The organism is Bacillus sp. SJS (assembly GCF_000732485.2).
Lineage (GTDB): Bacteria > Bacillota > Bacilli > Bacillales > Bacillaceae > Metabacillus_B > Metabacillus_B sediminis.
Genome location: NZ_JAQV02000009.1, coordinates 1 through 57,671 on the forward strand (window position 1 = coordinate 1; position 57,671 = coordinate 57,671).

General features: G+C 46.5%; 51 protein-coding genes, 1 rRNA gene, 1 pseudogene and 2 riboswitches (1 of these 55 running past the window's edge). Of the genes and pseudogenes, 12 read left to right on the plus strand and 41 right to left on the minus strand.

The features are described from left to right. Window positions 1–142, minus strand: a 16S ribosomal RNA gene (locus tag AS29_RS04825); the annotation flags it as partial. A 286-nt stretch (window positions 143–428) separates the two neighbouring features. Between AS29_RS04825 and AS29_RS04830 the strand changes: the two genes are divergently transcribed. The 5 genes from AS29_RS04830 to AS29_RS04850 all read left to right on the plus strand — a co-directional run bounded on the left by AS29_RS04830 (window position 429) and on the right by AS29_RS04850 (window position 6,131). Further along, window positions 429–1,547: a CdaR family transcriptional regulator gene (locus AS29_RS04830; protein WP_231889907.1), complete on the plus strand. Its 1,119-nt coding sequence runs from the start codon at window positions 429–431 to the stop codon at window positions 1,545–1,547. A gap of 123 nt (window positions 1,548–1,670) precedes the next feature. Continuing rightward, a complete protein-coding gene (locus AS29_RS04835) occupies window positions 1,671–2,936 on the plus strand; it encodes a GntP family permease (RefSeq protein WP_035408308.1) in 1,266 nt (421 codons plus the stop codon). 15 nt (window positions 2,937–2,951) lie between these two features. Then, window positions 2,952–4,091, plus strand: a complete 1,140-nt coding sequence (locus AS29_RS04840; RefSeq protein WP_035408311.1) for a glycerate kinase — start codon at window positions 2,952–2,954, stop codon at window positions 4,089–4,091. 113 nt (window positions 4,092–4,204) lie between these two features. Next, window positions 4,205–4,753 carry a sigma-70 family RNA polymerase sigma factor gene (locus AS29_RS04845; RefSeq protein ID WP_035408313.1) on the plus strand — a complete coding sequence of 183 codons (549 nt, stop codon included), beginning with the start codon at window positions 4,205–4,207 and terminating at the stop codon, window positions 4,751–4,753. Further along, window positions 4,746–6,131, plus strand: coding sequence for a DUF4179 domain-containing protein (locus tag AS29_RS04850; RefSeq protein WP_035408314.1), 1,386 nt, complete (start codon window positions 4,746–4,748; stop codon window positions 6,129–6,131). Before AS29_RS04845 ends, AS29_RS04850 begins: the two co-directional genes overlap by 8 nt. A 46-nt stretch (window positions 6,132–6,177) precedes the next feature. Here AS29_RS04850 and AS29_RS04855 read toward each other — a convergent pair whose 3' ends face one another. The 29 genes from AS29_RS04855 to AS29_RS04995 form a co-directional block, all read right to left on the minus strand. Next, on the minus strand, window positions 6,178–7,506 hold the full coding sequence (locus AS29_RS04855) for an NCS2 family permease (RefSeq protein ID WP_035408317.1): 1,329 nt from the start codon (window positions 7,504–7,506) through the stop codon (window positions 6,178–6,180). Window positions 7,507–7,644: 138 nt separating this feature from the next. Beyond that, window positions 7,645–7,746: riboswitch (purine riboswitch) on the minus strand. Window positions 7,747–7,829: 83 nt separating this feature from the next. Continuing rightward, window positions 7,830–9,377 (minus strand): glutamine-hydrolyzing GMP synthase, encoded by a 1,548-nt coding sequence (gene guaA / locus AS29_RS04860; protein ID WP_035408319.1) that lies wholly within the window; start codon window positions 9,375–9,377, stop codon window positions 7,830–7,832. A gap of 332 nt (window positions 9,378–9,709) precedes the next feature. Then, a riboswitch (purine riboswitch) is annotated at window positions 9,710–9,811 on the minus strand. A 30-nt stretch (window positions 9,812–9,841) separates the two neighbouring features. Next, window positions 9,842–12,040, minus strand: coding sequence for a DUF4129 domain-containing transglutaminase family protein (locus tag AS29_RS04865; protein ID WP_051860697.1), 2,199 nt, complete (start codon window positions 12,038–12,040; stop codon window positions 9,842–9,844). After that, complete coding sequence (locus tag AS29_RS04870) at window positions 12,037–13,254, minus strand: DUF58 domain-containing protein (protein WP_035408321.1); 1,218 nt, start codon at window positions 13,252–13,254, stop codon at window positions 12,037–12,039. Before AS29_RS04870 ends, AS29_RS04865 begins: the two co-directional genes overlap by 4 nt. Further along, entirely contained in the window at window positions 13,251–14,213 is a 963-nt protein-coding gene (locus AS29_RS04875; RefSeq protein WP_035408324.1) for an AAA family ATPase, read from the minus strand. The genes AS29_RS04870 and AS29_RS04875 overlap by 4 nt, the downstream gene beginning before the upstream one ends. Window positions 14,214–14,486: 273 nt before the next feature. After that, a complete protein-coding gene (locus AS29_RS04880; protein ID WP_035408325.1) occupies window positions 14,487–16,598 on the minus strand; it encodes a type IA DNA topoisomerase in 2,112 nt (703 codons plus the stop codon). A gap of 278 nt (window positions 16,599–16,876) precedes the next feature. Next, window positions 16,877–18,310, minus strand: coding sequence for a dihydrolipoyl dehydrogenase family protein (locus AS29_RS04885; protein WP_035408327.1), 1,434 nt, complete (start codon window positions 18,308–18,310; stop codon window positions 16,877–16,879). Beyond that, window positions 18,310–19,491 (minus strand): dihydrolipoamide acetyltransferase family protein, encoded by a 1,182-nt coding sequence (locus AS29_RS04890; protein ID WP_197491577.1) that lies wholly within the window; start codon window positions 19,489–19,491, stop codon window positions 18,310–18,312. The genes AS29_RS04885 and AS29_RS04890 overlap by 1 nt, the downstream gene beginning before the upstream one ends. 18 nt (window positions 19,492–19,509) lie before the next feature. Next, entirely contained in the window at window positions 19,510–20,505 is a 996-nt protein-coding gene (locus tag AS29_RS04895) for an alpha-ketoacid dehydrogenase subunit beta (protein WP_035408432.1), read from the minus strand. Between the two features lie 2 nt (window positions 20,506–20,507). Next, window positions 20,508–21,578 (minus strand): pyruvate dehydrogenase (acetyl-transferring) E1 component subunit alpha, encoded by a 1,071-nt coding sequence (gene pdhA, locus AS29_RS04900; RefSeq protein WP_035408329.1) that lies wholly within the window; start codon window positions 21,576–21,578, stop codon window positions 20,508–20,510. 15 nt (window positions 21,579–21,593) lie between these two features. Then, window positions 21,594–22,742 (minus strand): Leu/Phe/Val dehydrogenase, encoded by a 1,149-nt coding sequence (locus AS29_RS04905; RefSeq protein ID WP_082883737.1) that lies wholly within the window; start codon window positions 22,740–22,742, stop codon window positions 21,594–21,596. Further along, window positions 22,739–23,146: a thioesterase family protein gene (locus tag AS29_RS04910; protein WP_035408331.1), complete on the minus strand. Its 408-nt coding sequence runs from the start codon at window positions 23,144–23,146 to the stop codon at window positions 22,739–22,741. The genes AS29_RS04905 and AS29_RS04910 overlap by 4 nt, the downstream gene beginning before the upstream one ends. Before the next feature lie 130 nt (window positions 23,147–23,276). Then, complete coding sequence (locus tag AS29_RS04915; protein ID WP_035408333.1) at window positions 23,277–24,074, minus strand: ABC transporter ATP-binding protein; 798 nt, start codon at window positions 24,072–24,074, stop codon at window positions 23,277–23,279. Then, entirely contained in the window at window positions 24,052–25,101 is a 1,050-nt protein-coding gene (locus AS29_RS04920; RefSeq protein ID WP_035408335.1) for an ABC transporter permease, read from the minus strand. Before AS29_RS04920 ends, AS29_RS04915 begins: the two co-directional genes overlap by 23 nt. A 19-nt stretch (window positions 25,102–25,120) precedes the next feature. Then, window positions 25,121–26,116: an ABC transporter substrate-binding protein gene (locus AS29_RS04925; RefSeq protein WP_035408337.1), complete on the minus strand. Its 996-nt coding sequence runs from the start codon at window positions 26,114–26,116 to the stop codon at window positions 25,121–25,123. Window positions 26,117–26,255: 139 nt separating this feature from the next. After that, window positions 26,256–27,224, minus strand: coding sequence for an NAD(P)H-dependent flavin oxidoreductase (locus tag AS29_RS04930; protein ID WP_035408339.1), 969 nt, complete (start codon window positions 27,222–27,224; stop codon window positions 26,256–26,258). 503 nt (window positions 27,225–27,727) lie between these two features. Continuing rightward, entirely contained in the window at window positions 27,728–28,609 is an 882-nt protein-coding gene (paaX, locus tag AS29_RS04935; protein ID WP_035408436.1) for a phenylacetic acid degradation operon negative regulatory protein PaaX, read from the minus strand. Window positions 28,610–28,707: 98 nt separating this feature from the next. Beyond that, window positions 28,708–29,484, minus strand: a complete 777-nt coding sequence (locus tag AS29_RS04940) for an enoyl-CoA hydratase-related protein (RefSeq protein ID WP_035408341.1) — start codon at window positions 29,482–29,484, stop codon at window positions 28,708–28,710. 11 nt (window positions 29,485–29,495) lie between these two features. After that, window positions 29,496–30,692 carry an acetyl-CoA C-acyltransferase gene (locus AS29_RS04945; protein ID WP_035408344.1) on the minus strand — a complete coding sequence of 399 codons (1,197 nt, stop codon included), beginning with the start codon at window positions 30,690–30,692 and terminating at the stop codon, window positions 29,496–29,498. A 14-nt stretch (window positions 30,693–30,706) separates the two neighbouring features. After that, a complete protein-coding gene (locus AS29_RS04950; protein WP_035408346.1) occupies window positions 30,707–31,561 on the minus strand; it encodes a 3-hydroxyacyl-CoA dehydrogenase in 855 nt (284 codons plus the stop codon). Window positions 31,562–31,637: 76 nt separating this feature from the next. Beyond that, the gene (locus AS29_RS04955; RefSeq protein WP_035408348.1) at window positions 31,638–33,155 is read right to left on the minus strand and encodes an aldehyde dehydrogenase family protein; all 1,518 of its coding nucleotides are present in this window, start codon (window positions 33,153–33,155) and stop codon (window positions 31,638–31,640) included. Window positions 33,156–33,173: 18 nt separating this feature from the next. Further along, window positions 33,174–33,947: an enoyl-CoA hydratase-related protein gene (locus tag AS29_RS04960; RefSeq protein WP_035408350.1), complete on the minus strand. Its 774-nt coding sequence runs from the start codon at window positions 33,945–33,947 to the stop codon at window positions 33,174–33,176. A gap of 9 nt (window positions 33,948–33,956) precedes the next feature. Further along, window positions 33,957–34,727: an enoyl-CoA hydratase-related protein gene (locus tag AS29_RS04965; RefSeq protein ID WP_035408353.1), complete on the minus strand. Its 771-nt coding sequence runs from the start codon at window positions 34,725–34,727 to the stop codon at window positions 33,957–33,959. Further along, window positions 34,720–35,025, minus strand: a complete 306-nt coding sequence (locus AS29_RS04970) for an EthD family reductase (protein WP_035408355.1) — start codon at window positions 35,023–35,025, stop codon at window positions 34,720–34,722. Before AS29_RS04970 ends, AS29_RS04965 begins: the two co-directional genes overlap by 8 nt. Window positions 35,026–35,045: 20 nt before the next feature. Beyond that, window positions 35,046–35,537, minus strand: coding sequence for a 1,2-phenylacetyl-CoA epoxidase subunit PaaD (gene paaD / locus AS29_RS04975; RefSeq protein WP_035408357.1), 492 nt, complete (start codon window positions 35,535–35,537; stop codon window positions 35,046–35,048). Window positions 35,538–35,553: 16 nt separating this feature from the next. Next, complete coding sequence (gene paaC / locus AS29_RS04980) at window positions 35,554–36,378, minus strand: 1,2-phenylacetyl-CoA epoxidase subunit PaaC (RefSeq protein WP_035408359.1); 825 nt, start codon at window positions 36,376–36,378, stop codon at window positions 35,554–35,556. After that, window positions 36,375–36,728, minus strand: coding sequence for a 1,2-phenylacetyl-CoA epoxidase subunit PaaB (paaB, locus tag AS29_RS04985; protein ID WP_035408362.1), 354 nt, complete (start codon window positions 36,726–36,728; stop codon window positions 36,375–36,377). Before paaB ends, paaC begins: the two co-directional genes overlap by 4 nt. 15 nt (window positions 36,729–36,743) lie before the next feature. After that, complete coding sequence (paaA, locus tag AS29_RS04990) at window positions 36,744–37,658, minus strand: 1,2-phenylacetyl-CoA epoxidase subunit PaaA (protein WP_442854517.1); 915 nt, start codon at window positions 37,656–37,658, stop codon at window positions 36,744–36,746. Between the two features lie 141 nt (window positions 37,659–37,799). Beyond that, the gene (locus tag AS29_RS04995; RefSeq protein ID WP_035408366.1) at window positions 37,800–39,113 is read right to left on the minus strand and encodes a phenylacetate--CoA ligase family protein; all 1,314 of its coding nucleotides are present in this window, start codon (window positions 39,111–39,113) and stop codon (window positions 37,800–37,802) included. A 727-nt stretch (window positions 39,114–39,840) separates the two neighbouring features. Here AS29_RS04995 and AS29_RS05005 point away from each other — a divergent pair. The 5 genes from AS29_RS05005 (at window position 39,841) to AS29_RS05025 (ending at window position 46,427) form a co-directional block, all read left to right on the plus strand. Further along, window positions 39,841–41,304 carry a glycoside hydrolase family 68 protein gene (locus AS29_RS05005; RefSeq protein WP_035408370.1) on the plus strand — a complete coding sequence of 488 codons (1,464 nt, stop codon included), beginning with the start codon at window positions 39,841–39,843 and terminating at the stop codon, window positions 41,302–41,304. Window positions 41,305–41,427: 123 nt separating this feature from the next. After that, window positions 41,428–42,960, plus strand: coding sequence for a glycoside hydrolase family 32 protein (locus tag AS29_RS05010; protein WP_156505872.1), 1,533 nt, complete (start codon window positions 41,428–41,430; stop codon window positions 42,958–42,960). A 135-nt stretch (window positions 42,961–43,095) separates the two neighbouring features. Continuing rightward, a complete protein-coding gene (locus AS29_RS05015; protein ID WP_035408374.1) occupies window positions 43,096–44,046 on the plus strand; it encodes an LCP family protein in 951 nt (316 codons plus the stop codon). A 226-nt stretch (window positions 44,047–44,272) separates the two neighbouring features. Further along, window positions 44,273–45,772 (plus strand): M1 family metallopeptidase, encoded by a 1,500-nt coding sequence (locus AS29_RS05020; RefSeq protein ID WP_035408376.1) that lies wholly within the window; start codon window positions 44,273–44,275, stop codon window positions 45,770–45,772. Between the two features lie 145 nt (window positions 45,773–45,917). Further along, window positions 45,918–46,427 (plus strand): hypothetical protein, encoded by a 510-nt coding sequence (locus tag AS29_RS05025; protein ID WP_035408377.1) that lies wholly within the window; start codon window positions 45,918–45,920, stop codon window positions 46,425–46,427. Between the two features lie 37 nt (window positions 46,428–46,464). Here AS29_RS05025 and AS29_RS05030 read toward each other — a convergent pair whose 3' ends face one another. From AS29_RS05030 to AS29_RS05050, 5 genes are all read right to left on the minus strand, one after another. Next, complete coding sequence (locus AS29_RS05030; RefSeq protein WP_035408379.1) at window positions 46,465–46,740, minus strand: barstar family protein; 276 nt, start codon at window positions 46,738–46,740, stop codon at window positions 46,465–46,467. Window positions 46,741–46,819: 79 nt separating this feature from the next. Continuing rightward, the gene (locus tag AS29_RS05035) at window positions 46,820–47,260 is read right to left on the minus strand and encodes a ribonuclease domain-containing protein (protein WP_035408381.1); all 441 of its coding nucleotides are present in this window, start codon (window positions 47,258–47,260) and stop codon (window positions 46,820–46,822) included. Window positions 47,261–47,744: 484 nt separating this feature from the next. Further along, complete coding sequence (locus tag AS29_RS05040) at window positions 47,745–48,473, minus strand: glycosyltransferase (RefSeq protein WP_035408384.1); 729 nt, start codon at window positions 48,471–48,473, stop codon at window positions 47,745–47,747. Between the two features lie 169 nt (window positions 48,474–48,642). Further along, window positions 48,643–50,094 (minus strand): alanine/glycine:cation symporter family protein, encoded by a 1,452-nt coding sequence (locus AS29_RS05045; RefSeq protein WP_035408386.1) that lies wholly within the window; start codon window positions 50,092–50,094, stop codon window positions 48,643–48,645. A 216-nt stretch (window positions 50,095–50,310) separates the two neighbouring features. Beyond that, entirely contained in the window at window positions 50,311–51,351 is a 1,041-nt protein-coding gene (locus AS29_RS05050) for an NAD(P)-dependent alcohol dehydrogenase (RefSeq protein ID WP_035408388.1), read from the minus strand. A gap of 242 nt (window positions 51,352–51,593) precedes the next feature. Here AS29_RS05050 and AS29_RS05055 point away from each other — a divergent pair, with 242 nt between their 5' ends. After that, window positions 51,594–52,010: a MerR family transcriptional regulator gene (locus AS29_RS05055; RefSeq protein ID WP_035408391.1), complete on the plus strand. Its 417-nt coding sequence runs from the start codon at window positions 51,594–51,596 to the stop codon at window positions 52,008–52,010. A gap of 249 nt (window positions 52,011–52,259) precedes the next feature. Here the strand turns inward: AS29_RS05055 and AS29_RS05060 are convergent, their stop codons facing one another. The 5 genes from AS29_RS05060 to AS29_RS05080 form a co-directional block, all read right to left on the minus strand. Then, window positions 52,260–53,636: a right-handed parallel beta-helix repeat-containing protein gene (locus AS29_RS05060; protein WP_035408393.1), complete on the minus strand. Its 1,377-nt coding sequence runs from the start codon at window positions 53,634–53,636 to the stop codon at window positions 52,260–52,262. Window positions 53,637–53,749: 113 nt separating this feature from the next. Further along, window positions 53,750–54,031, minus strand: a complete 282-nt coding sequence (locus AS29_RS05065; RefSeq protein ID WP_035408396.1) for a hypothetical protein — start codon at window positions 54,029–54,031, stop codon at window positions 53,750–53,752. Window positions 54,032–54,035: 4 nt separating this feature from the next. Beyond that, a complete protein-coding gene (locus tag AS29_RS05070) occupies window positions 54,036–54,425 on the minus strand; it encodes an SHOCT-like domain-containing protein (RefSeq protein ID WP_035408397.1) in 390 nt (129 codons plus the stop codon). A gap of 12 nt (window positions 54,426–54,437) precedes the next feature. Then, complete coding sequence (locus AS29_RS05075; RefSeq protein ID WP_035408399.1) at window positions 54,438–54,803, minus strand: DUF2089 domain-containing protein; 366 nt, start codon at window positions 54,801–54,803, stop codon at window positions 54,438–54,440. A 317-nt stretch (window positions 54,804–55,120) separates the two neighbouring features. Further along, on the minus strand, window positions 55,121–55,636 hold the full coding sequence (locus AS29_RS05080) for a pyridoxamine 5'-phosphate oxidase family protein (RefSeq protein WP_035408400.1): 516 nt from the start codon (window positions 55,634–55,636) through the stop codon (window positions 55,121–55,123). A 275-nt stretch (window positions 55,637–55,911) separates the two neighbouring features. Here AS29_RS05080 and AS29_RS05085 point away from each other — a divergent pair, with 275 nt between their 5' ends. Beyond that, on the plus strand, window positions 55,912–57,144 hold the full coding sequence (locus tag AS29_RS05085; protein ID WP_035408438.1) for a glycosyltransferase family protein: 1,233 nt from the start codon (window positions 55,912–55,914) through the stop codon (window positions 57,142–57,144). 131 nt (window positions 57,145–57,275) lie between these two features. Here AS29_RS05085 and AS29_RS05090 read toward each other — a convergent pair. Then, a pseudogene (locus AS29_RS05090) lies at window positions 57,276–57,671 on the minus strand (Fic family protein); it runs 339 nt beyond the window's last position.

Here is a 57,671-nt window from a genome sequence, read left to right on the forward strand (position 1 = left end):
CGGAGTTATCCCAGTCTTACAGGCAGGTTGCCCACGTGTTACTCACCCGTCCGCCGCTGACCTCCGAAGAGGTCCGCTCGACTTGCATGTATTAGGCACGCCGCCAGCGTTCGTCCTGAGCCAGGATCAAACTCTCCAAAAAGTAGTTTGACTAGCTCTTGTTTGTTGCTCTAGAATTAACGTTGGCACTTCGATTTGTTTAGTTTTCAAAGATCATTTTGTTTCGTCCGCTTCGTTTAGAAGCAACTTTATTACTTTACCACGTCTCAGGATGCGAGTCAACAACTTTTTTTAAGTTTAATAAACTGCTATATTCCCTTCGATGAGGCAAGAATTAAACTTTACCATGATATTTTACTAGAGTCAATCTTATTTTTTAATTTTTTCCTCCATACCAAGAAAACCTTCCGGCGGTGACTGAGTTGAGAATGCTGACCCAAAAGATTGCTGAAGAAATTATCATCCGTACAATGAAGATCATTCCATACAATATTAATATTATGGATGAAGAAGGGACAATTATTGCTACAGGAGAGAAAGCCCGCCTCCACAAACTCCATGAAGGGGCGCTTTTCGCATTGGAAAAGAACGGACGCATCGATATTAGTGAAGATACCGCTTCTTTATACAGAGGGGCAAAGCCTGGCGTCAATTTGCCTATCTTCTATAGAAAACAAATTATAGGTGTAATCGGAATAACCGGTCCGCCAGTTGAAGTTGGTGCTTTTGGTGAAATTGTGAAAATGGCCGCTGAACTAATTGTTGAACAGAACCAATTAGCTGCTCAGCTTCATATTAACAACCGGATGCGAGATGAAACCATTATTCAGTTTCTGAATGCCAAAATGGAAGATCGAGAAAAATGGATTAGCCGGGGCATACGCTTTGGCATTGATTTAGTGTTACCGAGAATGGCTGTCTTCTTCCGGCTTCAAAAACCTTCTGTTTTCAATCTTTCTTACACTAAGGGCCTCGTTGATCATTGGGTTAACGGGAAAGGACTCGTCATCCCATTATCGGAAACAGAACTTGTCATTCTATTTGAAATAGAGGGTCCTTATTCTGAGAATCAAAGAATTGCGCTGCTTGATCGGACGGCCGCTTTCCTGAAACGCTGCAACAGGAATAACCGATTTATTACAGCAGGATTGGGGGATTATGCAGAGGGTATAGTGCAGAATTCCTTCCGGCTGGCCAGGATTTCTTTATACTGCGGCGAAAGCCTCTATCCTGATCAGGACTTGTATGATTACCGCAGGCTCGCTTTGCCTGTACTTTCCTCCACCTTTGGCGACCAGGCGCTTGTTCATGAGTACAGAAGGATTAAATCCGCTCTGTTAAATTCAGAGCAGCATGCAGTTTTACTGGAAACCATTCAGGCTTATATCGAACTGGATGGAGAAATCAGCAAAATCTCTGAATCTCTTTTTATACATAGAAATACACTTAGGTACAGGCTTCAGAAAATTGAAGAGGTTACCGGATACAACCCTAAGACCATCAATGGAATAACGGCACTTTCCTTAGCTCTCATGCTAAACAATTAAGAGAACACCGCCGAATGTGCACCTGCACAACCAGCGGTGTTTTTGCTGCTCTCTTTTTGTTCTCTTGTACAATGATCTCCTTAAAGAAAACGCTTACAATTTAATTGAAGGGAGATGGAATAAATGAATATTGAGGTATCTTTACTGGGGGCACTTGCTTCCCTTATCATTGCAATTTTTCTCATATTAAAGAAAGTGCCTCCTGCATACGGGATGATTGCAGGGGCTTTAATCGGGGGACTGATAGGAGGAGTCAATCTTCCTGAAACAATTCTGCTGATGATTGCAGGAGCAAAAGATATTACACCGGCCATCTTGAGAATACTGGCCGCAGGGGTTTTAGCCGGCGTACTGATCAAATCGGGATCTGCAACGGTAATGGCTGAAACGATTGTCAGGAAAATCGGTGAAAAAAGGGCATTGCTTGCTCTTCTTCTTGCTACTCTCATCTTAACGACCGCTGGAGTCTTTATTGATGTCGCTGTTATTACAGTGGCTCCTATCGCGCTAGCCGTCGCCAAGCGTACAGGCATTAGCAAAACTGCCATTCTCCTGGCAATGATTGGCGGCGGGAAAGCCGGAAATCTGATGTCTCCGAATCCGAATGCCATTGCTGCGGCGGATGCTTTTCAGGTACCTTTAACGTCCGTAATGGCCGCCGGCATTATTCCCGCTTTTTTCGGTGTTGCCGTTACATATGTTCTTGCTAAGCGCCTGGTAATGAAGGGGGATGAAGTAAAGGAGTCAGATCTGGAGATAAAAAACGAGGAACACCTTCCATCATTTGCAGCGGCTATAAGCGGCCCGCTTGCAGCAATTATTCTGCTGTCGCTGCGGCCAATTGCCGGCATAGAAATAGATCCGATTCTTGCATTGCCAATCGGAGGAATTGTAACAGCTATTGCCACCCGGAACTCAAAAAACATTACCGCCTTTTCTGCATATGGACTGGAGAAAATGTCCGGTGTAGCCGTTATGCTGATTGGAACTGGGACACTTGCAGGTATCATTGCAAACTCTGCTTTAAAAGGGGTTTTGGTAGATGGGTTAACCGCAATGGGTTTGCCGGCCTTTATTCTTGCACCAGCATCAGGAATTTTCATGTCTATGGCAACGGCTTCAACAACTGCAGGAACAACAGTTGCGAGCACCGTTTTCGGTCCGGCTATCCTGGATCTCGGTGTGGCAGGAATTGCCGGAGCGGCTATGATCCACGCTGGAGCTACAGTTCTAGACCACCTTCCCCACGGCAGTTTTTTTCATGCAACAGGAGGAAGTGTTTTCATGAGTACGAAGGATCGGCTGAAGCTGATTCCATACGAAACGCTTATCGGACTGGTACTTACGATTATTTCTACACTCATTTTTGGAGTGTTAAAACTTTTCTAGAGAGGATGAACGAAGATGAAGATTGTTATAGCTCCCGACTCATTTAAAGAAAGCATGACCGCACCTGAAGCAGCACATGCTTTTTCAAAAGGATTTAAAAAAAGATGTCCGGAAGCGCATGTTGCGGAGATCCCTCTTGCAGACGGCGGAGAAGGGATGGTCCAGGCAATGGTTCACTCTTCTAACGGAGTTTTCATTAAAAAAACGGTAACCGGCCCTCTATCAAACCAAGTGGAAGCGGTCTATGGAATAATTGATGGCGGAAAAACGGCTGTCATCGAAATGGCGGAAGCATCCGGCCTCCACCTTGTCCCTCTCGCTTCAAGAAATCCTCTGCTCACAACAACAAAGGGTACAGGGGAATTGATCAGGGATGCGGCGTCTAAGGGCGTAAAGAAGATGATCCTCGGTATCGGGGGCAGCGCTACAAACGATGGCGGAGCTGGGATGGCGGAAGCATTGGGGGTTCGTTTGCTTACCTCATCAGGTACTCTGATCCAGCCTGGAGGCGGAGGTCTAAGTGAGCTTTTTTCTATTGATATAAGCGGGCTGCTTCCTGAACTAAAGGATATTGAATTCATCGCCGCTTGCGATGTGGACAATCCCCTTACCGGAGAAAAAGGCGCTTCCGCTGTATTCGGTCCGCAAAAAGGCGCCACACCAGCCATGGTAAAGGAATTGGATCAGAACCTTCTCCATCTTTCTTCTATTATAAAAAGAGATTTAGGAAAAGAAGTGAGAGATTGCGCAGGATCCGGTGCAGCCGGAGGTCTTGGCGCCGGACTAATGGCTTTACTAAATGCAAAGCTCAAGAAAGGAATTGATCTCGTTCTTGATGCGATTGATTTTGACCGCCTTATTGCAGGAGCCGATTTACTGATCACCGGCGAAGGCAAAATAGACAGTCAAACCTTGCATGGAAAAACACCGATGGGAGCTGCAAAAAGAGCTCTTACACAAAACATCCCCGTCATCGGAATTGCCGGTACACTTGGGAACAATGCGGAAATCCTCTTAGAAAACGGATTTACCTCCCTCTTTTCGATCTCGCCGGGGGCCATTTCCCTCGAGCAAGCATTGACAGACGGGCCGAAAAATATGGAGCAATTCGCTTTTAGCCTTGCAGGAATTTTACAGGTGAAAGGGAATGTTTAAAACGGACAGCTGCCTGAATGACTACGGCAGTTTTTTTCTTTTCCAGAAATTCTCTTTAAAATATGAACGGTATTCGTAACACCCGTCGTCTAAGTTTTGAAAGGGGGCAACCAATGAACGCCGGCAAATTAAAAGAAACCCATTCCTTAGATAAAGAAGAAGTCCTTCATGAATTGATGGATCAATACGCGGATGAATTGTCTTACCTTGCCTACTCCTATGTGAAAAACATAGAGACAGCAAAGGATTTAGTTCAAAATACGTTCGTCTCAGCTTATACGCACCTGGATTCATTTGAAGGCAACTCGAATATGAAAACATGGCTCTACCGAATTACGATCAATAAATGCAAGGATTACTTGAAAAGCTCCGCCTACAAAAAACTGGTGCTGACTGGAGCAGTGAAGGAAAACGCAGACACAGGAGCTAACCCTGCCCAAAGATTTGAACGTAAAGAACAGGCCACGGCCATTCGGCAGATTCTCGAAAAGCTGCCCGTTAAATACAGAGAGGTCATCATTATGATGTACTACCAGGAACTCACTACTAAAGAGATAGCAGAAGTGCTAAAAATACCGGAGGCGTCAGTCCGGACGAGACTTCGCAGAGCTAAAGACAAATTGACGCCTCTTCTTCAAAAGGAGGCCCTTGGATATGAATGATCCATTTAACAAAAAAGACTACCTTACTGATCATGAGAAACAGCAGCTGAGGTTCAGCAGGCACGACCGGAATATGGTATTTGAAAAAATCAGGCAGCAGCAGCCTGCAAAAGAACGTCCTTCAAGATTCAAAAAAGCGATGGCCTATGTCCTGACTCCAGCAGTCGTCGGATTAATTGCCATTCTGGTAGCTGTGCAAACACCGATAAAAGAAGACATTATTTCAGCCTTTCCCGCTCTAGGCTCTCTTTCTTCCCAATACGGAAGCCCGGAACTGAAGTCAGCTGTCCAAAAGAATAAACCGCAGATAATCAATCAGTCAGCAGAGGACAAAGGCATTAAAATCACGATTAAAGAAGTGCTCTATGACGGCCCCCGTATTTCCATGTACTACGAAGTGGATTACAAAGGGAAAGCATATGATCACATCCAGACCAATTTAACCTTTACCGCAAACGGTGAGGACATGCGCAATAAGCATATCCTGGGCGGTGACATGATGGGCATGCCAAAGGATGCACCGAAGAACCTTCATTTTGAAACCATTGAATTTAAGAAGAAAATGCCAAAAAAAATTAAACTCGAAATCAAATCAAAGTCTGTTTTCGTATCCAATAAAAACCGTAGTGGTCCTCCAAAAGAAATAATGGGAAAATGGGCATTTTCATTCCCAGTGGAGAAAAAAGGAACCGAATACCGCTACACGCCAAATATAAAAGCAAAGAAAGAATCCGAATTTTCCATAAAAGAAATTGTATTTGCGCCAACGGGCATTCAGCTTTCCACCAACATGTCCAATTGGAGAGGAAAGTATAATGACGATGCCCTTACTAGTTATTATCTGTTTGATGACAAAGGCAATCGGCTTGAAATTAAGAACCATGCACATACAGACTACGAACGAAAAGACGGCAAGATAAACGAAAGTACCATCGCGGTCTTCAAACCGATGCAGCGCATCCCGGAATTCGTTACAGTCCAATCCAAAAAATACTATTATCCTAGAGAAAATAAGCCTGTAACGAAGAGCATTGAAGAGAAGCTCCCTCTTTATATCCCGCAAAATAAAGACGGCGGACTTACAGTTACGAAGGTTGAACAGAAAAAGAATGAAGTGTGGATTCATTATGAGGTAAAAGGCGATGACCCCCAACTAAGAAAATACTTTTTCAAATTGTTAAAAGTAAAGGATGGGAAAGTGGCTGATTGGCTGGATGATCAAACGTTGAAATCTGCTGACAGCAGCAGGAAACACATCGCTAAATTCAAAACATCCTACAGCAAGGACTTACAATTTGAAGTATCATCACCGCCTGAAACGATAGAGGAGTTCAAAGTCAAAGTCCCTCTCAAAAAAGAATACCTTGAAAAAAGATGATATCAAAAAACCGGAGCCCCTTATATCAAGGCTCCGGTTTTTCACATTAATGATTCGCTAGGAAAACAAAATACAGAACAAAGATGACAAACAGTCCGTACATGACCGGATGGATTTCTTTTCTTCTTCCGCTCATGATCATCGTGATCGGGTAGAAGATGAAGCCCATGGCAATTCCTGTTGCGATGCTGTAGCTAAGCGGCATGGCAATGATGGTCAGGAAGGATGGAACCGCGATTTCGAATCGCTTCCAGTCGATTTCTCCAAGAGAGGAGACCATCAATACACCGACGATGATTAATGCCGGGGCTGTAACGGATGCCGTGATAACTGAGAGGAGCGGCGAGAAGAACAAGGCTAACAGGAATAGAGCGGCTGTTACGACCGATGCGAATCCTGTTCGGGCTCCCGCTGCTACTCCAGCGGATGATTCAATATAAGAAGTGGTTGTGGAAGTACCAAGGATTGCTCCAATCGTCGTGGCTCCCGCATCAGCGAAGAGCGCTTTTCCTGCACGCGGAAGTTTGTTATCCTTTGTCAATCCCGCTTGGTGGGAAACGGCAACGAGTGTGCCGGCAGTATCAAAGAAATCGACAAACAGGAATGTAAGGATGACAACAAGCATTTGCAGAGTGAAGATTTGATCCAAGTGTGTGATGGCTGCACCGAAAGTAGGTTCAAGGCTCGGAACTGCACCAACTACCTTTGTCGGAAGGTCGATGAGTCCTGTGGCCATACCCACGACAGCTGTAATCAGCATTCCGAAGAAAATTCCGCCGTTCACTTTTTTCACAAGCATGATGACCGTAATGATGACTCCAAAAACAGCCAGCAGTGTTTTCCCGTCACGGAAATTTCCAAGACCGACAAGGACGGCATCATTATTAACGATAATGCCTGCACTTTGAAAACCAACAAAAGTGATGAAAAGACCGATTCCGGCTCCGACGGCAAATTTCAGTTCTGCCGGTATCGCATTAATGATTTTCTCACGAAGTCCTGAGAGGGTTAAAAGAGTGAAGAAGATACCTGATACCAATACGCCCGACAAAGCTGTCTGCCATGGAATCCCCATCGTTAAAACAACGGAAAATGCAAAAAATGCGTTCAAACCCATACCCGGTGCCAGTGCAACGGGATAGCGGGCGAGCAGTCCCATGAGCAATGTTCCAACCGCAGCAGCCAGGGCTGTTGCCGTAAAGACCGCGCCCGGATCCATTCTCATGCTTGCAGGAAGATCTGGGACCGTGCTTAGAGAAAGGGTATTCGGATTGACGAATAGAATGTACGCCATGGAAAGGAAGGTGGTTAATCCGCCGATGATCTCTTTCCGATAATTCGTCCCGAGCTCTTCAAACTGAAAATACTTTTTCATCTTGTGGTTCCTCCTATTAATTAAGGAATCCGCCGCATATATTGAGAGGGTAAAAGAAAGGATAAGTTCAAACAAAAAGCGCCTCTGTATACATACAGAAAGCGCTTGACCGTTTACGATACAATGAATGCGCAAATTACGCATCCGTCCTATCGCCGTAGTCAAGCCATTTAAGGTAGCTTGGTAGAAACTCTTGGGCCATATCCCCAATATTATACGACGTATTACCTATTCACTTATATGAACATTCTATCAGCATGATTCGACAAAATCAATAGAAAAAACGAACATTTAATAAAAAATGTTCGTTTTCGTTCGTGTATCTATTCCCACTCAATGGTTGCAGGCGGTTTGCTCGTAATATCGTACACAACCCGGTTCACGTGGCTTACTTCATTGACAATTCTCGTGGAGATGACTTCAAGCACATCCCAAGGAATTCTTGCCCAGTCAGATGTCATACCATCAATGGATGTAACCGCGCGGATTCCAATTGTGTAGTCATACGTTCTTGCGTCACCCATAACCCCTACACTGCGGATATCAGGAAGAACCGTGAAGTACTGCCAGATTTCGCGTTCAAGATCGGCTTTCGCCACTTCTTCACGCAGGATGGCATCGGATTCGCGGACTATTTCCAGTTTATCTTCCGTAATCTCACCAAGCACGCGGATTCCAAGACCCGGTCCAGGGAAAGGCTGGCGCCAGACGATTTCATCCGGAATCCCCATTTCGCTTCCAAGAGCACGGACTTCGTCTTTAAACAGGGTGTTCAAAGGCTCGATCAGCTTGAATTGCATATCTTCTGGAAGTCCGCCGACGTTATGATGGGATTTAATCGTTTGGGCTGTTGCCGTGCCGCTCTCGATGATATCCGTATAAAGCGTTCCTTGTGCAAGGAATTCAATGCCTTTCAGTTTCGTTGCTTCATCATCAAAGACATAAATGAATTCATTTCCGATGATTTTACGTTTTTGCTCCGGATCGGAAACTCCCTTCAGCTTGTCCATAAACCGTTCCTTTGCATCGACTTTAATTACGTTCATATTAAAGCCTTCGCTGAAGGTTTTCATGACGCCCTCTGCTTCATCCTTGCGAAGCAGTCCGTGATCAACGAATATACAGGTCAGCTGATCGCCAATCGCTTTATGGATTAACACCGCTACAACAGATGAATCCACACCGCCGCTCAACGCGCACAATACGTTTTTGTTTCCTACTTGCTCACGGATTTTCTGCGTTTCGATTTCAATAAAATTTTCCATTGTCCACTCATCGTGGCACTGGCAAATCTCATGTACAAAGTTTTTAAGAAGATCATTTCCAAATTCAGAGTGGCGTACTTCAGGGTGGAACTGCACTCCATAAAGACGGCGTTCTTCATTGCTCATTGCAGCGAATGGGCAGGACGGGCTGACGGCGTCCACTTTGAACTGCGGCGGAATCTCGGCAACAAGATCTCCGTGACTCATCCAAACCGTTTGTTCTTCAGGCAATTGCGTGAACAAGGCTGGAGAGTCCTGAACTTTAATCCGGGCTTTTCCATATTCTCTATGGCCGGCTGCTTCAACGCGTCCGCCAAGGTAATGCGTCATCAGCTGCATACCGTAGCAAATGCCAAGTACAGGGATGCCAAGGTCAAAAATCCGTTCGTCACAGCGGAATGCATTCTCCCCATAAACGCTGTTCGGACCGCCTGATAAAATAATCCCTTTCGGATTGATTTTCTTAATCATGTCCGCTGTAAGCGTATGAGGATGAAGTTCGCTGTATACACCGATTTCACGGATTCTTCTCGTGATCAGCTGGTTATACTGGCTTCCAAAATCCAGTACAAGAATCATTTCCTGGTCTTGAATTGATATAGTCATAACGGCACCTCTTCTTCGTCTATTTGGAATTAAGAAAAGCGCAAGCGCCTTGCAGGAATGAAGTTCTGCTAAGTGCGAGGCGTCCTGTCGCAGCACAGAACTGACCCGCGTCCTGCGAGCCTCCGACAAGCATAAGGCCATCAGCCGGAGGAAGGCGGCATTCCTTCCGCAGGATGAGAGACTTAAGACCTCGGGGGGCTAGGCGCTGGAGCTGGACAAATCACCTTTTTAAAATAAATGATTTGGTAAAAACCACACATTCTTAAACGGCAAAAAAGCTGAAACTTGCCTTCATATATAAAAATATAAGAAGGCAGAATTCCAGCTTTTAACAGACTGTATCCTGCCTTCATAGTCAGATCATTTAAGGTAATCCGGTAGAGACTCTCGAACCATATTATCGAGGATATATGAAGGTGAAAATCGTTTAATTTTCCCCATTCTAACAATCAGATAGGATCCGGTCAAGATGATGTTCTTTTAATTAAATTTTCCCACAATTCAGCTATTTTATCCCACTCCGCTTTTGCATCATCTCTTTTGTACAGTGCTTTTTCATAGCCCTTTGTAATATGAAGCATGTCATGGGAGCTGAGCGAGTAGTCCACGGATTTGGCAAATTCTCTGAGCGTCTCTCCATCCTGCCTTTTCAGCCCAAACCTTTCCAGCTGTTTGAGCAGGGCTGGATAGGCTGAGAAAAACACCTCGTCATCGCTTCGGTTTTTATATCTTGCCAGCATGATGAATGTTAGCCATTTTTTTCTTGTCAAATACAGAACCGCTGCAAGCACCAAAACTCCTCCGATTACTGCATAAAAACCTGTGCTGCCGATACTGAACTTGCTCCAATCAAACGTTTGTTTAGATGGTGCGGGTTGATCCGGCGCTTCCGTATCCTCCGGTTTTTCCGGCTTCTGCTGCTCCGGCTGCGTCTCAGGGACAGGCGGCGGCTGTGTGCTTGATTCGGTATTCTCCGTAAAGCTGTACGGGTTTGTAAATCCCTTTGTCGGTTCAAACGGTACCCATCCAGCACCCGGAAAATAAACTTCAACCCAAGAGTGAGCATTATTATTGGTCACTTCATAGATCCGGCCGGAGCCTTCCGTATCCATCCCCTTATAATCTCCCTCGGTATATCCCTTCACCCATCTTGCAGGGATGCCGGAAGCACGGAGAAGAACGATCATCGAGGTTGAGAAATTATCACAATAGCCCTGCATCGTTTCAAACAGGAATTGATCCACATAATCCTGGTCCTCTGACGGCACCCCAACCTCCTGCGTATTATAGGAAAAGTCCGAACCGTTTAAATGGCGTTCGATTGCTTTCGCTTTATCATATAGATTTTCTTCCTTAGCCGTAAGCCCGCTTGCTAAATCCAAAACGCGCTGAGGCATTTCAGGAAGCTGTGTATAACGGTTCATTATGTCCTGCGGCACATTCTCTGTACTCTTTACCTCTTTTAGCAGGGTAATGTCATAGCTTGGATAATTGTACTTCACTTCGTAGGAATCGATTCTTTTCCCCTCCGGCACACCTGATGGGGTCATTTCCTCTGTATCCAGATTAACGAGAAGTCCTGATACTTCCTCCGAAACATATTCCGTTAGCCCCATAGGATAGATTACATGATCGTACCCATATTGACGGGCAATATCAATCCTCGCAGTAAGGCTCTCGGTTGGTGTTCCCGCTTCAGACCAGGTGATGCCGATGTTATCTTTTTCCGTAAGCTGGGTCTTCCTTTCTCTTTGAGAGGTTGTCCATCCTTTCCCGGAATACACATCCTTCGTTTCCACTCTCCAGTAATGCCGCTTATTTGATGAGGCAGTCAGGACCGGGGTGTTATCCTGCATAAACGCACCGCCAAGGCTTTCATCATTCGTCCCATATCCGATTTTTTTCATGCCTGACCCGCTTATCGCTTCATCAAGAGAACCATAGGCCGTCAAAAAAGGAACAGGATCCTGCCACTGCGGAGCGGCTTTCGGTGAGGCCATCCCTGAAACAATGGAGACCGCCACAAAAATTAAGAGAAGCATGGTCCATTTCAAACGCGTATACCTCTTTACTGTTAGCTGCTCCATTCCTTTCAGACGATCAAAGTTGAGCATGCCCAGCAGGAAAAACCCGGCGATGACAATCCGAATGACAGCTGAAGATGCGTCATACTCCGTAAATGTATCCAAAATCGTGACATAGATGAGGGTCATTACAAAGAAGAACAGGATGCGCTTTTGCACAATGATCCAGTAATTGAGCAAATAGACGAGCAGCCACAGCAGGACGAAAAACAGGAATGTCCGGAACGGTGAGGTCATTTCCATCCATGATGAGGCAGGAATAAGACCAGCATTGTAAACAAATTCACCAGCAAAGCTTCGGAATCCCTCGACGAGCGGCATTTCTTTGTAAAAAAGCTGTTCAAGCGCGATGGCAAGGAAGCCGAGCTGAAGCGGGATGGTAATCATCCACGTTACCCTTAAATAAGAAAGGAGGAAATTAAGGGCGATAAAGAGGACGAAAATCCAGGTCGACCCGGTGTCTGTATAAATGTCCAAAGGAACAAGCCATTCCCACAGCAAAAAGAAAGCAAACAAATAGTAAAGGAGGGCCGTTATTTTCGAAAAAAAGTCTCCACTTGGCAAGGTTAAAACCTTCATAAGCTCTTCACCTCTTTCAAGGCTTGATCAAAGAACCCTTCCGATACAGCTTCAGCCGCTATGCCCCTCTTGTTCAAGCGGTCGAGCAAAACCTCTTCCTCCTGGGTAAGGAGCTGATTCTTTTTCCGAATAAAATAAAGCTTGAGGTCGCTGTAGCTTGCCCGGTGCTCAAGCTTCCTGACGAGCTCCATCGTAAGAACGGATACGATAAACAGATTGGAGGAACGATAGCCCCCCTGGCTCGCCATCCGCTCCTCCCATATTGAAAAAGAGGCGGAGCTTGGTTCAGGATTTACCCTCGCAAGCTTGCGGAAAATCGTTTGAAGCTGTTTTTCTCCGGGCTGAACGGGTGTTGTATCCAATTCAGTTCCCAGCAAAATGAATCCAAGCGGAGCCCCTGTTTTTATAATGGCTTTTGCCAGAGAGGCCGTAAAGGTAATCATCGGTTCAAAGGAATCAGACGCTTGCTGATCCATAATCAGCATCACATCATGTGTGCGGGTCTGTTCAAATTCCTTTGTCATAAACGAATCTCTTTTTGCTGTAGCCTTCCAGTCAATCCACGCCATCCGGTCACCCGGCTGGTATTCGCGGATGCCGGATGCCATCGTCGTGTCTTTTATATAGCGCTGAGAGGAAGCGCTTGCCCCCTGCTCATACTGGGGCTTTGAATGCCTGTAGCCCATTGAAAAGGCAGTTGGGTAGACGAGAATGGTTTTATCCGTCTTCATCGTGACCTCTTTTTCAAACAAACCGAGAAGATCACCGGTTTTAATGCGGATGCGGGAAAAATGATGCTCTCCGCGCTTCATGGATTGAACCGTATACGTAAAAACAGCTTTTCGGCGGAATCCCAGGAAAAACAACTTTCTTGCCGGCTGATCAGCAGCGGTCTGCTTCAGACCCGACGGCAGGCATTCTTCAGCGATGATATAGATAAGCGGAAAGGGAAATGGTCTTTCGAGCGTAATCTCCCCTTTAAGAATTTCGCCCGCAGAAAACTGATCCTTGCTAAGCGTTCTTGCCGCTCGAAAGGTTTGAAGCGGATAAACAGCAAGCAGGATGGAGTAAACGGCAAAAGGCAGAAAGGCGTAAAAAAGAAACCAGCTGACGAAGCCGCCTTGAAACATCGCATAGCAAAAGGCAAGCGCCGTCAATAGCAGCAGCAGAATGAGTTTCCAGATCGATTTTAAGCTTCTCAGGATGTCCTTCAAGGGGTCATGGACCTCTTCACCGGCACAGGGGTGCGGCTGATAATCTCATGGACAAGGTCTGCGGCAGACTGTCCGTCATAACGGGCTTCTGATTTTAAAATCATGCGGTGGGGCAGGGCAAATGGAGCCAAATACTGAACATCATCAGGAATCACGTAATCTCTTCCGGCAAGAAAAGCATATGCTTTAGATGCTCTCATCAGGGCTACTGAACCCCTTGGACTTGCCCCAAGATAGACAGAAGGATGATTACGGGTTTTCGTGACGATCTCAATGATGTAGCGCTTCACGGTTTCATCCATATACACCTTTTCCATTTCATCCTGCAGCTGAATGAGCTCACTCTTCGTTATAACCGGTTCGATTTGGGCAATCGGCACTTCCCCATCCGCACGGTTCAGAACGAGAAGTTCTTCCTGCGGAGTCGGATAGCCCATTTTAATTTTAAATAGAAATCGGTCCAGCTGCGCTTCCGGAAGCGGGTACGTTCCTTCATATTCAATAGGATTCTGTGTAGCAAGGACAAAAAAAGGCTTGTCGAGTGACATCGTCTGCCCGTCAATCGTAACGTTCCCCTCCTCCATGCCTTCCAGAAGAGACGATTGGGTTTTTGGGGAGGTACGGTTAATTTCATCCGCCAGCACGATATTTCCCATAATCGGGCCGGGACGGTATTCAAACTCCATCTTCTGAGGGTTATATATAGAGATGCCTGTTACGTCAGAAGGCAGTAAATCCGGGGTAAATTGAATCCGTTTAAAGTCCGCACCGACCGATTTGGCAAGTGATCTCACAAGCATCGTTTTGCCGACTCCCGGAACATCCTCCAAAAGCACATGGCCCTTTGCCAGCAATGCGGTTAAACATAGAACAGCAGCCTCCCGTTTGCCTGCCATGACCTTCTCGATATTTTCTACTACTCTTCCAAGCTGAGGTTGTATTGTCTCCAAATATTCCATAGTTTCCTCCTAAATGAGAGATGACAGCATCAAATGATTACTATATTCGAAACCGGCTTTTGAAACCCTGCAAAGTCTATCTAAAAACGGGGTGGGAAATGCATACAATTCATCCGTGCTTAAGTCCTATAATTATCTCTAAATATTTCGACAATTAAAAGCGGTTTTTTAAAAGAACTTGTCTTATTTCCTATTTTCGCACGTTCCCTCTCTTTTTTCCAATACAAAAACGGCCGTGCTAACGCATCGTCCGTCCTCGTTCATTGGATATAGTTACTTAAATGAAAATTCGATTTTTCCGTTATTTAAAACAAGATACGCATCAAACGGATTTTTCTTGCCTTTAAACCCTTTGATCTTTTTCGTTTTGCCTTTTTCGCACAGCAATTTAATCTGCGCAGGACTGATGGTTTTATTTAATATTTTCTTATTAAAGGCTTGCTTGCAGCCGTTCTGATAGGCGGAACAGCCGTAGAAGGTTCGCCTGTCCATCATATCGCCTTCCTTGCAGGCCGGGCAGCGGCAAATGGCTCCATCTTGCTGGGCAGGTTCAATCCGGCCTTCAACTGTAAGGCGGCCCACATCCGTTTTAGCCTGCTCCATGAGGGCAAAGCACAGCTTCCCTGCATTTTCGATGAACACTTCCCTGGACTTTTGACCGGAACCAATCCCTTTCAAAAAGGTCTCCCATTTCGCGGTCATTTCCGGTTTTGAGAGAATTGTCCCCTCCACTGCATCGCACAAAATACTCCCTTTTTGGGTGACAAACACACTATTTCTGTTTACTTCTATAAACTCACGGAGGATCAGCGTATCGATGATCCCTGCTCTTGTCGCTTCTGTTCCAAGTCCTTCGGCAGCATTCAGGGCTTCCTTCATTTCCTTGTCTTCAATGTATTTTCCAGCCGTTTTCATCAGCGTTATCAGCTGGCCGAGTGTGTACGGCTTCGGCGGCTCAGTCATGCCGTTTTTCACAGCGAGAACAGCCCTTGCCGCTTCCCCTTCTTGAACCGCAGGCAGCCGCTGCTCTTCCTCATTTTTCGGTTCCTTCCCCTCGAGGTTTTTCCAGCCGTTTATTTTGACGGTCTTCCCCTTCGTCAGAAAATCGTTTTTCCCGATTGAAGTGGTGATGACGGTTTCGTCATACACATGGTCGTCCAAAAACATTTTGAGCATGCTTTTTACGACCTCTTCGTACACGGTTTTTTCCGGCGGAGAAAAAGCAGCGAATTTAGCCGGGGATACAAGCTTTTCTGTCGGAATAATGGCATAGTGATCTTTCACCTTGCTCGAATCTACGTATCTTTTGGATGGGTATAGGGACTTGGGTGCAAACGATAAGGAAAAGGTAGTTTTATAGCCTTCCAGGTTCCCTTTTAAGTATGAAAATTCTTCTTCCGTGATGTATTGGCTATCTGTCCTTGGATACGAAACAAACCCCTTTTCATATAGCTTTTGGACCGTTTTCAAAACAGTGGTCGGGCTCATTTTCGTCCGTCTGTTCAGGCTTGCCTGCAGGGTCGAAAGGCTATGAAGCTTCGGCGGCTTGATCCGCTTTTCCTGGACGGAAATGTCTTTTACGGCGGCTTGATATTCATTCGTGTCCGGTGTGATATCAGGACGTATTTCCTTTTGCATGTCCTCTTCGGATTTAAATTTCTTTGGAATTTTCCCCTTATAGGTGCCGTTCTTTACGGTAAATTCTCCTTCCAGCTCAAAGAACGGCTCTGGTTTGAATTGTTCAATTTCCTTCTGCCGGTCATAGATCAGCTTCAGCACTGGAGTCTGCACCCTGCCTACACTGAAATTCTCTCTTACTCCTTTTTGCTGAAGAAGAAGGGTATATAGGCGGCTCGCATTGATCCCTATAAGCCAATCACCGATTTGCCTCGCCTGCGCTTCGTAAAAAAGCGGTTCGCTTTCCTTGCCGTCTTTCAGGTTGGAAAATCCGTTTTTCACGGCATTTTCTGTATAGGAAGAAAGCCAAAGCCGTTTCATCGGTTTATGGGCGGCACCGGACATCATGATGAGAAGACGGGCAATGTTTTCGCCCTCTCTCGCTGCATCTGTGCCGATAATAATTTCAGAAGCTTCCTTCAGCATCGATCGGACGATCCTGAATTGCTTTGCCTTGTCTTTCGATATTTTGTATTCGAATTTTTCGGGAATAATCGGCAATGTCTCAAGCGACCATTTTTTCCAGGTTTGATTGTATTCGTCCGGGTTCTTTAAATCGACTAAATGTCCAATAGCCCACGTAATAACGGCTCCTTTCGGAAATGGACCGCACGGCTTTATCTCAATATAGCCCTCTTTTTTCACTGATGGAAAAGGAGCAGCGAGCAGCTTGCCCTGATCGGGTTTTTCCGCCAATATGACGATCAATGTGATTCTCCCCTTATCCTTTATTCATTTGCCCAAGCGCTGCAGGCAAACAGGTGTTTCTCTTTCTTTATTTTCTCACGTTCCGCTTCTTTTTTCCAATACAATGATGGAGGGGTATTTATCTTGAATGACTGAAAAATTCATCATAAACCACCGGAAAGTCTGAATAACACTCTAGTCTTGACTTCGAAACGGCCATGCTTAAGGATTAGTGGCGGCTTTTATAGATAAAACCCCCGGGGATTGTCCCGGGGGTCTCGATTTCCATTATTTTTTTATTAACGCTGGCGGGCAAGCTCTTTGGAAGGAGGCTTATGGATGGCGAGTCCTGCGAGATCCTCTACCGCTTCGAGCAGCCCTTCATTCATGCTTGGGTGCGGATAAAGAGGGAACGATAGGTCTTCCACCCTCGCCGCCATTTCAAGCGCAGTGATGCCGGTGCTGATCAATTCGGCCGCTCCGTTCCCCATTAAATGGATGCCAAGAATGACCTCATTTTCTGCATCAGAAACCACTTTGGCAAATCCGTCTTTTTGCCCTGAAAGAGAAGCGAAGCCGTTTCCTGCAAAAGAAAACATCCCTGTCTTTACTTTATGTCCCCCAGCTTTCGCTTCTTCTTCTGTTAACCCCGCACAGGCGATTGGCGGCTGGCTTCGGATGACCATCGGAATGAACCCGTCATTCCATTCGGCTGGAAGTCCGGCAATAGATGCGGCTGCGGCTTTCCCCTGACTGATCGCTTTGACAGCCAGCTGAATTCCGCCTGTAATATCGCCGATTGCCCAAATATGGGATAGGGATGTCCGGCATTCCCGGTCAACCTGCACGAAGCCCCGGGAATCTGTTTTCATGCCAAGACGGTTCAGCCCTAGCTCCTCTGAGTTGCCCTGAAACTCCGTCTGTAAATAAAGATGTGTTCCTTCAATTTCAAGCTCTGTTCCATCATCTGCTTTAAATAAAGCTTTCAGGGTGCCCTCCTGTTTCAGGGCTTGCTTGAGTTCCATTCCCTGCTTCCATTTGATTTTCGTTTTTTTCATAACCCTTATAAGCTCTTTCTCTATGGAAGCATCCAGTCCCGAAAACCCGTGTTCATGAACCAGGGTGACCTCGCTGCCCAAAGACCGGTAGCTGAATGCCGCTTCAATCGCCGTATAATCGTTTCCATATAAAATCAGATGTTCCGGTAAGCTTTCAAGGCTGTACAGGGATCTCGAATCCAGAATATATGGTGGATCTACTGCAGCGGCTGAATGAGAAACAGGGGAGGTTCCGGCTGCAATGATGGCGGCTTTGAATGAATAAACCTGAAAATCATCTCCGTTTTCCACTCCGATCCGATCATCAGATAAAAACGACGCTTTCCCTCTGATCAGCTCCACCTTATGCTGCCGGCAAAGTGCCTCCACTCCTTTTCTCAAATTGGCTGTCACTTGATTTTTGTATTCAGCGGTTTGAGAAAGGTCAAATGAAACGTGGGACATGCTGATTCCCAAGCCGCCCATTTTAGAAAGCTCTCCATATTTGGCCGATACGTGGGCGAGCACCTTCGATGGGATACAGCCCTGATTTAGGCAAACACCGCCAAGGTCCCCCTTTTCAACCAGGGTAACCTCCTTCCCAAGCTGTGCAGCCCGGATTGCCGCTGTGTAGCCTCCGGGTCCCCCGCCGATGATGACCAGTTCTCTTTCCTGCGCCAATTCTCCGACTACCATTACACCAGCTCCACAATCAGCAATTTGGGATGTTCTATCAGTTCTTTAAACCGGTTTGTAAACGCGACTGCCGCCGCCCCGTCCGCGACCCGGTGATCGAAGGACATGGACACGTTCATCATTAAACCAATCACAATCTCCCCGTTTCGGACAACAGGCTTTTCCTTCGTCGTATGGAAGGCCATTAATCCGGTTTCCGGATGATTAATGACAGGAGTGGCTCCTATGCTTCCAAGCGGTCCAACGTTGCTGATGGTGAACGTTCCGCCCGTAAGCTCCGACCGGATCAAACGGTTTTCTCTCGCTTTTTCATTCAATTCCTTCATCTCTTTATGAATTTCCAGGATCGATTTCGTTTCCACCTGGTGCAGCACCGGTACGATTAGCCCATCCGGCGAATCAACGGCAAGGCCGATGTTGTATTCCGATTCAAGGACAATGACTTCCCGTTCTTCATCAAGCTTGGCGTTGAATACAGGAAAGTCCTTTAATGCCATGGCAGCAGCCTTGATAAAAAAAGCGGCGGCCGAAATGGAGCGGCCCGCTTCCTTCAGTTCGTTTCTGAAGGTCATTAGCTCTGTCATATCGACTTCTTCAAAATGGGTAACATGCGGAATCGTTTTGAGGGAATGAACCATTCTCTTCGCGATTTGCTTTCTTCTTCCCTTGAATGGAATGGTCTGCTTTTGACCTTTTGTCACCGGCACGGCTGCAGGTTTTTCTTCTGCCGCAGGCGCTTCCTTCACCGGTTCCGGCTGCTCTTGCTTCGCTGCAAGACCCAATACATCTTCATCCGTCACTCTTCCTGCGGGTCCGGTGCCCTTGAGCTGTTCAATATCAATCCGGTTTTCCCTTGCAAGCTTTCTCGTAAAAGGAGTGGCGAGCACTCTGGCTGAAGCTGGCCGGGTCTTAGGAGTGCTTTCCTTTATAGGGACTGCTCCTCCTTCGTCCGTCTCAATGACAAGAAGCGTCGTTCCTACCGATACCGTTGTCCCGGGTTCTATAAGAATTTCTTTCACGACCCCCGCCCCCGGAGAAGGAAGTTCTGCCGTCATTTTGTCCGTTTGCACTTCGATGAGGGGCTGATCCCGTTCGACTCTCTCTCCGTGTTTAACGAAATAGTGAAGAATGTCTCCCTCTGTCATACCCTCTCCAATATCATGAAGCTTGACTTCCAGCATCTTTCCACCCGCCTCCCTTTAATAGTGAATGACTTTTTCAACCGCCTGAATGATTCGTTCCGTATCAGGAAGATAGTGCTCCTCCAGTGAAAAAAATGGAACAGGTACATCAAAACCGCTCACTCTTGTAATCGGTGCCCGCAGGTATAGAAAAGACGTATCATTGATAACACCCATCACGTCATTTGCCAGTCCCCCGGTAGCATGTGCTTCCTGAACGATAACCGCTCTGCCTGTTTTCTGCACAGATTCTGCTATCGTTTCTTTATCCAGCGGATAGAGTGTTCTTAAATCAATCACTTCACAGCTGACTCCCGTCTGCTCAAGCTTCTCGGCAGCCTTGGAGGCCTGGACTGCCATCGCTCCCCAGGCGATCAGGGTCACGTCGCTGCCCTCTCTCCGCCTGGCCGCTTTCCCGATTTCCACTCTGTATTCACCCTCCGGCACCTCTTCCTTGCCTGCACGGTAGAGCCTTAACGGTTCAAGGAAGAGAACGGGATCCGGATCTTCGATGCTTGCGATGAGCAAGCCTTTTGCATCATATGGAGTGGACGGACAAACAACCTTCATTCCAGGCATGTGGGTAAACAGGGCTTCTGCGCTGTCAGAATGAATTTCCGGCGCCCGTATTCCGGCACCGTACGGAGCTCGGATCACCATTGGAACCGTGTATTTCCCCATCGTTCTCATTCGGATTCTGGTTGCATGGGTTGCGATTTGCTCATACGCCGGATAGATAAATCCGAGGAACTGGATCTCCGCTACCGGAATCATCCCATTGATTGCCATGCCGATTGCAGTCCCCATTAGCCCCGCTTCACTTAGCGGGGTATCCATCACCCGCTCTTCCCCAAACTCCTCCATCAGCCCTTCTGTTGCGCGGAATACCCCGCCGTTGCTGCCGATATCCTCGCCAAGCAGCACCACTTCTTCCTTCTTTTGAAGCATCGTACGGAGACCATCCGTAACAGCCTGAACCATTGTCAGCTTGTTTGTTTTCACTCTCATTTCCATACTCATCGGCCTGCACCTCTTATTTGGTTCATGTATTCTTCCTTCTGCTCCCGAATCGTCCAGGTTGGCTCCGCAAATACATGGTCAAACAAATCATTGACATCAGGCGGAGGGAAGGCTTCCATTTCGGCAACGGCTCCTTCGATCTGTTCCTCTGCTTCCTTTTGCACGAGGTTAGCCCAATCGTCCTCCCAGATTCCCTCATTTTTCATATAGCGCTCAAGCCGGAGAAGCGGATCGATCGTCCTTTTTTTGCTCAGGCTTTCCTCCTGATTTCTGTACTTCTTCGGATCGTCCGCTGTCGTGTGGGCACCGTATCTCCACGTCACGGCCTCAAGCAATGTCGGCCCCTCTCCTTGCCTGGCGCGTTCGAGAGCCTGTTTCGTATAAAAATAAACCGCGAAAATATCATTGCCGTCGATTCTGTAGCCCGGAATGCCGTAGGCAACAGACTTCTGAGCTATTGTCCTAGAATTCATCTGTTTTTCAATCGGCACGGAAATCGCAAAATGATTATTTTGATTAAAAAAGACAACCGGAGATTTAAAAACACTCGCAAAATTAAGTCCCTCGTGGAAATCTCCTTCAGAGGTCGCCCCATCGCCAAAATAAACGATGGCGGCATTGCCGGTTCCTCTGCGTTTCTCAGCAAGAGCCGCCCCCGCAGCATGCGGAAGCTGGGTGGCAATCGGTACAGCCGGAGGAAAAATTCGTTTCCCGCTTGGAACGGTGCAGCCTTCCATTCTTCCGTTCCAATACAACAAAACATGCGGAAGCGAGTGGCCGAAGGTAATTGCGGCAGCATGGTCACGATAGGTCGGAAACAGCCAATCGCGTTCCTTCAGAGCAGAGGCGCTGCCGACCTGCGCCGCTTCCTGGCCTTCAAACGGAGCATACGTGCCAAGGCGCCCCTGTCTTTGCAGAGAGATCGCTTTCCGGTCAAACGTCCGTACGAGAATCATTTTTTCATACATTTCCTTTGTAAGAGACTCTGAGATATAGGATTTAAATTCCTCGTTTACAAGATTCCCGTTTTCATCCATAATCTGAATCATTTCAAATCCGTTTTCCATGCTTTCCCCTCCGCGTTATCGTTTAACGTTCCACTTCGGTTTCTGATTTGCCGTAAAAAAGCTGCTGCGATTCTTTCTTGCTTCAATCCGCTGTTCACAGAAAAGATCCGCGGCTTCTGCTGTACAAATGCTACGGTCCTCGGAATGTTTGTAGACCTCTAAAAGGGAGGTGTAAATGGCTTTTGTTTTCGTCAGCACCCGCTGCTTATTCGGGCCGTACAGCTCATCGGCCACTTGAATCAGTCCTCCGGCATTCACGATGTAATCCGGGGCATAAAGGATCCCCCTTCTCCAAAGGTCCCCTCCGTGCTCCTCCCTTTCGAGCTGATTATTGGCAGAGCCCGCTACCGCCTTCACCTTCAGCATCCCGATTGTATGATCATTAAGTATTCCTCCAAGGGCACACGGAACGAAAACATCAGCATCCACTGCATAAATTTCGTCACCCTTCACCGCCTTAACCGACCCCGGAAGCCCTTTTGCTTTTTGATTCAGCAGCTCGATCGCCGCTTCGTTAATGTCGGACACAAAGACATCTGCCCCTTCCTCAAGAAGACGCTCCGCCACCTTGAAGCCGACCTTCCCAAGCCCCTGAATGGCATACGTTCTTCCCTGAAGCGCATCATCTCCCCAAACCGCCTTATTAGTGGCTTTAATGCCATAAATAACTCCGAGTGAAGTCGGAACAGAGGAGTCACCGCTGCCGCCGTATTCTTCAGGAATGCCGACGATGCAATGCGTTTCCTTCGAGGCATGGACGAAATCCTCCGGTGACGTGCCCATATCCGTTCCCGTATAAAACCGGCCCTTCAGCGATTCGACAAACTGCCCGAAAGCCCGGAACATTTCCGGTGATTTGTCTGTCAGCGGATCCCCGAGAATAACAGATTTCCCCCCGCCGAAATCCACATCCGCTGCTGCACATTTATAGGTCATGCCTTTGGATAGCCGCAGAACATCATTCATCGCTTCATCTATATTGGCATATGGCAGCATTCTGCATCCGCCAAGTGCCGGTCCGAGAGTTGTGTTATGTATCGCGATAATCGCTTTTAACCCTGTATGGGGATCGTTGCAGAACACCACTTGCTCGTGTCCGCTGATTTTAGCGAATACATCCATTCCCGCTGTCCCCCGTTCCTCCAATAAAGTAAACGCTTTCATTTCCTTCCTCCCTCAAGAGCCTGCTGAATTTTTGAAGAGATTTCTTCCTTCTGCAGGATGACCTGAACCACTTCTCCCTTTCCAATAAGCCTGTTATCCGTATACGCTTCAACATCCGTGTAAACCAGGTTTCTCTCTTTTTTCACAAGCGTTGCGACCACCCGTACAAGCGACCCCTCACCCGCAGGCGCAATATGCTTCAGCTTTACCGAGGCCCCCATTCCCTCTTCCCAATCCTCCAAAAAAGGAAGAATGATCTTCCTCGATGCCCACTCCATACTGTGTACCATCGAGACAGTGGAATAGACGGGATGAACAACCTTCCCCTCAAATTGAGCGAACATATCCGGTGTAACCATCACTTCGCAGGCAGCCTGGCAGCCAAGCTCCATCCCCTTTTTCATCTAACCCCGCCTTTACACGCTGAATTCGACATAATATTACAATAATTGTTAATAACGTTTATTTAACGCAATCTTATCATTTCGTTATATAATTTTCAATCAAAAAAAAGAAGGATTTTACTCCTTCCTTTCATGCATTCAGCAAAGCCCTGTCATTTGCCATCTGCTCGCCCCGTATTCGCTGGAACTCGCTCATTAATTTTTCAATAGTAAGCTCCTTTTTCTTCTCTTCATCCACTGATAAAATAATCTGCCCTTTATCCATCATGATCAGCCGGTTGCCAAGATCCAGCGCCTGCTGCATATTATGTGTCACCATAAGCGTCGTCAGTCCGTATTTGCTGACAATTTCCCTTGTTAAATTGGTAATGAGCTCCGCTCTGGACGGATCCAGTGCTGCCGTATGCTCATCCAGCAAAAGAATTGAAGGCTCTGTAAAGGTCGCCATCAACAGGGAAAGTGCCTGTCTCTCTCCCCCGGAGAGCATGCCGACTTTGGCATTCATGCGATCCTCAAGGCCAAGATGCAGCGATTCTAGCGACTCTTTAAAAAAGTCACGGCGTTTTTTTGTAACCGCGGTTCCAAACCCCCGTTTTTTGTTTCTCGAATAAGCCATCGCCAGATTTTCCTCAATAGTCATAGAAGGCGCGGTTCCTGCCATCGGGTCCTGGAAAACCCTACCGATCAGTTTGGAGCGCTTGTATTCAGGAAGCGCGGTTACATCCTTCCCTTCAATTTCAACGATACCGGTATCGGGCGGCAGGACGCCGGAAATCACGTTCATGACCGTTGATTTACCGGCTCCATTGCTACCGATGATGGTAACAAAATCGCCTTTCTCCAATGATAGATTAATTGAATCGAGGGCGATTTTCTCATCGAGTGTTCCTTCATTAAAAATTTTGTTAATCTGCTTTAGATGCAGCAATGGCCTCCCCCTCTCCATTTACACCGTGAAGGTCTTGCATCCGTTCTTTGTATCTCCGCGCTTTGCGTTTCTTCTGGCGGCGCTGCTCCATCACCTTTGGCATGATGAGGGCAAAAATAACAATCACGGCGGTAATGAGCTTCAGATCACCGGTATCAAGCCCTTCGACTTGAAGAGAAAGACTGATCACGATGCGGTAGATGACCGCCCCGCCAATAACGGCAAGCGTCGTTCTCGCAATCGTTTTTGTTCCGAATATGGCTTCGCCGATAATGACAGATGCGAGACCAATAATAATCATTCCAATCCCCATGCCGATGTCCGAAAACTTGGCATATTGGGCAACGAGCGCTCCGGACAGGGCGACCAGCGCATTTGATAGCCCCAACCCCAAAATGATCAGGGAGTCCGTATTGGCTGAAAAACTCCGGATCATCCGCTGATTGTCTCCGGTTGCCCGAATCGCCAGGCCTGTTTCTGTCTTAAGGAAGCGGTCTGTCAGCCATTTAATGAAAAATGTAACAATCAGCATGAACAGGAGGATGCCCCATCCTGAAGGAAGACTGCCTCCGAGCCCTATACTTGAAAGCAGGCTGTTCAGAGGAGCATCAATGCCGATATTCTTTGTAAAATCAGAGATGGCTGTGAAAATCGTTTCCGAGTTTAGCAGAGGGATATTCGGAACCCCGATTGACGTTTCAGACGTCGTTCCCATAATCCGCAGATTGATCGAATACAAGGCAATCATCATGAGTATTCCCGAAAGAAGCGGATTGATTTTTCCTTTCGTATGCAGAACCCCTGTCATACATCCCGCTGCGAAGCCGGCCGCAATCGAGGCAGCGGTCGCAGCAACTGGATTAAATCCCAGGACAATCATGGCGGCTGCCACAGAGGCACCCGTCACAAAGCTTCCGTCCACGGTCAGGTCGGGAAAATCCAGTACCCTGAAGGAAAGATAGACACCAAGCGCCATAATTGCATAAATAATGCCCAATTCTACTGAACCGAATAATGCAGAAAACATGTTGAATCGCCCCTAACTGTTATTCCGTATATTCCGCCATTTTGTCCCATTCCGGCTTGATTTTGATTCCCATGGCTTCCGCTGCTTTTTTATTCATCATCAGCTTCAGCTTGCCTGGCACCTCAACTGGAATTTCACCTGGTTTCTTGCCTTCAAGAACCTGCGCAGCCATTTCGCCTGCCTGATATCCAATATCATAGTATTGGAATCCATATGCCGCGAAAGCTCCCCGTTTGAGGGAATCGAGATCTGCCGTCAGCAGCGGGATTTTTTTGTCATTTGAAACGGAGACAACAGACTCAATGGCTGAAATCACCGTGTTATCGGTAACGATATAAAAGGCATCCACTTTTCCGGCTAGTGATTCAGCAGCCTGCTTCACATCTGCGGTTGTGGATACAGAGGCAGTGGCCGGTTCAAGGCCCAATTCCCCCATCACTTTTTTAACGGATTCAACCTGGGATACAGAGTTCTGCTCGCCGGCATTGTAGAGCATGCCTACTTTCTTGCCGCCAAGCTCTTCTTTTATGAATTTCATTGTACTTGGAATGGCTTCAGGGTGAGAATCAATGGTGCCCGTTACATTGCTGCCGGGTTTATCAAGAGAGGCGACCAGCTCAGCTCCGACCGGATCTGTTACAGAGCTGAAGATGATCGGAATATCTTTCGTAGCACTTAATGCTGCCTGGGAGCTTGGTGTGGAGTTCGCAAAGATGAGATCGGGCTTCTGGCTCACCAGGGTCGTGGCGATCGTCGTATTCGTACTGGCATCGCCCTGGGCATTTTTTACATCAAATTCAGCTTTAATCCCTTTATCCTCGAGCGCTTTTTTGAATCCTTTATACGCATCATCCAAGGATGGATGCTCGACAATCTGGGTAACACCGATTTTATACGTTTTGCCCGCACCGTCACCGCCTGTTTCTCCGGAAGCGCCTTCTTTATTTCCGCAGCCGCTTAGCATCAGACCGGCTGCCACTGCCATACCCAGCCAAACTTTCGTTTTCTTCCCCATTAAGATCCCCCTTTAATGTACAGCTTCTTTTTGAAAAAAATTGAAAATCGCGTGCCGAAAATATGAACTTCGTTATTTCACCGTAATGGTATCATCAGGAAATTAGCCCGTCAATCTATTTTTAGAATATTGAAAATTCTTATTCTATACGGGTAGACGGTACCCGATAAACACCCAGTCTGCCGATCGTTTCCTCCATCTCTTGCTTCATACCCAAGATTAAATCCTTTACTGAAGGAACTTGTTTTATCAGCCCGGCAATTTGGCCGCTGTTCCAATACCCCTCTTGTTCATTGCCATGTATGGCACCAGCAATATGGAAATCCTCATTTGTTTGCTTATTGTATTCTTCAAGTGTCATCCCCTCGCGCTCCCGTTCGATGATCAAGCCCGTGTAAGAATTTTTCAGGACCCTTCTCACCCGGCCAACTGAACGGCCAATAATCATCGTCCCCGCATCATCCGCCTCAAGAAGACGCTCTTTATAAAGAGGAGAAAACGGCGCTTCCTTCGTCGCAATAAAACGCGTCCCCATCTGAACTCCTTCCGCTCCAAGGGCAAGCATTGCTGCAAGGGCCCTGCCATCGCCGATCCCGCCGGCAGCCACCACCGGAATCTGTACAGCATCCACCAGCTGCGGAATCAGGGTAAGCGTCGTCGTTTCCAAAGGGGAATTCAAACCTGCCGCTTCATAGCCTTCACCAATTACGACATCAGCTCCTCCTGCCTCCGCCTTCCTCCCCTGTTTCACAGACGCCGTTACCGCCAGCACCTTTACCCCGTGCTCCTTAAAGTAAGGCGTGAACGGAGCCGGATTCCCGGCAGAAAGCGATACAGCATGCACCTTATGCTTAACAATCAACCCGGCAATTTCCTTTGCATGCCCGGACACTGAAAGAGCAATATTCACAGCAAAAGGGCGGTCCGTCCGCTCCTTCGTCTCCAGTATGATCCTTTCCACTTCATCGGGCGAGCGGGTACCCGCCCCAATCGTCCCAAGTGCACCAGCCTCAGAAATAGCCGCAGTCAGCTGAGCATTGCTGATGTTCCCCATACCGCCTTGGATGATGGGGACTTCGATATTTAAGATTTTGCATAGTTTGTTCATGGTGGGTGCTCCTTTATTAGTTTGGTAACGCTTACATTTTAGGTGACATCGGAGGGGGTGCCTGACCCGCGCTCTATTAGTGTGCTAAAGCTATGGCACCTGATTTTCAAACCCTTGCTGTGCAAGGGTTTGAAGAGGGCCCCCTCTGTCCCCCGCTACGGTGAAGATTGTGGGGACTGGCACCGTGTGTTTACTGTATTTACAGAGTGCGCGGAAACTTTTTGCACTGACCCCCGCTCTGCTAAAGCGCGAAACCTCCGTCCCCCCTGCTGTTCAAGTCAGTTGGGATAACGGTCGACGCACTCTATGCTTGTTCCCCCAGTGCGTTACTATACTGAGGGTCAGTGCACTGCACTGACCCCCGCCCTGCTAAAGCACGAAACCTCCGTCCCCCCTTCTTTCCAAGTCAGCTGGGATAAGGGTTCGTCCGCTCCTTGCTCATTCCCCCGGCGCGTTGCTGTGCTGAGGGTCAGTGCAAGCAGAGTTGTTAACTGTCGCCCACCCTACTTCTCCTCCACCAGCAAAGGATGCTGAAACACGTCATATTCGGAGTCCTTATTGGTCAGCTCATTGCCCTCTTGGAATACCTCTTCAAAGAAGCGGCTTGCCGGTTCGGCGAGTTCCCGGTAGTAGCTGCTGAAAAGGGAGGCGGCGTGGCTGCCTAGCCATTTTTCAGGGAGCAGTTCTTCGGGAAGACCGGGGTCGCTGAATAGGAATTTGCGGTATTCGTGGACGAGTTTTGTGCGTTCGACGAAGCATTCGGCGTCGGTCATTTCGCCTTTTTGGATTTTGTTTTTGTCGATGATGTATTTTTGGCTGTATTCGGCGATGAAGGCTTCGTAGCGGTTGTTGATTTCGTTTAGGTCCCAGCATTCTTCGACGAGCTTTTTGTTTTCATGGGGCCCGTCGTATTGGGATACGAAGAAGTGCACATATGGACGGATTTCATATTTGTCCATGAGGGCATAGACTTCTTTTGTCAGTTCGTTGGGGGATACCCAGCAGCTGTTGGCCATGGTTCCGAAGCCGCTCCAGACGAGTTCCTTGCGCAGTTCGTCGCGGATGGCGCGCTTTTCTTCCGGGATGGAGTAGATGAAGAGCCGCCATTTGCCGTCCCATTGATCGGGGCTGAGCTTGAAGATTCGCTTGGCTGCTTCCTCCATGCGGATGGAGCCGCGTTCAGTTAAAAAGTAGTGGCTTTTGTTGCCGATTTTTTTTGATGTGACCCAGCCCTGCTTGTTCATTCTTGAAATGGCGGCGCGGACTGACTGTTCGTTGTGCCCGAATTCCTTGAGGAGGCGGATCAGGCTCCCGATCCATATTTCATTGCCGTAATGACGGATGTAATCTCCGTATAAAGTAAAGATCATCGATCTCGTGTTGATGGTGCTGTTCATTGCGTTCACTACTCTCTGTCAAAAGTTAAGCGCTCTATTATCCTCCATTTGACAATGAAATGTTAGCTTCTGTCAATACCTTTCCTTTACTTGCCCATAAATTCGGGAGCCCGTTTTTCGGAAAAGGCGAGAAGCGCTTCTCTTCTGTCATAGGTTGGAATGGTTTGCTCGTATGCTTCCGCTTCAATGTTCAGGCCGCTCTCCAGATCCGTTTCCATTCCAGCTCTGATCGCGTATTTTGCCTGCTCCACCGCAACGGGTCCGTTTCTTAAAATTTCCTGGGCGAGGTGCTCGCACTCCTTCATCAATTCCGGTCCCGGGACGGTCCTTGTTAAAATACCGTACTGATAAGCCTGCTCGGCATCCATTTTTCTTGCGGTCAGAATCAGTTCCTTTGCCCGGGCTTCGCCAATTAAACGAGGCAGCCGCTGTGTTCCTCCCGCTCCGGGAATGATAGCCCAGCTTGTTTCCGTCAGGCCCATTTTCGCATGACCGGCTGCAAGACGGAAATCACAGGCAAGCATCAGCTCGAATCCTCCGCCAAATGCGTAGCCGTTAACTGCCGCAATGGTCACCTGAGGGAGCTTGGAAATTTCATGAAAGACGGTTCTGATTTTGAGCACATTGCGCCGAACGTCATCTTCGCCAAGTGTGAGTCTTTCCTTTAGATCAGCGCCGGAGCTGAAGGATTTATCGCCGGCCCCTGTAAAAATGACAACCCTGATTTCCCGGTCATGACGAAGTTCCTCAGTCAATACACCGAGCTCAGACAGCATCTCAAAGTTAAAGCAGTTCAGCGATTCGGGACGGTTCAGGGTGACATACGCAATTCCGTTTTTCTTTTCAAAAATCAGGTTTTTCAACGCGTTTCCTCCTATTCAATGTTTTCAATAATTGTCGCAATACCCTGCCCTACGCCGACACACATGGCGGCGAGTCCGAATTGAACGCGCTGCCTTTTCATTTCGTATAAAAGGGTCGTTAAAATTCGCGCTCCGCTTGCTCCGAGGGGATGGCCGAACGCAATGGCGCCGCCGTTGACGTTGACCTTCTGCCGGTCCAATCCGAGTTCCTTTATGCATGCCAGCGATTGGGAGGCGAAGGCTTCATTCAGTTCTGTCAGCCCAATATCGCCGACGGTTAGGCCGGCACGGGACAGCGCCTTTTTTACAGCATGCACCGGTCCCATTCCCATGATGGACGGTTCGAGACCGGCAACCGCTGAAACCTTGTATTTTGCGAGCGGCTGTAATCCAAGCTCTCTCGCTTTCTCTGAGCTCATCATCAGCAGGGCAGCCGCCCCGTCATTTACTCCAGATGCATTTCCTGCTGTTACGGTACCACCCGGAAACAGCGGCTTGAGTGATGCCAGTTTTTCGAGAACCGTTTCCGGACGGGGATGTTCATCCTGAACCACCGAATGTTCATTTCCTTTTCGGTCGCGGATGGAAACCGGAATGATTTCCTGCTGAAACCGGCCGCTTTCCATTGCTTTTGCCGCTTTCATCTGACTTTCATAGGCAAACTGATCCTGTTCCTCTCTTGTGATGCCAAACTGCTGCGCCACGTTTTCGGCCGTTTCCGGCATGGAATCTGTGCCGTACTTCTCTTCCAGCCTTCTATTGATAAAGCGCCATCCAATGGTTGTATCCAGCAGCTCCATGCTTCCTCTTGGAAAATCAGATTCGGGCTTGCCCATCACGAATGGCGCGCGCGTCATGCTTTCCGTTCCGCCCGCAATGTAAATATCCCCTTCTCCTGCTAAAATGGCCCTTGCCGCATAGTTTACGGCATCTAGTCCTGAACCGCACAGCCGATTGATGGTGGTGCCGGCCGTTTCAACAGGCAGACCGGCAAGAAGCGCGGACATGCGCGCGACGTTTCGGTTATCCTCTCCCGCCTGGTTCGCACATCCGAATACGACTTCTTCAATGCCTTCTACCCCTTTGTTCCGTTCAAGAAGTCCTCTTATGACAATCGCACCTAAATCATCTGGCCGAATGGTTTTTAGAGCCCCTTTATACCGGCCGATCGGCGTCCGGAGGGCATCAACAATGACTGCTTCATGCACAGCAGGTTCCTCCTTTATTTATCTGTGTAGTCATAAACGCCTTTCCCTGATTTGCGTCCGAGTCTTCCCGCTTTCACGTATTGAACAAGGAGCGGTGCCGGTCTGTACTTTTCTCCAAGCGTGGCATGCAGATAGTTCAGGTTATTCAGCCTTGTATCCAGCCCTACAAGGTCTCCAAGCTCAAACGGCCCCATCGGATAGTTCAGCCCGAGGCGGATGGCTTTGTCGATTTCTTCTGCCGAACCGACGCCTTCCTGAAGCATGTAGAACGCTTCGTTCCCGACGAGGGCACTGATTCTGCTCGTGACAAAGCCCGGGAATTCATTGATCATAACGGTTTCCTTCTTCATTTTTTTGGCCGCAGCCTGAATCGCATCAGCCGTCTCATCGCTCGTTTCAAGGCCTCTGATGATTTCAATGAGAGGCATTTTATGTACAGGATTGAAAAAGTGCATCGCGATGACGTTTTCCGGCCGCTTTGTAAAGGATCCGATTTCGGTCGGGCTCATCGTCGAGGTGTTCGTAGCAAAAAGGCAATGCGACGGTGCATTGGCGTCGAATATCTCAAAAACCGCCTGCTTGATTTCTTTTTTCTCAGGAACAGCTTCTATTATCAGGTCAGCATGCTTTGCCGCCTCTTCAAGACTTGCGGAGTAGACCAGCCGCGCCTTTGCTTCAGCAGCCTGATCCTCCGTCATGATTTCCCGGCTGAGCGCCTTCCGGAAGATGAGATCAATTTCTTGTTTGGCACTCTCCAGTGCTTCTTCCTTCACATCTGCCAGCACAACCTGAAAACCGCCTGCAGCGGCTACATAGGCGATGCCTCTTCCCATAACCCCGGAGCCGGCAACCATTATTTGTTCGATCACGATCGGTTTCCCCCTTTTATAGAAAAAAGGCGAGCGGCCCCCAAGATGGGAAAACGCTCGCTATTGGACTTGCCTTTTATACGTTAAAGAAATTCAGCGGACGGGTGCCGAAGTATGAAAGGACACTTTTCGTTTCGGTATACAAATCAAGGGTTTCGACGCAAAGCTCGCGTCCGAATCCGGACTGTTTGTAGCCGCCGAACGGTGTCCCAGGGAAAGCGGAAATCGGGCTGTTCACCATCACGATGCCAGCTTTGATTTCGTTTGCCACGCGGGTAGCGCGCGCCTGGTTTGTCGTCCAAATCGCTGAACCAAGGCCATAAATCGTATCATTGGCAAGGGCCAGCGCTTCTTTTTCTCCATTAAATTTCATCACCACGACGACCGGTCCGAAAATTTCCTCCTGAACGGATTTCATGTCATGATTCACGTTCGTGATGATGGTCGGCTCATACCAGTATCCATCCTCAAAGCCTTCCACCGTCGCTGCTTTTCCGCCTGTCACAATTGTCGCTCCGTCCGCAATTGCCGATTGAACGTAGCCATCGATTGTTTCAAGCTGATCCTTGCTGATGATTGCACCAATATGCGTTTCTTCATTAAAAGGGTTGCCAAGCTTCAGCTTTTTCGCCTTTTCCGTAAATATTTCCATGAACTCGTCATAGATGCTTTCTTCGACATAAAGGCGGGATCTCGCTTCACAGGACTGGCCGGTGTTGTAGAAGATTCCGTAAAGGGAGCCTGCGACTGCCGCCTCGATGTCCGCGTCTTCGAATACGATGTTCGGGGATTTCCCGCCAAGCTCAAGTGTAACCCGCTTCAGTGTCTGGCTTGCTTTGGCCATAATATCTTTTCCGATTGGGGTAGATCCGGTAAAGGCCACTTTATCCACTTCCGGATGCTCAACGAGGTAATTTCCGATCGTCGAGCCTGCTCCCGGTATTACGTTGACGACTCCAGGAGGAAGTCCCGCTTCATGGCAGATCTCTGTAAGGACGATGGCCGTAAGCGGAGTCAGGCTTGCCGGCTTCAATACAACACAGCAGCCTGCCGCGATAGCCGGAGCGACCTTCCACGCTGCCATCATCAACGGATAGTTCCAAGGAATAATTTGCGCGCAGACGCCGACCGGCTCCTTTTGAGTATAGTTGAAAAATTGACCCGGAACGTTGTTAACATCACCGCGGTGGCCGACGATCGCCCCTGCGTAAAATTCGAAATCCTCAATCGCCTGCATAACCTGGCCCTGAGCAGCTGACAGGGCTTTTCCCGTATCGAGAATTTCAAGCTCGACCAGTTCGTTGAATCGCGATCTCATAATTGAAGCAATTTTGTTCAGTACGCGGGAGCGTTTGCCGATTGGGGTACGCTTCCATTTGCCGCTGTCAAAAGCGGCTCTTGCTGCTTTGACAGCGCGGTCTGCGTCTTCAATGGAGGCTTTCGCCACAACCGCTACGGCATCACCGGTTGCCGGGTTGTATGTAGTAAAGGTTTCATCTGATTTGCTGTCCACCCGTTCCCCATTAATCAATAGCTGATACGTTTCGCGAATTGTTGGAGATGTTTCGAACTTTTTGTCTTTAACTGTACTCATGTTCATCACTCCTGATTTTTATTTTCCGGAAAACTGCGGTTTTCTTTTTTCTAAAAAGGCTTCGGTCCCTTCGCGGTGGTCAGCTGAAAGACCGGCGATCCGCTGATACTGCGCTTCCTTTTCAAGCATGTCATCAAGGCTTGAGGTGAAGCTGTCCCTGATGGCCCGTTTAATCAGGCCGATAGCGGCAGTCGGCATAGCCGCCAGTCTTTCAGCAAATGCAGTCACTTCCGGCTGCAGCAGCTCGGGTTCTGTTACGCGGTAGACGAGACCAAGATCCTTCGCCTGCTGAGCGGCCACTTTTTCACCAAGAATCGCAAGCTCCAGCGCTTTAGCGGTTCCTACGATTCTTGGAAGGTAATAGTGATTCCCGGAATCAGGGACAAGTCCGACGTGGATAAACGATTGAATAAAACTCGCTTTCTCTGAAGCAATTCGAAAATCACAGGCTAGCGCCAAACTGAACCCGGCACCCGCTGCCACGCCATTGACAGCTGCAATGACCGGTTTTTCAAAAGCAGCCAGCGCCCGGACCATCGGATTGTAGCGGTTCCTTAAAATATCTCCATGATTCGTTTCTTCCCCGATGCTTCCCAAATCCTCACCCGAACAGAATGCCCTTCCTTCACCAGTGATCACTACACAGCGGATGGCTTCATCCGAAGCTGCTCCCTTTAATGCCTGAGTGATTTCTTTATTCATCTGCGCGGTAAAAGCATTTAGTTTATCGGGCCGGTTTAGAGTAAGCCATGCAACGCCGTTTTTCGTTTCAAACTTAATCGCTTCGTACATACAGACCCCCTATTTCCCCTTAAATGAAGGACGCCGCTTTTCCTGGAACGCGCTCATGCCTTCTTTCTGGTCTTCTGATGAAAAAAGCAGACTGAAGTTCTTCCGTTCAAATTGCATCCCTTCATAAACGGAGTAATCCAGCGCCTTGTATACGGCCTCTTTGCTTAAACGGATGGAAAGCGGCGCTTTTTCTGCCAGGCTGGCTGCAAATTTCATCGTTTCTTCTATTAAAAGCTCCGGTGCGTACAGGCGGTTGACGACTCCAAAGCGCTCGGCTTCCTGTGCGGTCATCGTTTCCCCTGTCCAAATGTACTCGAGTGCCTTCGTTTTCCCCATCAGCTTTGTCAGCCGCTGTGTTCCGCCGGCTCCCGGCATGACGCCGAGATTCACTTCCGGAAAACCAAATTTCGCGGTGTCCGCAGCAAACAGCAGGTCGCAGGCAAGAGCCAGTTCAAACCCTCCGCCTAAAGCGAAGCCATGAACCGCCCCGATGATCGGCTTCTTGATGACGGTAATCCGGTCCCAATCCACAAACTGGTTGAGCAGCTCGATGCGGACAGGGTCTTCATTCGCCATTTCATCGATATCGGCTCCCGCTGCGAACGCTCTGCCGCTTCCGGTCAGAACGGTCACCCGGACATCGTCGCGCCGGTCATATTCTTCCAGCGTTTCCGCAATTTCGCGGATCATTTGCCGATTGAGTGCATTCAGAACCTTTGGCCGGTTCAGCGTAATCAGGCCGATGTTTCCGTGCACCGCCGTTTCAAGCAGGTTATCCATTATGCTCTTCACCGAAGAAGAAGGTGACAAGGTTTCCTGCAAATTTCATAACGTCCTTTCCTGAAGCTTTGGATTCGTCTGTTTTAGACGCTTCCTTGAATGCCTGCTTGCTTTCATAAAACATTTCGCACATTAAGTAGTACTCGCTCTCACCCATTGGAGAACCGGTGATTTTCGTGATTTTCACGTCCTGAAGGCCGGGGATTTTCTGTGTCAGCGGAATGTGAGTGTTGAAGTAGTACTCATCAAAGCTTTGTGTATCCTCTGGTTTTTTAAATAGGGCGACCATTTTGAACATGTTCATCTTCTCCTTTTTTTCTACATTAAAGTAGAGATTGGTTTCATCGCTTCAAACGGGTTCTTGCACGACTTGCAGTACAAAATGCTTCGGCAGGCTGTCGGACCGAATATATTTTCCAAGGTTGTATAACCTGAACCGCAATAGGGGCAATCCACCTTCCACATGCCGGTTTCTTCAAATAACACCGGGGGCGGGGCAATACCGAATTCCTTCAGCCGTTCGCGGCCTTCATCGGTGATCCGGTCAGAGGTCCACGGCGGACTGTAAATGAAATCAACCTGCACAGACTGGACGACATCCAGCATTATAATAGCGCTTACAATATTCTTCTTGATCATTTCCAGGGCCGGGCATCCCATGAATGTCGGCAATGCTTTCACCGTCGCAATACCGGATTCATAGTGAACAGACTCGATCATTCCGAGATCTATGACACTGACAGAGGGGATTTCAGGGTCCTTCACGGTTTGCAGTACCGTGAGGATTTTGTCTTTTATCTCTTTTTCCATTTGTGTGAATGCCCCCTTACCAAACAGCCGAAGGGTCACTTCGATATACCTCCGATAACACCTCGAGTGCCGACTTTAAATCCTCCGTGTGCTCTCCATTCCGGCCGTTGCCGGATTTCATGCCGCTTGGTGCCGGCTCCGGAAGCTGAACCTGTTCAAAAATCAGCTTGATTTTGGAGTAAAAACGCTTCTTCAGCAGCTCTTCTCCTTCGATCAGCCCATGCTTCGCCAGCTCCCCGCCAATAGCCCCAAACGTCAGCACTCCCTCAAATTCCTGCCACACCTTCTCAATGGCTCTTACCATCCTCGTTTTTGCTTCCCCTCCTGAAAGGGTCAGCTGCCTGAACCACGTTTCCCAGTGCATTAAGTGATAATACTGCTCCATATTGATTTTCACTGCCGCCTGAGCAAGAGGTTCATAGGATGAGTTTTTCAAGGATTCGAGTTTAATTTTTTTATAGAGATCATAAAAATAGTTTCGTACGACCGTGAATGCCCAGTCATACCTCGGTTCCTCTAAATAGGTACCCGGACCGTTGACCTCCTCTAAAATGATCGCGTTCTTCCGTTCATGAACGGGCCTTGAATGGGCCAGAGCATCAGCCGGGCCAAACCCGAGCTGTTCGAGCAGCTGATAGTAAATGGCCGCGTGCCCCATCGTATCCTGATTAATCGAAGAGTACGCGATATCCTCTTCAATATGCGGGGCAAGGCCGAGCCATTCCGAGCCTCTGTAAGCCGTGATGAAATCATCATCGGCAAGCTGGAAAAGGAGCTCTGACAAAGCCTTCCTATAGTCATCATTTTGTTTTGCCTCAAGGGCATCGTAAACGATTGTCATTTGCTCTCCTCACCCCAGGACAAAATCTCTTTTTCATCAAGCATCCCCTGCTCATATTCACGCCATTTTTTCTTTAAATAGCCGTAGCCTTTTGTCGTCCGGTAATCTTTATTATCCAGCCGGGCGAGCGATTCGCGCTCATCCTCCGTCATTTTCCGGATGTCCGACCGCTTGACTACCCAAATATCCGCAACCGGCTCGCGGCGCATAAAGTTTTCCTGAGCCATCACGGCCGCCAGCTCATGGTTCGGTGCAAGCAGGCTGAACTGGTATTGCATAGCAGCCGATGGCGTTCGCTTGCTGAACACCTCAAACACTTCAAAAAACTCTGTCCTTTGCTTTTCCGTCATGTGGTCAACCCCCTGCTACATCGCATTCTGGCTTTTCATGTTCAGGGCATCGAGCACCCATTTATTGTTTTCATAGGCGAGCTTGCGGAGACGAAGGCGGTCCTTCGATTTCGGCCCGTTGTTTTTAATGATGTTTTTGAATTCATTCCAGTCCGGCTGCTTGTAAATCCACAGCTTCTGATCTTCATCGAAGTGCATCGTTTCATCCGGAAGCGTCAAACCGATGGAAAGAACCCTTGGGATATACTTTGTGAAAAAATCCTGCCGGAGCTGTTCATTTGTTTTCGTTCTGATTTTGTACTTAATGGTCGTATCCTGTTTGGATGAACCGGTTGTGGCGGCACTTGCCGGACCGAAAAACATAAGCAGCGCCTCCCACCAGCGGTTGAAGGAGTCCTGGATCATCGCCTTCTGTTCCGGCGTTCCTTCTGTTAATGCGAGAATAATGGATTCCCCGTGCTGCGCATGGAAAACCTCTTCCGCACAGATTCGCTGCAGCGCTTTAGCATAAGGGCCATAAGAGGCTCCGAGCATATTTGTCTGCGAAATAATAGCCGCACCATCTACGAGCCAGCCGATTAACCCGGCATCCGCCCATGTCGGGGCTTCCATGTGGAAGACATTATGAAACTTTAAATCTCCGCTGAACAGATCCTCCATTATGTCTTCTCTTGTTTTTCCAAGCGGAGCCATCAAGTCTTCTGTCACGCGAAGCAGCATTTGTCCGTGCCCCATCTCATCCTGAACCTTCGCCATAATGCCGAGCTTTCTCCTTAAGGACGGGGCTTTAGGGACCCATTCCTTTTCCGGAAGCGCTCCCATTATTTCGCTGATGCCATGCATGGAAATCAGTTTGATCAAAGTCAGTCTGTAATCATCCGGCATCCAGTCGTCTGCTTCAATTTTTTCGCCGGCTTCAATTCTCTCCATAAACCGATTGTACTTCTCCTGGTCGGTCCGCTGATTAAACGAGGAAGTAACGCTCACCGCAATACCCCTTTCAAATTATATGACGATTTTATAACGTTATTATATATTATCATTATATTATATTCAATAATTTTCCTAAAGCTACGCAAAAGCCTGAGGAAAACGCGCATCTATTATTCTTACAGCCTTTCCCTCCGACCTTGGAATCGACTTCGGTGCAAGAATGCGCACATCAATGGATACAAGACAGGATGACCTCATCAGCTGCTGAATATGCCTCTGCAGTTCACCGATTTTCTCATGGGTGAGATCCATCTTCACCTCTGCGTAAAGACCATCGTTTATTTCTACATGCAGGGTCACTTCGTCAAGCGGCCCCTGCTTGTGAAGGTGCAGCTGATAGTGAGGGCTGATTTCAGGTACTGTAATCAGGTAGTGCTCAATTTCTGACGGAAATACATTGATGCCTCTGATAATCAGCATGTCATCAATACGGCCCTTGATTCTGGACATGCGCGCCGTTGTCCTCCCGCATTTGCACGGCTTTCTCGTAATGGAAGCAATGTCTCCGGTCCGGTAGCGGATAATCGGAATTGCTTCTTTCTTCAAACTCGTGAATACGAGCTCGCCAGGCTGTCCATCAGGTACCGGCTCAAAAGTGTCCGGATCGATGACCTCTGCCAGAAAATGATCCTCAGCTATATGAAGTCCGTCCTGTGCTTCGTGGCATTCCATCGCCACCCCCGGCCCCATCACTTCACTCAGCCCATAAATATCGCATGCTTTTATGCCTAGCCGATCCTCAAGCGTTCTTCGCATCTCCTCCGACCAGGGCTCTGCTCCGAATATGCCGTATTGAAGAGAGGATGAACGCGGATCCTTCCCCAGTTCCCTCATCCGTTCCGCGATATTCAGCGCATAGGAAGGGGTGCAGCAGATCACCTCCGGCTGCAAATCCTCGATAAGCGTAATTTGACGGTCTGTATTCCCAACGGATACCGGGACAACGGCCATTCCAAGCCTTTCACCGCCAGCATGCAGTCCAAGTCCGCCGGTGAAAAGACCGTATCCATAGGCATTGTGCAAAATCCCATCCGGCGTCCCGCCTCCTATTGCGATCGCTCTTGCAGCTAAATCCGCCCAGCTTTCTATATCTTGTTTCGTATACCCCACAATCGTCGGCTTTCCTGACGTGCCCGAAGAGGCATGGATACGGATGAGATCCTTTCGATCTGCCGCAAATAATCCGAACGGGTAATGCTTTTTTTGAGTAAAAGGCAGCTTTTGTATATCTTTCAGCTGCTGAATCTGATCCGGGGTAATACCTGCTTTTCTCAACCATTCCTTGTAAAATGGGCTTTTCTCATAAACAGTGCGAACCGTTTTTTTCAAATCCTCCAGCTGCTGATCCTCCAAAGCATGCCTTGCAAGCGTCTCTTCCCTATGAAAAATCAACCATATGCCCCCTTAAGTAATATTTCATTTTTACATGACGTTTATTTATCGACGTATTTAAAAAACGTTATATTTGCACTTTCAGCATACATCGCTCGAAAAGGAGCGTCAATTACTTTCTGAAAATTCCATCTTTAATAACTTAAAGCGATTCAGGTGCTTGTTCACTGCTTTTCTTGTTGATTCGGAAAATACTAAAATCCATCTTTCGAACCAAACTCCTTAACATAGCAGGCACAAATGTAATATGCATGTAAAACAGTTCACATCCACTTTTACTGATTAACACCCGTTTTCTGAATAGTCTAATCAACCCCCTTCTTTTCTCCCGATCATCGGAAACACACCATTCATGGGACTTGGAAACGCGAACATAAAGGAACCGGTTCCACATTTAATGAATCCTTCTATTAAAAGTAAACGAATACATAGTCTTTCATTTTACTGCTCACCTTCCTTTACCAAATCTATATCTTTAGTCATGTGCAGATGTAAAGAAAGTCCATTATTATATTAGAACGGTTACTTTTGGCCAGTTTGACGAGAAACTGCACAGCCTTTATTCTGTAGTTGCATGCGGAACCGGTTCTGCAAAATGCTGCGCTCAAGTGGTTCAGTCACTTGTTTTACAGATGCAGCCATCATTTATGTATTTCTTACAGTCCCTTGTCCCTTGAGTTTTACGGAAGGAAAAGTTAACTAAAACATTTAAGAAATGAGGACGATTATGAACATCCAGACGATTCTTAAACGCACGACAGCATTAACTCTTACTTCTGCTTTAGTATTAGGCGGGGGCGCTCAGGCTTTCGCTCAAGAATACAAGGATCAAAATAAAACATACGGCCAGGGCGAACTGACCCGTGAGGATATGGGCAAGATCCCAGGACAAATCGCTAAAGATAAAGCGCGCTACACAGTCCCTCAGTTCGACGAAAAGAAAATCAAAAACATTGAATCTGCAGTCGGCTATGATAAAGATGGAAACAAGATCATGCTTGATGTGTGGGACACTTGGCCTCTAGCGAACGCTGACGGAACCGTTGCAGATTATAAAGGATACGACATCGTTTTCGGTCTTGCTGGTGACCCTAAAGACGCAAATGATACATCGATCTATATGTTCTATAAGAAAAAAGGTGATGAATCCATTGACGCTTGGAAAAATGCCGGAAAAGTTTTTGAGAACGATAAAGTGAACCCTAATGATCCTCATCTGAAAAACAAAGATCAGGACTGGTCCGGTTCTGCGATTATGACAGAAGATGGCGAAATGCGTTTGTTCTACACAAACCGCTCTGATCGCGAAGCAGGCAAACAAACGATTACAACAGCGCAAGTGAATATGTCACAGCCTGCATCCGAAGAATTGAAAGTGAACGGAGTATCTGACCACAAGTCCATCTTTGACGGAGACGGCGAACTCTATCAAACGATTAAGCAGTTTACGGACGGCGGCGGAATGGAATCCGGCGATAACCATACGCTAAGAGATCCTCACTATATTGAAGAAAACGGTAAAAAATATCTTGTATTTGAAGCAAATACAGGTACTGAAACAGGCTACCAAGGGGAACAATCTTTATTTAACCGTGCCTACTACGGCGGAGATAAGTCCTTCTATGAAGCGGAAAAAGAAAAGCTAATGAACAGTGATAAGAAGAAAACAGCTGAGCTTGCAAACGGAGCAATGGGTATCATCGAACTAAACGATGACTACACTTTGAAAAGCGTGAAAAAGCCATTGCTTACTTCCAACACCGTAACAGATGAAATCGAACGTCCAAACATCTTCAAGCATGAAGGCAAATGGTACCTCTTCACTGATACACGCGGTGCTAAAATGACAATCGACGGTGTAGATAATGAAGATATCTACATGCTTGGCTATGTAGCAGATTCACTAACAGGGAAATTCAAGCCTCTGAACGGTACAGGCATTGTGCTTCACCATGACCTGGACCCGAATGACAAAACGTTCAACTATGCACACTATGCAATTCCGCAAAAATCCGGTGATGACTTTGTTGTAACAAGCTACATTACTAACAGAGGATTCTTCGAGGATCAGAAATCTTCATTCGCACCAAGCTTCTTACTGAGCATTGACGGCGATCAGACTTCTGTTGTGAAAGATAGCATTCTTGAACAGGGACAGCTTGAAGTCCCAGTTGAAAAAAAGTCTAAATAAGACAACTTAAGAAGAACGGAAAATGGTGAGTTTATTCTCACCATTTTCTTTTATCTATTCCAGAAAGGAGCAATTGAAGTGAACAAGTATCTATTTAATAGAAGAACGATAACATGGTTCGCCATTGCTGCCTTGACCATTGCTCTTCTGCTCATTTTTGCCCCGAAAGGAACTGAGGTAAAAAAAACACAAAATGAAAAGGAAGAACCGCCTCAGGAAGCTTCATCCAATCGCCCAGCATACCATTTCAGCACGCCTGAAAAGTGGAAAAATGACCCTCAAAAGCCGATCTTCATCGATGGAAAATATCACTACTATTATTTATACAACGGGAATTATCCTGACGGAGGCGGCACCGAGTGGCGGCATGCTTCATCTGAGGATCTCGTGACCTGGAAGGATGAAGGCATAGCGATTCCGAAGTTCTCCAATAAAAACGGGGACATATGGTCCGGTTCTGTTGTAGAGGATAAAAACAATTCGGCAGGATTTGGAAAAGGAGCCATTGTGGCTGTCGTTACCCAGCCTTCAGCCGATGGCGGCAAACAGGAACAATATTTGTGGTACAGCACCGACCGGGGGAAAACCTTTCAATCTTTCAGCGAAAAGCCGGTCATGTCTAATCATGGAACAGAGGTCTTCCGGGATCCCAAAATCATTTGGGATGAAGAGAATCAAAAATGGATGATGACCATGGCTGAAGGTGATAAAATCGGTTTTTATGAAACTAAAAATCTTAAGGACTGGTCTTTTACCGGAGAATTTAAAACCCAAAACATCGGCCTCCTCGAATGCCCTGATTTATTTAGAATGCGAGCAGATGATGGAACCGTCAAATGGGTTCTGGGCGCCAGTGCCAACGGGAAGGCAGCCGGAAAACCAAATACGTATGCGTATTGGACAGGGAATTATGACGGGAAGAGTTTTACCCCTGATTCCGCTGAGCCGCAATGGCTCGATTATGGATTTGACTGGTACGGCGGTGTGACGTTTGAGGATGGAAAAAGCGAAGATCCACTGAATAAGCGATATGGATTGGCCTGGATGAACAATTGGGATTACCCGCATAATACCCCGACAGTAAAAGAGAATTTTAACGGCGTTGATTCCATCGTCCGTGAAATTCAAATGAAAAAACAGGGAGATCAGAGCTACAGTCTGACTTCCATGCCGGTTGAGGCATTAGATCAGCTGACAGAATCAAAGCAAACGGCAGAAAGAACAGAGGTTGATGGGGCTAAAACACTTGATATTAAAGGAGAAGCCTATCAGTTCGAGGCCGATATCAGCTGGTCCGATGCTCAAAACCTCGGATTGAGACTGAGAGAGTCCAATGATAAGGCCCGGCACATTGACGTCGGCTTCCTCCCGGCTGAAGGCCTGTCCTACGTAAACAGGGGGCAAACCGATCAGCCAGACGGGAGCAGGAAATTTATTGAAAGCAAAGCACCCTTTGATGCCGGAAAGAAAAAGGTTCATGTAAAGGTCCTCGTTGACAAGACGACGGTTGAGGTCTTTGTTGATGACGGCAAGACGGTTCATTCAAGTCAGGTGTTCCCTAAACAAGAGGATCAGGGAATCACCCTTTTCTCTGAAGGCGGACCTTCCGTTTTTGAAAATATGGAGGTTAAACATTTCCGTCCAGCGAACCGATAAAAAATATAGCTGACTAAGAGGCTGGTGTCTAAATGACCCGGCCTCTTTTGCAAGTCTGATAACGCAAAGTTTTTTCCGCGTTTTGACAATTTTTGATATAATATGCACAAGACCGATTATGGAAAGGAAACCGTGATGATTGAGACAAGCCGCCTGAACCGGGGCAAGCAAAAGAAAAGCAAGAAAAAAAAGCGCAAGGTCATATCCCTGATCTTCCTCCTTCTTCTAATCAGTGCTGCCCTCTATTTTTATTTTCAATATAAATCTGCTCTTAACGTGTCTATGAAAGCGACTGGTGTCTCCCAAAAGCAAGTAGAGTTTAACGGGGTTCAAACAAAAGGAAAAATGAATGTACTGCTGCTTGGGATAGACTCCCGCGGCGAAGAAAAATCCCGCACTGATACCATTATGATCGGGCAATATGATCATGATGCGAAAACGGCGAAGCTCGTATCCATTATGAGAGATTCATATGTTGATATACCGGACCATGGAAAAATGAAAATCAACTCAGCTTATTCCATTGGCGGAGCGGAGCTTCTCAGGAAAACCATCAAGGAAAACTTCGATGTGGATGTTCAATACTACGCTTTAGTCGATTTTAATGGATTCTCTCAAATCATCGACACCGCCTTCCCGGAAGGACTGGAAGTCAATGTTGAAAAACGGATGTCCAAGGATATCGGCATGATCCTGGAACCCGGCTTGCAGCGTCTTGATGGAAAACAGACACTCGCCTATGTCCGGTTCAGAAAAGATGCCCAAAGCGACTTTGGACGGATCCAGCGCCAGCAGGAGATTCTCGGAAAAGTGACAAAGGAGCTTCTTACGATTAATGGTGTAGTGAAAGCACCGCAATTGCTCGGTACCATCCAGCCTTTCATTAATACAAATATTGATTCTGGAGAAGTCCTGTCCCTTGCTACGTCCTATCTGAGCAATCGGGATGAAGGAATCCAAACACTCAGAATCCCTATTGATGGTGCGTATGAACCGAAGAGATTCCAGCGGGCAGGAGCGGTTCTGGATCTGGATTTGGACGAAAACAAAGCAGCACTACAAGAGTTTTTGGGAGAAAATCAATAAACAATGAGAACTGCTGCGGCAGTTCTTTTTTTTATGCAGAACAGAAGCTTTTCAGGAGGAGTATCCTGCAACGTTTCATGACAAAGGAACGATTTCGACGGCACCCGACAAGGCTGTACAGGATTCTGTACCTAATGAACCGATTTTACAAAATCATACAAATGTTTCAAGGGCATCTATTTCGAATGCCGAATTACTTAACTATCCGAAAAAAGGAGGAATTCCATTGATTAAAAAGACCGCATTAAAAAAATGGATTGCAGGAGCGGCAATTGCTGCTTTAACAGCAGGGCTTGCACTGCCGGCAGAAGCGAAGCAGGAAACCTATTCCGCAAGTAAAGCTGCTTACAAAGGAACTTCTATAGCAGATGCTCCTCTGCTTGCTTCGAAAAGCCGGCGGGTTAGTAAAGGAAAAAACGCCGGGGATGACGTAAGAGGACCAGCAGATCCCTCCTACAAAATGGACGTAGTGTATGATGCCAAAACTCATAAACTGACTGGGAAAATGAATGTAAGCTTTAAAAACAATGTGAAGGACAACCTCAGCGAGCTCTATTTCAACCTATGGGGCAGAGCAGATGTATTCAAGGATAAAGGCGGGAGCATGGACGTCTCAGACATCCGGGTAAATGGGAAAAAGGCATCATTCCAGGTGAAAGATACGGCATTGCACATTTCAAATCTGTCCCTTGCTAAAAACAAATCCGCAACCGTTACAATGAACTTTAACGTAAGCTTCCCGAAACAGCAGGACCGGTTTGGCTGGTATGGAGATACTGTCTCCATGGGGAATTGGTTCCCTATTCTTTCGGTTTACGATGAGGAAGGCTGGAATGTCGATCCCTACTTTAACGCAGGGGAATCGTTCTATTCCTTATCCGGGAAGTATGATGTGAAAGTAACGACCGACCGCAAGCAGGTCATCGCAGCAACCGGCACTGAGCAAGGCAAACCGGCCGTGGACGGCGAGCTTGCCACCCATCACTATAAAGCAGAAAATGTCCGTGATTTTGCGATGGAAATGAACCCTACGTACAAAATTTTGTCCTCTAAAGTAAACGGGGTTAAAGTAAATGTTTATTACGACGACAAATATGCCAAATATGCCGCTTCCCTAATGGAATCCGGAAAAGACAGCATCAAGCTGTTCAGTGAAAAATTCGGTAAATACCCGTGGCCGGAGCTTGACGTCGTATCCATGGAAGGCTGGTTCGGAGGGATGGAATATCCTCAGCTTGTCATGATCAGCTTAAGCGAAAACCGGACCCAGGAATGGGTAAAGTCTGTGAACGCCCATGAAATCGGACACCAATGGTTCTATGGAATTATCGGAGACAACGAGTTTGATGAGCCCTGGCTTGATGAATCGTTTGCAAGCTATGCTGCCGCCCTTTATGATAACAGCCTTGATCAGTTAAACGTTCCTCCGCTTCCGGAATCCTATTATCATGTGACAAGCAAGGTTTCTGACTTCACTGCAAGAGGCAATGCTGGAATCAACGCCTATTACTACACCATTTATGACTACGGCGCAACAACCATCAATGACCTGCGTCTCGAAGTTGGAGATGATGCGTTCTATAAAGCGATGAAGGATTATTTCAACGAAAAGAAATTCGGCATCTCTACGACTAAGGACTTTATCGCAGCCATGGAAAGATCCACCGGCATGGATTTAACTCCATTTTTCAGAGAGCACCGCGTATTTCCTTCGGATCAGTACTAATCAGGAGCAGGACTTCTCATTCCATATGAGAAGTCTTTTTTTCACACAATCTTTCGACCCTCAGCATGAAGGGATTTAGTTCCTTTTGTAGAAATAAATAGAATATACAGAAAGCTTGACACAAATCAAAAGGTGGGTGACTGGCATGTTTAAGAATCGTTTTCTCAAGAATCTTCTAATCAAAGGGATGCCGCACAAGGAGCAAAACGTTTGTGAATTAAAGCTTGTAAAGGTAATCAAACGCTTAAAAATTGAAGACTACAATTTTAACTGGGACCGAAACAGCTGCTTTATTGAATTTTATTATAAGCAGGAAGCTTACAGGCTGGAGCATTCAATTGAAAAAGCCAATGAAAAAGGCATACTGCTGCGAAATGGAATGGACTGTTTAAATGACCTGACCGACTCCCTTGAAGATCTTTGCGCCATTATAGATAGAGGAACATACCGATTCGAAACATGGATTGCCGGCATGAAGCAATCCCCGCCAAAACAAGAACCGCCTGAATATCAAGAAGAATTCCATATCAGATACCGCTCATCAGGAGTCCCTCACTATCCGGAATTGCAAAGGAATGAGACACCATTCCACCCTGAATCTCCCCTGAAAGATTTTGATGAGAATGAAAATGTTCAGCTGCCTTTGCGTAAATAAAAAAAGACTTCCCGAACGCATGGGAAGCCTTTTTTCTTTATTTATCAATGATAACCTTCAGCCCCCTGACTTCCTCCGCTGCATCCGTCAGTACATCCGCAAGCTTGTCCGCCTGTTTCCCAAGATTCTTTTGGCTTTCATCAAAATGAAGCCATTTAATAATCATCGGAGGAACAGCATAATCCACTAAGCAGTCATACAGGGCATCCAGGTTTTCCCCGTAAAAATCCGGAAATGAAAGCTCGGTTTTAAAATATTGGTGAACATCCTTCACTGTCAGCAGGTCCTTGCCGTTTAATACGAGTTCAGTCATAAAATTCACCCCAGGCTAAGTATGTATTCCATTTCATTAAATAGGACTTGCTCTCAAGAAGCAAGTCCCTTTTTTCAGCTTAGTATACTCTTGTAAATGTTTTATAGTGATCGCTTGTTGTGTAATAAAGTCCATCATTTGAGAAAACGACTCTGGAAGCGTTTCTGCATCCGGAAGTGTAGTACGCATCCGCTTCATAATAAACGCGTCCTGATTTAGCAGGAAGCAATCCTTCACGGTTGGAGAACACGTCTCCTCCAATGCTATAGCCAGGAAGAACATCCGCCAGGTTGCATTTGCTTGATACCCATCCATAGTATGAAGCTTCAGACTTCGTTACAAAGTTCGGAGGAAGCTCACCGTACGCTTTAAGATAATCAATAATCCCATCAAAGCTCGTAATAGATTCAACTGCTGCTGCCTTCGCTTGAGGAGCTTCGTTCGAAACCGGGCTCAAACCGCCAAACGCCAATGCAAAAATAAGAGCAACCATCGCACCAAACTTCATTAGCTTGTTCATTCTTCCATACCTCCAAAGTTAGTATTTTTTAAATACAAGCTTAATGATACAGTCGATTTTTGTCAGAATGGTTAAGGAATTGTAAAGAATGGTGTATATGGATAAAAATGAGAGAATGTTACTAAGAGACGGCAGGTAAAAAGACGAGAGAATGGATTTGCTTTCTTTTTTATGTATTTTCTTTTGCTTATGTTTTCAGGTGTGGATGGAAAACCGGGTAAAAATTTAGTTTAGTCTTGGCTGATTGATTTCCGTTGCACAATGCTTAACCACCTAGTGTGGCGGGCGGTGAGCCTCCTGCTTTGCGGGTGCGGGGTCTCACCTGTCCCGCTGTTCCCGTAGCAGTCAAGCATCTTCCGCTACAATCAGCCTTACTATGTATAGGTAGAGAACCATGTTAAAAAAGAAAACAAAAACCCGGAAATGCTTTACTCGTTTCCGGGTTTTATTGCATTTGGCAAAAGCTATTTGCCCCATAACTCAGCTAGTCTTCATAATCATAGTACAATTCATCCGCATGCTTTTGGACGTTTTCCTTCAGGTAGGCTGAAATGAGTTCGGGCCTCTTGATTAGCACCCAGTCCCCAAATTTGTCAAATTTTCTGGCGGAGGTTTTCATCCCGAACGGAATCGTTCCGAACATTTTATTATTTCTGGATCCCCAGGCTGAGAGTCGCTTGGCAAAATCACAATCCTCTGCCATCAGCATCTCCTCGTTAAATCCGCCGATTGCTTCAAAGTCCCTTCTATAGCACCAGAAGATCCCCACTGATATCCATCCATATTTTAAGAGAATAGGGATGGAAAGCGTTGTTACCGATGCCATAATTCCGAGAGACATCCGGTCAAAATGGCCCGTCACACCGCCGCCTATAAATACGCCGGTCGATAACAGCTGGTCGACAGTTCTCAGCAGGTACTTGTTCATGCATGTATCCGCATCAATCGTAATCACTATTTCTCCCCTGGCGATTCTAGCCCCTGCATTCCTGATTTTAGACAGATTTTTATCCTCATTTTTTAAGGTAATGCAGTTGTAGGTTTGTGCGATTTCCTCTGTCCGGTCCGTGCAGCGGTTTAAGACAACGATTATTTCAACCTGACCCTGATAAGACGCTGACGCTGCCATAATGGAATCCAGACATTTCCCAATATACTTTTCTTCATTATGAGCAGGGATGATAATAGAAAATTTAATAGGGTTACCCTCCATTCTCAAAACTTCTTTATCTATTTCTATGAGAGTTTCGCATAAGTGCTTGTACAAAAGCCTGATTTCAGAAAAAAACTGCTAGTATTCCAAACAGCCAAATAAAAAAGAGGCTTCTCAATGGACAAGAAGCTTCTTTCTTATGAGTCATGTGAACTTATCGCGCCTAACGTTAGGAGATATTCTCTTTTTTCAGCGTCCGCTCCGTTTCCCAGTAGCTTGCATTTTTAATTCCTAATGCCTTAGGATCAAAAACAGGATCCAATCCCTGCTTCTTCTGTCTTTCATAATCCTTCAGCGTAAGAAGTGCTGGTTTGGCCAGAATCAAAATGGCAATGACATTCAGCCATACCATAATGCCCAGTCCTGCATCCCCGAGCGCCCACGCGACTTCGGCTGTTTTGACTGCTCCATAGAAAGTAGCCGCCATAATGACTAGCTTTAGTACAAGTGTAGTCCACTTGCTATTCTGTTTGAATAAATACGTAAGATTTGTCTCCGCGATATAGTAGTAGGCCATGATTGTCGTGAAGGCAAAAAAGAAAAGAGCAATAGCGACAAATCCCGCACCAAAGCCGGGGAGGACACTGTCAATGGCAGCCTGAGTATATCCAGGGCCCGCTTCAATACCTTTGAGATTGTTCACAATGAAAGAACCGTTTTCCGCCTGCGTATTATACATACCTGTAAACAAAATCATGAAGGCTGTGGCTGAGCATACAAACAAGGTATCAATATACACAGAAAATGCCTGTACCAGCCCTTGCTTTGCCGGATGGGACACTTCAGCCGCTGCGGCTGGATGGGCCCCCGTCCCCTGGCCTGCCTCATTCGAGTAAATTCCCCGTTTTACTCCCCATGCAACGGCCATCCCAATCAGACCGCCGAAGGCTGAATCTGCGCCAAAGGCACTTCTGAAAATTAACCCAATCACATTCGGCAATTCGGTAATGTTCATGATCACGATAATAACGGATAAGATTATGTATCCAAGTGCCATAAAAGGAACAATCAGCTGAGCTGCATTTGCGATTCTTTTTGTCCCCCCAAAGATGATAAAGCCTAATAAAACAACAACCGCTATCCCAGTGATGGCCGGAGATATTCCGAAAGCATTCTTCATCCCCAGGGCAATCGAATTGGCCTGCACTCCCGGCATCAAAACAGCCATGGCAATGATGGCTGCAACAGCAAATAGAACGGCAAACCATTTCCAGCCTATACCCTTTTCAATGTAATAAGCCGGGCCGCCTCGATATTGACCGTCCTGCTTTACTTTGTAGATCTGTGCCAGAGTAGATTCAATAAATGCACTGGAAGCCCCGATAAAGGCAATCGCCCACATCCAGAAAACAGCCCCCGGACCTCCAAAAGCGATGGCTGTAGCCACACCTGCAATGTTCCCCGTGCCGACACGTCCGGAAAGCGCAATGGAAAGCGCCTGAAAGGATGAAACACCGGCTTCCGAGCTTTTCCCCTGGAACATCAGCAAGATCATATCCTTAATGTGCCGAACCTGCAAAAACCGGGTTAATATAGAAAATAAAAGTCCTACGCCAAGCAGTATATAAATAACCGGGGTGCTCCATAAGATACCGTTTAAAGCTGTTACAAACTCCGCCAAACTGCCACTCTCCTTTTTTCTGAAAATTCCTTCTAATAATTATATATTAGGCGTAATATTCCCACAATAAATTTGTCAACTTTCCTCACAATTAAGCTGAAATGGATAGCTGCAGCATCCTATTTTTGCTCCCTTTCTGCCAAAATAAAAAGGATGCCCAAAAAGTTAGACTTTTTGGACACCCTTATCATTACAGTTTATCGCTTTTTAAGCAGCTCACATTGTGCTGATGTCAATGACAAACCGATACTTCACATCTGAAGCCATTACCCTTTTGTATGCTTCATCAATTTCATCCGCCGAGATGACTTCAATTTCAGGAGCAATGTTGTGTTCAGCACAGAAATTCAGCATCTCCTGTGTCTCACGAATGCCGCCGATTAATGAACCGGCAAATGAACGGCGGTGCGCAATAAGAGAGAACACGTTTAATGATAGCGGTTCTGCAGGAGCCCCTACATTTACTAAACTGCCATCTAGAGTTAGAAGGGAAAGATAAGCATCCAGGTTAAGCTTGGCACTTACCGTGTTAATGATCAGGTCAAACTTTCCGGCAAGCTTTTCAAACGTCACCGGATCACTTGTAGCATGGTAATCATCGGCACCGAACCGCATGCCGTCTTCTTTTTTCTTCAATGATTGAGAAAGAACCGTCACTTCTGCGCCCATCGCGTGTGCAATCTTAACAGCCATATGGCCAAGACCGCCGAGACCAACAACCGCTACTTTTTTGCCAGGACCTGCTTTCCAATGATGAAGCGGAGAAAATGTTGTAATGCCCGCACAAAGAAGCGGTGCTGCTGCATCCAGCTCAATATTATCCGGAATGCTTAAGACAAAATCTTCTACCACAACAATATGCGTAGAATAGCCGCCTTGAGTCGGCTCACCGTATTTATCAACACCCGCGTAGGTCGGAATATTTCCTTTTAGGCAGTACTGTTCCTCTCCCTTGCGGCAGTTCTCACATTCACCGCAGGAGTCAACCATACATCCAACTCCTACCCGGTCACCGACCTTGTATTTGGTTACCTCGGGACCTACATCTGTGACAATACCCGCAATCTCATGGCCAGGCACGAGCGGATAGTTCACCTCGCCCCATTCTCCATGAGCCGTATGAATGTCGGAATGGCAGATTCCCGCAAATTTAATTTCAATCAAAACATCTTTCGAATCTAAATCGCGCCGTGTAATTTCAGCTTCTTTAAAGGGTTTGTCCGGACCGTCAACAGCTCTTGCTTTAGCAGTAATCATAGAAAAACCTCCAGTAAGTAGTAGATTCATTTTTAAGAGAAACATTGTACAGGGTAATATTCTTCCTTTATCTATATACCTGTTTTTTCTCTTACGAAACTATGTTACCTCTTATAGTTAACTCTAGGTCAAGAGATAAGCTTTTTTCAATCTGCGGGTTTTGACACGCATTCACTCTCGTGATAACTTCAAACGTAGAGTTAACTCAAGGTCTATATATAAACCGGAAAGGGAGATTACGAATGAATACCTATTCGATCAGTGAAGCGGCAAAAGAATTGAATCTAACCGTCTATACGCTGCGATACTACGACAAGGAAGGACTCCTCCCTTTTGTAGAACGGACAGCAAGCGGAACGCGATTGTTTAAAGAGTCTGATATCAGCGCGTTAAAAGTTATTGAATGCCTGAAATCCACCGGGATGCCTATAAAAGAGATTAAAAGTTTCATTGATTGGTGTTCTGATGGGGATTCCACACTGCAGCAGCGGTATGACATGTTTATAGAACGAAAAGCAACGGTTGAAGCACAAATGGAAGAATTGAAGAAAACAATGGAGGTCATTGAGCATAAATGCTTTTATTACAAGACGGCATTGGAGGCTGGGACAGAGGAGATTCATAAGAATGGGAAAATAGAGATTCCTGTTACCCTTTAATAAAAGTGGTTGGTTATTTAACTTAGATTTGTTTAGGCTGATTTCCGCTGCAGGGCTCCCTCATCCAGGGGCGGGCGGTGAGCCTCCTCCTCGCTTCGCGGCTGCGGGGTCTCACCTGCCCCGCTGCACCCGAAGGAGTGTCGCCCTTCCGCTTCAATCATCCTGACTCAGGATTTAAACTTAAACAGGGAGACGCATAGAATGGGTCTCCCTATCATGATAATGTTACTTTTCATACGACCTCTAATTTTACTCAGTAAACCTTAAATCCCGGTTACCCTCATTCACAAACTTCGGTTTTTTAAAAACACTCTTTCCATCCTGCAAGCTCTTCTTTTTATATTCACTGAAACCGGTCAGCTCTTTTCCCCTCCATATCCAGCGTGTCTCATTTTCACCCTGCTCGAGGTAATAGAGGTTATGGTCAATCCGGTTCCCTTCATTTTGTTTAAAAGGATTGCTGATTAAAAGCTTCGAGCCTCCGGCGACCAGTGTATTGTTCTCGATGCGATTTTGCCTGGCGTTATATTGGAGATAGATTTGCCCGCTATCCTGTAACTCTGTATCATTTTTATACAGGATATTTTCAGTGATGGTGGAGTTAATGGTATTCCCGCGCTCCTCGTCGTAGCCGCCTATTGAAATTCCGGCGCTTTTATTTTCATAAATGGTATTTTTTCTGATGGTGATATAGCTTGTGGATTTGCCTTTGTGCTCGCTTGCTGCCTCAATGCCGATATCATTCTTGTAAACTTGATTATGTTCGATTGTAATATTCTTCCCGCCATCCACATAGATTCCGCCGGCCGTATACTCATTCCCGTAGGCGGGGTTCCAATAGCTCGATACTTGATACACGGTATTATGACGGATGAGTCCATTTCTTGCCTGATCAAAGGCATCATCCGGGGACGTGCCCTCAAATCCAATTGCATCAATGCCAATGTTATTCGTTCTTCTGATCACATTGTCCTGAATTCGAAAATTCGTTACATTGCCGTTGACCGCCAGCGCCTCACTCCAGCCAAGCTTCATGTCCTCGAGGGTGTTACTTGAGATAAGCACATTTTCAATTGCCTGCGGTGCCTTTGTTCCGTAAACCGCAATTCCATGTGCATTCCCGTCCGGGTGCTGCGTTTCAATATGGTGAATATGATTCCGCAGAAGCTGAATGCCTTTTCCGCTCCCGCTCACCGAGATTCCGATGGGCAGGGAATCCTCTTGTTTGGTTTTGTAATTTCTGATTTCCAGCCCATCGATTGTGATGTAGCTTTTATTGTGGATGGATACCAAGCCTTGATTATCCCAGGAAATTTTTACGCCGGTTCCGTCAAGGATGGCCTTTTCCTTTGGATAAGCCTGAATGATGATAGGAGCGCTGCTTAGCCCTGATTTTTTGATCATAACCTGTTCCTTGTAAGTGCCTTTACGTACATAGATGGTTGTGCCTGGTTTGGATTGATCCACTGCTTTTTGGATGGTCTTGAGCGGCTGCCGGATTGTTCCCGGGCTTTGATCGCTTCCAGTGGGGGCAACGTACAATTTAGTTTCAATTACAGCTTTTGAGCAGTTGACCAAAAAGAATGAAGAAATGATCAGAAAGACCGTTAGAATTATTTTTTTCATGCGGGAATGCTCCTGGCTTAGTATTTAGACTTATTAAAAATATCGGTTCCAGACCGATTTTTTTCACCATAAAAACGCGAACTCCATAAAAATCCGCGTTTTGTTTGGGCCAGCTAAAGCCTTACCCTGACTTCAGTACCGTCCTTCGCTTTGACATCAACCAGGAGCAAGCCTTTATTATTTTTCAGTTCGCTGACAAATGGTGTTAGCAACTTTTTGTCGATGGGCGGAATCATATAGCTCCAATTCTTTTCCGCCAAGTAATCTTTTGTCCATCTGTTTACATTTCGGCGGAAAAATTTTGAGGACAGAATCGCAATTCCAATATGAAGAATGGCATATGGGAGAGGGATTGTGAATCGTACATCTTTCGTTTTCACCTTTAATTGCAGCATGGCACTACTCGATGATGACAGAAACGGTATCCCCGTTTGCCGACTTCACATCAACGATTTGGCCATCCAATTCGTTTTCAATTGCTTCGATTAATAGATTGATGTCTATATCTTTCACATACTTTTGAGATTCAGGGATACTCGAGGCGATTCCGTGGCCAGCCACTAACATCGCCTTCAAAAGCTTAATTGGCAAATTGACGGACACGTTATCATGTTCAGTTGATGCAACACGGACTTTTAATGTTTTATCTAAATATTTATCCGTTTTTTCAAACCGCTTGCTGCCTGTTTCTTCTTTTTCTTTTAAGACTTGAATCAGCTCTGCTCCCTGACCGGCATCAATTTTCCCTTCCTGCACCATGGTTAGCACTCTTGTAATTTCCTCTTTCATAACCCTTCCCCCTTATTCATCTTTTAGCAGCTTAATGGCTTCCTCTGGAGTGATCTCGCCATTTTCCAGCATCGTAACAATCTTTTTTTCGTCCGCCTCATTTTTCTTCTTTTCCGCATAACCGAGGGAAGAAATGATGTCTGACAGTTTGCCGCGAACGGTCGGATACGAAATCTTTAATTCCTTTTCAACCTCTTTAATATTTCCTCTGCATGTTACAAACACTTCCACAAAATGAAGCTGATCCTTTGATAGAGAAGCCAGTTTGGATAATTCAAATTCATTTTCAATCGTCGTGCTGCAATGACTGCACTGCAGCCTGGTAATCTTCAGCGATTCACTGCAGACAGGGCAATTCGTGATTACTTCATAAGCCATTTTGGTAATTCCTTTCGTGAGCTTTGATTTGATTATAATTGCAAATCACAAAAATTAAAATAACAATATTAATTATTTATATAAAATAAATTAATATTTTTAAATTCCATATAGATTTTATTTATTTTACGCTGGAATTATCTTCTCATAAGAAAAGCTTCTCAAAGATGAACTTCGAGAAGCTTTATTACTCATTACAGTTTTCAATGAAATAAAAGGAATAGATATTAGCAAATGATTGCTATTAAAGAAGCACAAGGCCGGTTCTTCTTCGGAGGCAGGAAAACCGTCCCTGTGCTATAAATAGTCTGCTGCACCTATTTCCTGTTTTCACTAAAGTTAACAGTGTCTTTCAAATCACTGCCGTCTTCCATTGAATGTCTGCCGGCCATCTTTTTCACAAATTCTTTAACGGTTTTGATGCTGATCCCGGATTCCCAGTATTCAGCAATTTCAGGCGTCACCTTAATCAGAACGACATCCTCGTCTTCTGCAGACGTATTCAATACTTTTTCCACCACAAAATTCATGTACTCCTTCTTCTTTTCTTCATCCTGGACACACTCCGCCGTCCCGCTGATTGAGACGTATGAACTGCCTGCGTAGGCAAGGTTAACAGCGGGATTATTTTGAATCTCCCTGTACTTCTCTGTATCTTTTTTGGTGATAAACCAAATCTCTTCCTGCTCCATCCTGACTTCCTGCGTCTGCATCGGCCGTGACATCAGCCTGCCCTCCGGGGAAATGGTCGTCAGCATCGCTACCTTCTCATCTTTGATCAGTTCTTTAATTTTTTTAAGAGTTTTCTCGTTTTCTGATGTTTCGTTAGACATTATGGTTTCCTCCTTCTAATTCTCATCAGCTGCTTACCATTTTCTTTCCCTAATCGGTGCTGCCTAACACTTTTAACAGCGAACGGCTTTTGTTCCATAGGCTCTGTTGAACTTGATCTTTAATTTCCAGGCGTCCGATTACTGCGTGCGGTGCATAGAAATTCAGCAGTGTCCAAACACAGTCATTACATACATTTCCAATACCTCTAAGCCGTGCCAGTCCCTCCTGCATTTACATATGGATAGTAGGTACCATTAGAATGGAGGGACAAGACATAAACATTCTCTTTCTTGAAAGTCACCCGATGTGGATTTATGGTCTGCCAAATGGATTTAAGGACGCAGGTCATACGGCTATCATTTCCGGGCCTATTAGTATTGAAACGATTTCACCGATGATAGAAGCGGTGAAACCTGATCTTATTGTATCGATGGGCTGGACGGAGGAGCACTGGGAGGCAAAGCAACTATGGATTAGAAGTGCTCTGAAGAAGGCTAATATCCCGTTTGTATATTGGGCAACGGAGGATCCTCTTCATACAAAAAATTTCACACTGCCGCTAATCAGCAGAATGAAGCCCGATCTTGTTTTTACCGTTACTCCATCTTTAATAAAAACGTATGAGGAGCTAGGGATAAAGGCTGCTCACCTGGACTTTGGCTATCATGACAGCATTCATCATCAGATTCCGCCTCTATCAAACTACCGCAGTGACATTGCAGTGGTGGCGAATGCCTATCCAAAATTCATTAAAAATCAGCCGAATGGATACCGTGCCTCTTCCTTGCAAACGCTGATTGCGCCTTTACTGCAAAAAGGGATTCGTATTGACTTCTGGGGGAAAGACTGGGAGCATATGGAGAAATATTTAGGAAACAAAATTCCTGATGATTGGATTCATGGATATGTAGATTATCGGGATGCCCATAAAATTTACAGTTCCGCAAAAATCGTCATTGGTCTGCAAAACTGCGAAGATCAGCTTACACAGCGCACCTATGAAATTCTTGGATCAGGGGGATTGCTGCTAACCAATGATACACCTGCAGTAAGGGAAAAGTTTATACCTGATCAGGACTTAATTGTTTCAGCCTCCCCCACGGAAACCGTTCAAAAGGTTGAATCCTATTTAACGAACCCGATCAAAAGGGAACTGGTTGTAGCAAACGGGCGGAACTCCGTCAAACTAAATTCGTACAAGCAGCGGGCGGAGGAAATGCTGCTGCATCTAACAAGCAGAGGAATTCTGAAAGACACACCAAAATCACCCGAAGGCGGAAGATGGATTAACTATGAAACCTCTAGTATTCATCACGTAATGCCGGGTGAAACCTTAATCGGAATTTCAAGCAAGTATAGCCTTCCCTTCATGCAGATTATGAGTATGAACGGCTTGACTTCGGACAAGATTTATACCGGACAAATTCTTAAAATTAAAGAGAAAAATCCAGCTCTTATTCCCCGTGCGCTGAATTCGTGGTTGAATATCGCGAATAGATTTTTATAGAAAGCTTTTAACGGAGATATAAATGTATGGAAGCGAGAGGGTAAATTCATTTTGGCTTCTCGGAGATCAACTTACAAAAAAATAGAGCCGTTCTGATACTGATTGTTATCGGGCGGCTTCTGCTAAAGCGATTATTTATTTATTGCACTCAAATAAAGATTAAGCGAGTCTTCTGCTTTTATAGCCACCAACTCAATAAAATCATCATACTCTTTCTTCGTATGCGCTTTATCTAATGCTTCATAATAAGCCAAACGATTTTCCATCTTAATCACAATTGGCGGAAACCCGTCCTTCATCAATTCTAGATTTAACAGCAGCCTAGATGTCCTGCCGTTGCCATCAATAAATGGGTAAATTCCAACAAAAATAGCATGTAGCTTGGCTGCCCGGACAATCGGGTGCAGGTTATCTTCTTGTGCTTGTTCATACCAGACCATCAGCTGTTCCATTTCCCCTTATATGAGATAGGATGCTGGAGGGATATGTTTAGCACCGGAAATAAAAACCTGCTGGTCTCTATATGC

Excerpts from the sequence above, each read along its gene's own strand:
- AS29_RS04965 (WP_035408353.1), bottom strand. The coding sequence starts at position 34,727 with ATGGATAACCTGCTTGAAACGGCGGTGCACGGAAACATCGGCCTGATT.
- AS29_RS04890 (WP_197491577.1), bottom strand. The coding sequence starts at position 19,491 with ATGCTGGAAGTCAAGCTTCATGATATTGGAGAGGGTATGACAGAGGGA.
- AS29_RS05015 (WP_035408374.1), top strand. The coding sequence starts at position 43,096 with ATGATTGAGACAAGCCGCCTGAACCGGGGCAAGCAAAAGAAAAGCAAG.
- guaA (WP_035408319.1), bottom strand. The coding sequence starts at position 9,377 with ATGACTATATCAATTCAAGACCAGGAAATGATTCTTGTACTGGATTTT.
- AS29_RS04840 (WP_035408311.1), top strand. The coding sequence starts at position 2,952 with ATGAAGATTGTTATAGCTCCCGACTCATTTAAAGAAAGCATGACCGCA.
- AS29_RS04830 (WP_231889907.1), top strand. The coding sequence starts at position 429 with ATGCTGACCCAAAAGATTGCTGAAGAAATTATCATCCGTACAATGAAG.
- AS29_RS05055 (WP_035408391.1), top strand. The coding sequence starts at position 51,594 with ATGAATACCTATTCGATCAGTGAAGCGGCAAAAGAATTGAATCTAACC.
- AS29_RS04895 (WP_035408432.1), bottom strand. The coding sequence starts at position 20,505 with ATGGAAATGAGAGTGAAAACAAACAAGCTGACAATGGTTCAGGCTGTT.
- AS29_RS04920 (WP_035408335.1), bottom strand. The coding sequence starts at position 25,101 with ATGTTTTCTGCATTATTCGGTTCAGTAGAATTGGGCATTATTTATGCA.
- AS29_RS04905 (WP_082883737.1), bottom strand. The coding sequence starts at position 22,742 with ATGAAAGCGTTTACTTTATTGGAGGAACGGGGGACAGCGGGAATGGAT.
- AS29_RS05005 (WP_035408370.1), top strand. The coding sequence starts at position 39,841 with ATGAACATCCAGACGATTCTTAAACGCACGACAGCATTAACTCTTACT.
- AS29_RS05070 (WP_035408397.1), bottom strand. The coding sequence starts at position 54,425 with ATGAAAGAGGAAATTACAAGAGTGCTAACCATGGTGCAGGAAGGGAAA.
- AS29_RS04955 (WP_035408348.1), bottom strand. The coding sequence starts at position 33,155 with ATGAGTACAGTTAAAGACAAAAAGTTCGAAACATCTCCAACAATTCGC.
- AS29_RS04865 (WP_051860697.1), bottom strand. The coding sequence starts at position 12,040 with ATGAAGGTTTTAACCTTGCCAAGTGGAGACTTTTTTTCGAAAATAACG.
- AS29_RS04855 (WP_035408317.1), bottom strand. The coding sequence starts at position 7,506 with ATGAAAAAGTATTTTCAGTTTGAAGAGCTCGGGACGAATTATCGGAAA.
- AS29_RS05040 (WP_035408384.1), bottom strand. The coding sequence starts at position 48,473 with ATGGAGGGTAACCCTATTAAATTTTCTATTATCATCCCTGCTCATAAT.
- paaC (WP_035408359.1), bottom strand. The coding sequence starts at position 36,378 with ATGACAATCGTTTACGATGCCCTTGAGGCAAAACAAAATGATGACTAT.
- AS29_RS05030 (WP_035408379.1), bottom strand. The coding sequence starts at position 46,740 with ATGACTGAACTCGTATTAAACGGCAAGGACCTGCTGACAGTGAAGGAT.
- AS29_RS05060 (WP_035408393.1), bottom strand. The coding sequence starts at position 53,636 with ATGAAAAAAATAATTCTAACGGTCTTTCTGATCATTTCTTCATTCTTT.
- AS29_RS04845 (WP_035408313.1), top strand. The coding sequence starts at position 4,205 with ATGAACGCCGGCAAATTAAAAGAAACCCATTCCTTAGATAAAGAAGAA.
- AS29_RS05065 (WP_035408396.1), bottom strand. The coding sequence starts at position 54,031 with ATGCTGCAATTAAAGGTGAAAACGAAAGATGTACGATTCACAATCCCT.
- AS29_RS05025 (WP_035408377.1), top strand. The coding sequence starts at position 45,918 with ATGTTTAAGAATCGTTTTCTCAAGAATCTTCTAATCAAAGGGATGCCG.
- AS29_RS04850 (WP_035408314.1), top strand. The coding sequence starts at position 4,746 with ATGAATGATCCATTTAACAAAAAAGACTACCTTACTGATCATGAGAAA.
- paaA (WP_442854517.1), bottom strand. The coding sequence starts at position 37,658 with ATGGAGAGAATTGAAGCCGGCGAAAAAATTGAAGCAGACGACTGGATG.
- AS29_RS04875 (WP_035408324.1), bottom strand. The coding sequence starts at position 14,213 with ATGGAATATTTGGAGACAATACAACCTCAGCTTGGAAGAGTAGTAGAA.
- AS29_RS05080 (WP_035408400.1), bottom strand. The coding sequence starts at position 55,636 with ATGTCTAACGAAACATCAGAAAACGAGAAAACTCTTAAAAAAATTAAA.
- AS29_RS05050 (WP_035408388.1), bottom strand. The coding sequence starts at position 51,351 with ATGATTACTGCTAAAGCAAGAGCTGTTGACGGTCCGGACAAACCCTTT.
- AS29_RS05035 (WP_035408381.1), bottom strand. The coding sequence starts at position 47,260 with ATGAACAAGCTAATGAAGTTTGGTGCGATGGTTGCTCTTATTTTTGCA.
- AS29_RS04930 (WP_035408339.1), bottom strand. The coding sequence starts at position 27,224 with ATGAACAAACTATGCAAAATCTTAAATATCGAAGTCCCCATCATCCAA.
- AS29_RS04970 (WP_035408355.1), bottom strand. The coding sequence starts at position 35,025 with ATGTTCAAAATGGTCGCCCTATTTAAAAAACCAGAGGATACACAAAGC.
- AS29_RS04910 (WP_035408331.1), bottom strand. The coding sequence starts at position 23,146 with ATGAAAAAGGGGATGGAGCTTGGCTGCCAGGCTGCCTGCGAAGTGATG.
- AS29_RS04835 (WP_035408308.1), top strand. The coding sequence starts at position 1,671 with ATGAATATTGAGGTATCTTTACTGGGGGCACTTGCTTCCCTTATCATT.
- paaD (WP_035408357.1), bottom strand. The coding sequence starts at position 35,537 with ATGGAAAAAGAGATAAAAGACAAAATCCTCACGGTACTGCAAACCGTG.
- AS29_RS05075 (WP_035408399.1), bottom strand. The coding sequence starts at position 54,803 with ATGGCTTATGAAGTAATCACGAATTGCCCTGTCTGCAGTGAATCGCTG.
- AS29_RS04960 (WP_035408350.1), bottom strand. The coding sequence starts at position 33,947 with ATGTACGAAGCGATTAAGTTTGAAACGAAAAACGGCGTTGCATGGCTT.
- AS29_RS04925 (WP_035408337.1), bottom strand. The coding sequence starts at position 26,116 with ATGGGGAAGAAAACGAAAGTTTGGCTGGGTATGGCAGTGGCAGCCGGT.
- pdhA (WP_035408329.1), bottom strand. The coding sequence starts at position 21,578 with ATGGAAAACGGATTTGAAATGATTCAGATTATGGATGAAAACGGGAAT.
- AS29_RS04885 (WP_035408327.1), bottom strand. The coding sequence starts at position 18,310 with ATGGTAGTCGGAGAATTGGCGCAGGAAAGAGAACTGGTCATCATCGGC.
- paaB (WP_035408362.1), bottom strand. The coding sequence starts at position 36,728 with ATGACGGAAAAGCAAAGGACAGAGTTTTTTGAAGTGTTTGAGGTGTTC.